We start from the raw sequence: 57,671 nt of genomic DNA, 5'->3' as shown, positions 1-57,671 counted from the left end.
AGTTTGTACTTCTGTAGCAAGTACTGAATTTGATACAAGTACAACCTTGGTAAAATTTAATACAATAAATAATTCTACTCCTGTAAAAACAGCTGGTTATAGCGATTTTACAGCAATGGCTACTACTGTAGAAGTTAATTCTTCTTACGATTTAACAGTAAATACCAATACAGCAGACGATTCTGAAGGAGAATATACAACCCAAACCTTGGTTTGGATAGATTGGAACCAAAATTGCGATTTTACAGATCCTGGAGAACAATACGATTTAGGTACCACAACCTCAAGTACAAACGGCGAGACATCATTAAGTCCTTTGTCGATTACTGTGCCTTCGGATGCAAATTTAGGAAGTACTATTATGCGAGTTTCTACAAAATATACAGGAGATGGAAGCCCAAATTCTTGTGAAATGGGAGCAGATGGAGAAGTAGAAGATTATACAATTATTATAGATGGTGTTGGTTCGATTCCTAACGATGTGTTTAAAGAATTTAACTTATATCCAAATCCATCTACTGGTGTTGTTAGTTTAAAGTTTAATATCGAAGATTCTAATCAGGTTTCTGTTCAATTAATTGATGTTAGGGGGCGTTTAATAGATCAGAAGAACTTTAACAATATCACCACCAATAGATTTTCTGAAAAACTCTCGTTTGAAAACGTTTCTAAAGGATTGTATTTGCTAAAAATTACGAACGGCTCTAAGTACACCACTAAAAAATTAATACTTAGGTAATACCATTTACCATTTGAAAATCCTGTAATAAATCGCCTTTTTTTTCTTTCTATTTCAGAATAAAAAAAACCGTAGCTAACTAAGGATATGCTTTCGTTTTCTTCTTTATATAAAGAAAAAAATCATCAATTTTTTTTCTAGTAATTTTAAACAATAACTGGTACAAGTTGTAAAAAAAATCATAAAAAAAGAGGCTGTCACAAAAGTAAATTTAACGGTCATTTTGAGCATTACTAAAATCAAAACATATTTTGATTGAAAGTAACTAACGAAGTTATCGGAAAATACAAAATACTGAAATTCAATAAATAAGATTTCTCCATTACAGTCGAAATGACAAAATTACAGTCGAAATGACAAAATTACAGTCGAAATGACAAATTTTAATACTTTCGAGACAGCTTCTTTTTTGTGTTTTAAAGAAACCTGTTTTTTATCCTAAGAAAGGGTATTTGTAATCTTGTGGAGTTACAAATGTTTCTTTAATTAACCTAACAGAAGTCCAGCGTAATAAATTTTGTGCAGAACCTGCTTTGTCATTTGTTCCAGAAGCTCTTGCGCCTCCAAATGGTTGTTGCCCAACAACAGCTCCAGTAGGTTTGTCGTTAATATAAAAGTTTCCGGCAGCGTTTTCTAACGCTTTAGAAGCCTTTTCTACAATATATCTATCTGTAGAGAAAATTGCACCCGTTAAAGCGTATTCTGTAGATTCATCTACCAGCTTTAAAGAAGCTTCCCATTCTTCATCTTCATATACATAAACTGTCATTACTGGACCAAATAGCTCTGTACACATGGTTGCATATTTGGGAGAATTGCTTACAATTACTGTTGGTTCTATAAAATATCCTACAGATTTATCGTAGTTTCCACCAATAATTATTTCAGCATCTTTGTCTTCTTTTGCAGCATCTATATAGCTTGCAATTTTATCGAAAGAAGCTTCATGAATTACTGCGTTTACAAAGTTCGAAGGGTCTTCTGGAGAACCCATTTTTAATTCAGCGGTTTGTGCCATTAAATGTTTTTTAACATCTGCCCATAAAGATTTAGGAATGTAAGAACGCGAAGCTGCAGAACATTTTTGTCCTTGATATTCGAAAGCACCTCTAGTAATTGCAGTTGCAATTTGTAAAGGATTTGCAGAATTGTGTGCCCAAATAAAATCTTTTCCGCCAGTTTCTCCAACAATTCTAGGGTATGTTTTGTAGTTGTGAATATTGTTACCAATTTGTTTCCAAAGATTTTTAAAAACATGTGTAGAACCAGTAAAATGCAATCCAGAAAAATCTGGAGAAGCTAAAACAGTATCAGAAATCATTACAGGATCTCCGTAAACAACATTTATTACGCCATCTGGCAAACCAGCTTCTTTAAATAAATCTACAATTACTTGTGCAGAATATGCTTGATGGTCAGATGGTTTCCAAACCACAACATTACCCATTAAAGCGGCTGAAGCAGGCAAATTTGCAGCAATAGAAGTAAAGTTAAAGGGAGAAATTGCATAAACAAATCCTTCTAAAGGTCTGTATTCAACTCGGTTCCAAATTCCTGGTGCAGATGCTGGCTGATCTTTAAAAATATCTGTCATATATTGCACATTAAAACGGAAAAAATCTATCATTTCGCAAGCGGCATCAATTTCTGCTTGATGTACGTTTTTAGATTGAGCAAGCATCGTAGATGCATTCATCTTAGCTCTATAAGGTCCTGCTAATAACTCTGCAGCTTTTAAGAAAATAGAAGCACGCTCCATCCAACTAACGCTAGACCAAGCTTCTCTTGCAGCTAATGCTGTAGCAATGGCTTCGTTCACGTGTTTTTTTTCTGCGATATGATATTGCCCAATAACATGCTTATGGTCATGAGGAGGTGTAATATTTTTGGTATTTCCTGTTCTTACTTCTTCTCCATTAATATGCATTGGCACATCAACATTACTTTTGTACATTTCCTTATAAGTCGCTAATAACTCTTCTCTTTCTGGAGAGCCAGGAGCATATGCTTTTACTGGTTCGTTAACTGCTGTTGGAACATTAAAAAATCCTCTTGCCATTTTGTCTATTTTTAAATTTTAATCTACTAATTTTGAAGTTGCAAAGTTACAATTTTAATCAAACGATTTCGTTCCTTTTTAGAATGAATTTTTTTAAGCTATTTTAAATGTGCACAGTTACGTATTTACCTCTTGATAATGATAATTTTATTTTAACCTCTAATAGAGATGAAACTCCTTTGAGAAAAACAGTTCCGCCTAAAAAATATATAGAAAATGGAGTAGAAATTACCTATCCAAAAGATGCATTAGCAGGTGGAACATGGATTGGTTTGAGTGAAAAAAAACGCTTGGTATGCCTACTAAATGGAGGTTTTACAATTCATAAAAGAAAAAGTTCTTATAAAATGAGTCGTGGAATTATTGTAAAAAATATTCTTACCAACAACCAGGCACTTCATTATATAAAAACATTCGATTTTACAGATATAGAGCCGTTTACATTGGTTTTTGTAGATTGGACTGTAAATTTAGCAACTTACGAATTGGTTTGGAATGGAGAAACAAAACATTTTCAAAAACTACCCCAAGAACCCAAAATATGGTCTTCTTCTACATTGTATTCTAACGAAATGAAGGAGCTTAGAAAAAGATGGTTTGCCGATTTTTTAGAGCATCATAAAGAATACAATCAACAAGAAATTGTCGCATTTCATAAAAACGAAACACTAGGTACTATCGATATTTCACCAAAAATGAAAAGAGAATTTGTAGAAACTGTAAGTATTACTTCAGTAAAGAAAATTGCTTCAGAAATTGATATGAGTTATATCGATTTTCTTGAAAAATAACGATTTAGTAGATCGCAAAGGAAATAAGAAGAACAACTACAACCCCAATAATTGCTACTATTAAATAATTAAAATTTAATAATAAAAATTTGATAAAAGTTTTAAAATATCCTTGCTCGTAGAATTTCTTCATCGCAATAAATAAATACACTAAAAAGAGAATTGTAAATATCCATAACGCAGGATTTGCGCCAAATATTTCTAACAAAAAATAAATTGAAAACAGCATAAAAAATACTGTTTGCACATGAAATACAAATATTAAATGATCTACATAAGTATATTTTCTACGAATGTAAAACAGTTTTAAAAATAGGGTAAAAAATGGTAAAAAAACAAACAAAGCAACAGAGCCATAAGATAATAACTGACTAAAAAAATGGTCTCTATTATCTTTTTTAGTAAGAGAGTTTAATGTTACAACTCTTGTATATAAAAATCGATTTGTAAAATTTTTATCGTAACCCAAAGAATCTAGTGCTACATCTATATTAGAGTTAGGGTATTTTTTCTGATATCTCATAAACTTATCTAATTTAGAATCATTTCCTAGATAAAACTTTATGTTGCCACTTTCATATTTTGTTTTTAAGGTATCTCTTGCTTCTTTTTCTACCTCTTTTAAAATGTTTTTACGAGTACTTTCAGGAATAGGTATATAAGAGTTTTTCATCTTTTTGTCTAACTCTTTTTTAATAGAATCGATGTCTTTTTCCTGTAATTTTTTGTTAGAATTTTCTTCCTTTATAACTTCCTTTATATTCGCTTTGCTTTCTTTTGCAAGAGATTTATATTTTTCTTTAGTACTGTAAATACCAACAATTAAAAAGAAAACAATAGAAACTGTTAAATAAAAACGAAAAGGATTGGAATATCTTTGTCTTTTTCCGTCGATATAATTTCGTGAAACGGAACCTGGGTTTATTAAAAGAGGAATAAAGGTATTCCAAAATTTGGCATCAAAATTAAATAATCCGTTAAATACTTCGTGGATAAAATTCTTAAAAGTAATGCTATTGCCTTTGTTTGCTTGTCCGCAATCTGGGCAAAATTTTTCCTGTCCGTTAAACGGATGTCCACAATTTAAACATTCTGGATCTTCAATTTTTACAAGTTTCTTTTTAGATTTTATTAGTTTAATAGTACAGGTGTTATTAGCTGAAAAGTTGGTATAAATACTTTAAATTGGTCGTAATTATTTAGGTTTATCATGGTGTAAAACCCTTTCATAGCACCTATGTTCGATTCCAAAAAACAACCAGAAGTATAGGTGTAAATATCATTAGGTTTTAAAGTGGGGGTTTGGCCAACAACGCCTTCTCCACTCACAATTTCTGTAGGGTTTAAAGAATCGTAAATCTTCCAAAAACGATCTGTAAGCTTTACAGTATTGCTGCTTTTGTTCTCAATGGTAATTTCGTACGCAAAAATATGATACAATTTTGTGTTTCTTAAACTTGTACCATTGTATTCTGTTGCAACAGAAATTTTAATTCCTTTTGTAATTTGCTGTATCATAATACATAGTAAATGTAGTTTTTTTGAAGAAACCAAACAAATTCGCGACTGTAATTTTTATTTTTTAATTAATTTAAGGGAAAAAAGGAGGCGAACAACTATCTATTTTGATTGAAAAATCCAGTACCAACACCAATTACTCTATCATATAAGCCGCCCAAAGGTTTGTAATAAACTAAAACGTTATAAACATTTTCCGTTTCAAAGAAAGTTCCGTTAATTTCGTTCGTATTTACAAAGTTATCTTTTCCTAAAGTAGCAAATGTATAATTATAAAAACCTTGTTTTAATAAAATGCGAGCATTGTAAGTTTGGTTTTTCTCGTTATAATACATTTTATTGTCTGCAGATATTTCAAAATTATTAAAAGCACCATATACATATACTTCCTTGTTTTTAAAAGGTGCTTCCACTTCTAAAGTAAAATGCATTGCTGCATAATCTGCTTCAGTTTTTGGGTCATTTGCCTCTAAAGTTCTAATTATAAACTGTCCGTTAATATCTGGATTATACGTGTATTCTTTAAACGGATTGTACTTAAACGGATAAATATAAAGGTTAAAGAGATTGTCGTTGGTAATTTTTACAATATTTAAACTTCTACTTCTTATTACTTTACTGTCGAAATTTAAATATTCATTTCCTCCCCAGAAATTTGTTTTGTTTGTGTAGGTGTATAATAACTGATTGGGTTTAAAAAAAGTGGGTTGTAAATTTGTGATTGTTTCGTTCCAATTGTTATTTTTTATAATGGCGACATTAATTTCTTGATTCGGATTATTAATGCGAATATTTGGATGATTTACCGAAAACTGAACAGTTTGTTGTGTATTTAACGTTTTTGTATCTCTACTTCTAGTAACAGAAACCCCAATTGTAGTGGCGTTTTCGTACATAACGAAGCGTCTTGTAAAAACAACATCGTCATAAGCATCTAAAACCGATAAAAGATAGTTTCCACTTTTAGTAATGATAGAATTCGTATTCGGAATTTTTACAGAATAATGCGTGTAATTTTGAAGTGTATTGAACGAATTTGTAACATCGATAATGGTGTTTTGGTCAAAACCATCTATATATTGGCTAGAAAGCAATCTGCTTTTTTGCCAATCGTGAGTCATATGCTCAATTTTGTATTGATAACTTTTGTTGTCTGCATCTAAATCATCAAAAGACAGTTCTAAAACGGTTCCTAAAGGTACAATTGCCGAAAAATTATTTTCTTGCAAAGGTCTTAATTGAATGGTTTTAATATTCTGGGCGTTCAAAAATTGAATCGAAATCAGAAAAAAAAGGAGTAATTTTTTTTTAAACATGTTTACAAAAATACCAATCATTTCTTAGAATCATCAATTTTTAAGCCAAAAAAATAGAGAGATAACGATTTCAAAAAAATATTTATTTAGAATTATTATAAATAAGAATAATTCAGTAAGATTACCATCAAAATATATCACTCTTAACCCTCAAAATCTTTATTTTTGCATGATTTTTTTAGATAACTAAATATTCCAATTTACTATGTCAAAAGACATTCGTATTAAAAAAGGCTTAGATATTAAGCTTGTTGGCGTTGCAGAAAAAACTACTACGAATAGTACACAAAGTAGTATTTACGCAGTTAAGCCAGAAGACTTTCACGGAATAACACCCAAACTTATTGCTAAAGAAGGCACAGAAGTAAAAGCAGGAGAAGTACTTTTTCATTCGAAAAGCGACGAACGCCTTTTATTTCCAAGTCCGGTTTCTGGTAAAGTAGTAGAGGTTGTTCGTGGAGCAAGAAGAAAAGTATTAGCAGTTAAAATTTCTGCAGATGCAACACAAACTTATAAAGATTTTGGCATTAAAAATGCAGATTCTATGTCTGCAGAAGAAGTGAAAAATCATTTATTAGTAGCAGGTTGTTGGCCATTTGTAAAACAGCGTCCTTACGATGTTATTGCAAATCCAAATCAGGCTCCCAAAGCAATTTTTATATCCGCTTACGCAAGTGCACCTTTAGCTGCAGATTTAGATTATACTTTGGCAGGTAAAACAGCAGAATTGCAAGCAGCAATAGATGCAATTTCTAAACTAACAGAAGGCAAAGTACATGTTTCTGTTGGCGCAAATGCCAATTCTCCCTTAGCAAGTTTAAATGGAGTAGAACTGCACAAGGTTTCAGGGCCACATCCTTCAGGAAATGTTGGAACTCAAATTGCAAAAATAGATCCTATTAACAAGGGCGAAGTTGTTTGGGTAATTGCACCTCAAGATTTGGTGGTTATTGGAGAGTTGTTACTAACAGGTAAGTTAAACTTAACAAGAACTGTTGCTTTAACAGGGTCTAAATTTAAAAAGCCACAATACGTAACTGCAATTGCAGGAGCAACTGTTGCAGATTTTACAAAAGGAAATTTAAATAACGATAATACAAGAATTATCAGCGGAAATGTGCTTTCTGGAAAAGAAGTAAAAGAAGACGAATTTTTGGGTTATTACGACAATCAAATTACTGCGATTCCAGAAGGAGACGATTATGAGTTTTTTGGTTGGAACAAACCAATTTTTAATAAAATTTCTACCTCTAGGGCACTTACTTTTTCTTGGCTAACACCTAATAAAAAGTTCGATTTAAATACAAATACAAACGGAGAACACAGGGCATTCGTGGTAACAGGAGCTTACGAACAAGTATTTCCTTTAGACATTTACCCAATGCAGCTGTTAAAAGCATTTATGTATAAAGATTTAGACGAAATGGAAGCTTTAGGCGGTTACGAAGTAGCACCAGAAGATTTTGCACTTACAGAATTTATTTGTGTATCTAAACAACCTCACCAGAAGATAATTCGTGAAGGTTTAGATTTAATGAGAGAAGAATTAGGATAAGGTTATGAGCTTAAAACAAAACTTACATAATTTAAAAGAAAAATATAAAGGAACAAAAATGGCTCCTGCGTTTAATGCAATCCATACCTTTTTATATTTACCGAACGAAGTTACTCACGGAGGAACTCACATTAAGGCAGCAGACGATTTAAAGCGTACAATGAATATTGTAATTATGGCTTTAATTCCTTGTTTAATTTTTGGAATGTTTAACGCAGGTTACCAACATTATGCAGCTATAGAAAGAGCACAAGGAATTACTTCAGAGTTTTCTTTATTGGGTTCATTTTTAACTTGGGATAACCTTTGGATAGGAATCATAAAAGTATTACCATTAGTAATTGTTTCTTATGGTGTTGGTCTTTTAGTGGAATTTATTTTCGCAGTAATAAAAGGGCACGAAGTTGAAGAAGGCTACTTAGTAACAGGAATGTTAGTTCCATTAATTGTACCAGTTGACACACCTTTGTGGATGTTGGCAGTTGCCGTTGTTTTTGGAGTAGTTATTGGTAAAGAAGTATTTGGTGGAACAGGAATGAATATTTTAAATCCTGCTTTAACCATCAGAGCATTTTTATTCTTTGCCTACCCAACTTGGATGTCTGGAGATAAAGTTTGGGTATATGATGCTGTAGAAAGAACAGGAACTCCAGATGCAATTTCAGGAGAAACCATCTTAGGAAGTTATGCACAAAACCAAGAAGTAATTTATTCTACTTGGGATAAGTTTATGGGATTCATACCAGGTTCTGTAGGAGAAACATCAACATTATTAATACTATTAGGTGCAGCATTTTTAATTTTTACAAAAATTGGAAGCTGGAGAATTATTGTTTCAACATTTTTAGGAGCAGCAGTAATGGGCTTTATTTTCAACCAAGTTGTTGCCGCAAATATCATCACAGAATCCAGTAAATTTTACGGATTAATGAGCACTGTTTGGTGGGAACACTTAATGATTGGTGGTTTGGCATTTGGTGCAGTTTATATGGCAACAGACCCTGTAACAGCATCACAAACAAATAAAGGAAAGTGGATTTACGGTTTTCTAATTGGTTTCTTGTCGATTATGATTCGCGTATTTAACCCAGCATATCCAGAAGGAGTATTCTTAGCCATTTTATTAATGAATGTATTCGCACCAACCATAGATCATTACGTGGTGCAAGGAAACGTTAAGAAAAGAATGAAACGTTTAAAAGCTAAAACTGCTTAATTATGAGTAATAAAACAGATAGTAATAGTTATACAATTATTTTTGCCATTGTTATGGTGGTAATCGTTGGTTCGTTATTAGCATTCACAGCATCGTCGTTAAAACCAACTATTAAGGAAAACGAACGAATGGAAAAGCAACAAAATATTTTGTATGCAATGGGTGTTAACGAAAATGAAGAAGGAAGCATCACATTTGTTTCTACAGATAAAGTAGCTGAGATTTTTTCAACTAAAATTTCTGAACAAATTGTTTTAGAAGTTAAAGACGGTAAAATTCTTAAAGAAATGAATCGTGAAGAGTTCATGGCAGCTAACAACAAAAAAGAACCGTATTTAATTGATGTTAAAAAACAACAAACCAGAGCTAAAAACGGCAAATCGAGATTTTTGCCTTTATTTATAGGAGAACAAGAAGGACAAACAGTTTATGTAGCACCAATTAGAGGTAAAGGTCTTTGGGATGCTATTTGGGGCTATGTTGCTTTAGATAAAGATATGGTTGTAAAAGGTGTATTTTTCGATCACGCAGGAGAAACACCAGGTTTAGGAGCTAACATAAAACAGCGCTATTTTATGGACGATTTTTATGGTGAAAAATTATTGACAGATGCTGGTGTTTTCAAAGGTATTACAGTTGCTAAAGGAAATAACGATCCATTAAATGAAGATAAAGACGATCATGAAGTAGATGCTTTAGCAGGAGCAACCATTACTGGAGATGGTGTTGCTGCAATGATAAAAAAAGATTTAAAGTTGTATTTACCATACTTCCAAAATTTAAAAAATAAAAACTAAGATGGGACTACTTTCAAAAAAAGACACAAAGTTAATCACAGATCCATTAGCAGACAATAACCCAATTACCATTCAAGTATTAGGTATTTGTTCTGCATTAGCAATTACTGCAGAGTTAAAAGCTTCTTTAGTAATGGGCGTTGCAGTATTGTTTGTATTAGGAGTTGGTAATGTTGTAATCTCTTTAATGAGAAACATTATTCCTTCTAAAATTAGAATTATTGTACAGCTAATTGTAGTTGCTTCTTTAGTAATTATTGTAGATCAAGTTTTAAAGGCATTTGCTTACGAATTAAGTAAAACACTCTCTGTATTTATTGGGTTAATTATTACAAACTGTATTATTATGGGACGTTTTGAAGCTTTTGCTTTGGCAAACGGACCTTGGAAATCTTTCTTAGACGGAATAGGAAATGCGTTAGGATACGCCGTTATTTTAATAATTGTTGGTTTCTTTAGAGAATTATTAGGTTCTGGAACTTTATTCGGAATTCCAGTTTTAGGAGATTCAATTAAAAAAACAGGACTATATGCAACAGGGTATGAAAACAACGGTTTTATGTTAATGCCACCAATGGCGTTAATTATTGTTGGATTGATTATCTGGGTACAAAGAAGTAGAAACAAAGCACTAATAGAAGATTAACAAATAAGTTTACAGTAGCAGTCGCAGTTTGCAGTAAAAAGCTAACTGATTACTGATACTGAAAACTGAAAACTATAAATTATGGAGCACGTAGAATTATTTTTCAAATCAATTTTTATTGATAATATGGTGTTTGCGGTATTCTTAGGTATGTGTTCATACTTAGCCGTATCTAAAAAAGTAGCAACAGCAGTTGGTTTAGGAGCTGCAGTAATTTTTGTATTGGCAATAACAGTTCCTTTAAACTGGCTATTAGATCAATATTTATTACAACCAGGTGCATTAGTTTGGTTAGGTGATGAATATGCAGACTACGATTTAGGTTTCCTTTCTTTTATTATGTTTATCGCAACCATTGCAACCATGGTGCAATTGGTAGAGATAATTGTAGAGAAATTTTCACCATCATTATACAACTCATTAGGTATTTTCTTACCATTAATTGCTGTAAACTGTGCAATTTTAGGAGGTTCTTTATTTATGCAAGCAAGAGAAATCGAAACTTTAGGTTTGGCATTTAATTACGGAATTTCATCTGGAATTGGTTGGTTTTTAGCAATTTTAGCCATTGCAGCCATTCGTGAGAAAATTAGATACTCAAGCGTTCCACCAGCATTAAGAGGCTTAGGAATTACTTTTATTATTACAGGTTTAATGGGTATAGGTTTCTTAAGTTTTGGAGGAATGTTAACTGGAGGAGATGAAGAAGGAGAACCTTCTACAGAACCAGAAGTTACTACTGAAAAAGTGCAAGTACAAAAAGAAAAAGAAGAAATAGCAAAAAATACTAAAACTATAAATTAATATGATTTTAGCAGCAGGAACTACAGGAACTGTAATCGCAACAGTAGTAGCATTTTTAATAATCGCTTTATTATTAATTACAATATTATTGGTTGTAAAACAAAAATTATCGCCATCTGGACCCGTAAAAATTATGATTAATGGAGAAAGAGAAATAGAAGTGGCTTCAGGAGACTCTTTACTATCTACTTTAGGTAATAATAAAATTTTCTTACCATCTGCCTGTGGTGGAGGTGGAACGTGTATTCAATGCGAATGCCATGTAAATTCTGGTGGAGGAGAAGCTTTACCAACAGAAGTTCCTCACTTTTCTAGAAAAGAATTAAAAGAAGGTGCACGTTTGGCTTGCCAAGTCAAGGTAAAACAAGACATGAATATTACCATTCCAGAAGAAGTTTTTGGAATAAAAAAATGGGATGCTGTTGTGGTAAGAAACTATAACGTAGCCTCTTTTATTAAAGAATTTGTAGTAGAAATCCCAGAAGATATGGGGTATAAAGCGGGTGGATATATTCAAATTGAAATACCTCCTTGTACCGTAAATTATAAAGATATAGACATTACTGCACATCCAGAAGAACATGAAACTCCCGATAAGTTTCAGGCAGAATGGGATAAATTTGGTCTTTGGCCTTTGGTAATGAAAAATGATGAAACAGTAGAACGTGCTTATTCCATGGCCTCTTACCCAGCAGAAGGAAGAGAAATTATGTTAAATGTACGTATTGCAACGCCACCTTGGGATAGAGCAAAAAATGGTTGGATGGATGTAAATCCAGGAGTTGCTTCTTCTTACATTTTTAATTTAAAGAAAGGCGATAAATGTGTAATTTCGGGACCTTATGGAGAGTTTTTTATCAATGAATCTGATGCAGAAATGCTATATGTAGGTGGTGGTGCAGGAATGGCGCCTATGCGTTCTCATTTATACCACTTATTTAAAACCTTAAAAACAGGTAGAAAAGTAACGTATTGGTATGGAGGTCGTTCTAAAAGAGAATTATTTTATATCGATCACTTTAAATCATTAGAAAAAGATTTTCCTAACTTTAAATTTTACATGGCACTTTCAGAGCCTTTAGAAGAAGATAATTGGAAAGTAAAAAAAGATATAAATGACGAAGGTGATGGTTTTGTTGGCTTTATTCACAACTGTGTAATCGATAATTACTTAAACCACCATGAAGCACCAGAAGACATCGAATTGTATTTCTGTGGGCCACCATTAATGAACAAAGCTGTACAAAAAATGGGTGAAGATTTTGGTATTCCAGATGAAAACATTCGTTTTGATGACTTTGGAGGATAAACTTCAAATTGAAATAAATTATTTAAAAAAAACCAATTCATTTTTGAATTGGTTTTTTGTTAAACCTCCATTTTTTTGGCTACATAAATTAATTTTAATATTTTTAAATTGGTTAAATCGAGATGGCCATAAGCAGATTAAAAAACGGGTACATATTATCCAAACAATACTTTTTTACCTGAAGTCATCTTAACTTTTTTTAGTTAAAAGTTATAGGGTTGTAGATAATTTTGTTGCGAAACATAAAATTATAACCCAGTGTACCAAGTACTCAACAAAAATAATGATAGAATTAGAAATACTTCCCTATTTACCACTGCCAAAAAGAAGATTTAAACCTAAAGTACCTCTTTGTGAGATTGTTAACGCTATTCTCTGTACATTAAAAACAGGTACTCAATAGGAATATTTACCTGTTGAAATGTGTTCTTTAGTAAAGAAAAACTAAACTATCAAACTGTTTTTGGTCACTATCGAAAGTGGTGAAAAGAAAATGTTTAAAAATTTTGTTGGATTCAAGTTTTAAAAAAGAATCACTTTTAAAAACCTAAGACATTAAAAATGTTTTGAGATGATATTTGGGTTCATTATTTTCACATTCAAATAAGCGAGAATAGTCCATTACATTAGAAACATTATCGAATTTGCACAATAGCTCAACTACTGCACAAAGACCATTAAACAATACTTTTTTAGAAGTAGGGTTTTGTGGTCTTTTGTTATAATGGCAAAGAGGCGTTTTAAAACCACAAGCATCTAAAAACACTTTTTCTATTTGTAAAATTTCTAACGGAGAATACCCATTAAACTTTCTTCCTAAATTTTGATGCACGCTTCCTACATAATTCAATTGCAAAGAACCGTGTTCATTCGACAAATGTTTCCAACTATCAAGATTATCTAAAATATTACCAACTGCACAAGCTGTACAATCTTCTGGATTCAACTTATTATTATGGTAAGCATTATATAATTTAATTAATGCCTGTTCTAATCTTTTAGAAGTTTTCATTATCAATTAATTTAGTTCACTAAAGATAAGAAATTATAAAATTGAAATCAAATCAAAATTTTAAATTGTATTTTTGAAATCTTATAAATTTATATGAAACGTTTAGAAAAAATTTTAAAAAAGAACAAGTATGTAAAAATTTCGTTAAAGAAAATTGCAACAAATCATTTAGAATTAAAAGCAAAAATTAACGGAGTTAAAGGGCGTTTTATTTTAGATACTGGAGCCTCTAACTCTTGTGTAGGTTTAAATGCCGTAGAAAATTTTAAATTAATCGCAGAAGATAGCGAAACAAAAGCCGCAGGTGCAGGGGCAACAGATATGGAAACGCAATTATCTGAAAATAATTCACTAAAAATTGGTGGCTGGAAAACCAAGAAATTAAATTTGGTATTATTCGATTTGTCGCATGTAAATACGGCTTTAATACAGCACAATGCAAAAGAAGTAGATGGTATTATTGGCGCAGATATTTTACAAAGCGGCAAAGCATTTATAGATTATAACAAAAATGTTTTGTATTTAAAAAAATTGAAGAAAAATAAATAATTAATAAAAATCTTGAACTAAATTTAAGACGTAAAAACTAAAAATATGAGTTTGCAAAAACAAGTAATGGATAAAATGAAAGAAGCAATGAAAGCGAAAGATACCCTTGCTTTACAAGCTTTAAGAGCTGTAAAATCGGCTTTTTTATTGGCAAAAACAGAAACTGGAGTTCAAGCAGAATTAACAGAAGACCAAGAAATAAAAATTATCCAGAAACAAGTAAAACAAAGAAAAGACAGTGTAGCAATTTTCGTAAAACAAGGCAGAGAAGATTTGGCCGAGCCAGAACTAGCAGAAATTGCAGTTTTAGAACAATTTTTACCAGAAGCCTTAACAGAAGAAGAAATAGAAGCGGTTGTAATTTCTACCATTGATGAAGTAGGAGCTTCTGGAATGAAAGATATGGGAAAAGTAATGGGGATGGTTTCTAAAGAATTGGCAGGCCAAGCAGATGGAAAAACAATTTCTATGTTGGTAAAAAAATATTTGACAAAATAAATAAAATAGATTGCTACATCTGTAGAAATTAAAAAAGGCTGCGTAGTTCAATTGGATAGAATATCAGATTTCGGCTCTGAGGGTTGGGGGTTCGAATCCCTTCGCAGTCACAAAAAAACGAGGCTGTCTCGAAAATATTAAAACTTGTTATTTCGACGGTAATGGAGAAATCTTATTTATTGAATTTCAATATCTTAAATTTCTCGATAACTTCGTTAGCTACTTTCAATCAAAATATATTTTGATTTTAGTAATGCTAAAAATAACAGTTAAATTTACTTTTGTGACAGCCTCGTTTTTTATTTTTAGAATATTTTTCGTGTTTGTTACAAAATACGACTAAAGAAACAATTCTCAAATGATAAAAATCATGCATATTTTTTTTGTTTTTTCTGAAATTTGTTCAAGAACTTTAAAACAAATGTCATGAAAAAAAGAACACCAGTATCAGAAATTATGTCTAAAAAATTAGTTACGTTAAGTAGCTCTGATAGTTTAGAAAAAGCAGAGAAACTATTTAAAGAGAAAAAAATTAGACACATACCTGTAGTTCGAAATAAAGAAATTATTGGAATGTTAAGCTATACCGACATTTTACGAATTAGTTTTGCAGATATAACCGAAGACGAAAAGAATGTAGATACATTCGTGTACGACATGTTTACAATCAATCAAGTAATGGCTAAAGATGTTTGCATAGTATCTCCAGATACAACAATTAAAGAAGTATCAGAATTATTATCTAAGAAAGAATTTCATGCACTTCCTGTAGTAAAAGAAGGTGAATTAGTAGGTATCGTTACAACTACAGATTTAATTAATTACTTAATTGCACAATTTTAGTTTTTAAAAAGAGATAGAGAGAGGCTTTTTGGTTTCTCTCTTTATTGGTGCTTAGAAGTTCGTTTATCTACAATTATGCCATCTTCTAAAGTTACCAATAGAAGACGTTCCCCAGAAATTATTACTACATTTAAAGAACCATTTAATCTAAAAGAATTTCTAGAGGCTTTGGCTCGAGTTTATCTTTGAAATTGTTATTCCTGTGAGAACGAGAATTTAAATACAACATTTTTTTTTGACCTTTTTAAGCAAAAATAAAACGAGCAAAATACCTCTATGACTCTTATGAGGATTGTTGATTTCAAGAAATTCTTTATTTGTTTTTATGAATGTAAGCCCTCAATATTTTTTGAATATCGCTATTGTCTTTCTGTGGTTGTACAAAAAACTGATAATCTTCCGGATTTTCTAATAGTGCATCTTGGCCTGTATCTAAATAACCAAAACCTTTGTAGCTTCCATTTAAAATCAATGCAAAACCAATTTCGTTTGCAGTTCTTCCAGATTCTTTTAAAACTAAATTTTTAGAACCAATACTTACAGAAATAATGGCTTCTTGCACTCGTTTATTATAACTTTCTACAGTTTCTTTATCGCAACAAATGCCTCTACATTCTTTAATTTGATGATGAAAACAACGGGTAACATTTGTTTGTAAATGACAATATTTAGGGCACAATTCAAATTCTTGACAAAGTTTTTCTAAAAACGTTCTGCAAGCAGTAAGAGAAAAGAAACTCATAATTGGGTTTGGAGTCAACTTTAGTTTGTTAAAAGCCAAATGAATAATGCCTTTTTGGTCTTCGTAAGTAAAAAGCCCAATTGCTTCTCTATTGTGTTTTTGTGCATGGTTGTATTTTGGATATCGATGTTTTATTTCTGAAGATTCTAACAATAACGCTAGTAACTCGCTTCCGGTTTCTGTATAAGAAACCTGTGCGATTTCCATACACATTTCTTGTTCTTTTTTCTTTCGATTGTAAAAATGGCTAATTACACGTTGTTTTATGTTATTGGCTTTGCCAACATAAATAATTTCTTTTCGAATGTTTTTAAAATAATAAACACCATGTTTTTCGGGTAAATTATCTACTAACCTGAGTTCGATTAAAATTTAGGCATTTTTTTCTAGTAAAAAAGATAGATTTTCAGTAAATTAAAGTATTGAATTTCAATTTATTAATCTAAAAATCTATCTATGATAATCTACTCTAAAATTACTGAAATTTTCTGTCTTGTTGATGAATTTTGTAAAGAATATGACCAAATAGTCAGTAAACACCTTTTAGGCAATCCATCAAAACGTCCCAGTGTTATGTCAAATAGCGAGGTAATTACCATTACCATTTTGTTTCAGCTTAGTGGTTTTAGGACCTTTAAACACTTTTACGTGTATTACTTGCAAAAGCATATGCAAGATGATTTCCCAGCTACAGTTTCATACAATAGATTTACAGAACTCATGCAGCAAAACCTCATGCCAATGACTTTATTTTTAAAGACATGTTGTTTAGGTAATTCTACGGGTATTTCTTTTGTAGATTCTACACCTGTTAGAGTTTGCAGCCCCAAACGAATTAAGAATAATAAAGTATTTAAAGGCATTGCAACCACTGGAAAATCCACTATAGGATGGTTCCATGGCTTTAAATTGCATATCGTTATAAATGATAAAGGTGAAATCCTAAACTTCTGCATAACCCAAGCTAATGTTGATGATAGAACGCCATTAAAAAAGAAGTCTTTTTTAGATAAAATTTATGGTAAGTTATATGCGGACAAAGGTTATGTTGGAAAAGATTTAATGCAGTTACTTTTTGCTGATGGATTGCATTTAATTACTCATATTAAAAACAATATGAAGAATTCTTTAATGACAATGAGTGATAAAATTTTACTGCGTAAACGCTCTGTTATTGAAACCGTAAATGACGAACTCAAAAATATTTGTCAAATTGAACATTCTAGACATAGAAGTTTTACTAATTTCTTGTCAAACATAATCGCAGGTCTTATTGCATATAGCTTTTTACCAAAAAAACCTGCTATAAAATATCAGACTGTAAAGTCTAATCAGTTGACAATTTATTAATCGAACTCAGGTTACTATTTTTTTATCTAAAAGCGGAGGTAGTGTCGCTTGTCTCGATTTCGGGTTTAAAAAAGAATTAATTGTAAAATTGGTGTCTCTTTCTATAATTTTTCGAAATAATTCTACGGTTGCTTCTGCATCTCCTTTTGCTCTATGTCTTCCATTAATTGGAATATTTTCGGCACTACAAATATTGCCCAAACTATAAGATCGCAACCCCGGAATTATTTTTCTAGACAAACGAACTGTACATAGTTTTTTACGTTTAAAATCGAAACTTAATCGCTTGAATTCTTCTTTTATAATATTGTAATCGAAATTAACATTATGCGCAACAAAAATGGTGTCTTGCGTAATTTCTTCTACTTGTTTTGCAATTTCGTAAAACTTGGGTGCGTTTCTAACCATGGCATTTGTTATGCCAGTTAAATTGGTTATAAAAGGAGGAATATTTTGTTCTGGATTTACTAAAGATGTAAACTCGTTAACCACTACTTTTCCATCGAAAATTAAAATGGATATTTCGGTTATTTTATGACCTTTATATCCATTTCCTGTGGTTTCTATGTCTGTAACTGCATATAACAATTATTCGATTATTCGATTATGTTTTTTAAATCGGCAATGGTTTCTGTTGGATTTTCTGAACCAAAAACGTAACTTCCAGCCACCAAAACATTGGCTCCAGCTTCGATTAATTCGTTGGCGTTTTTGTTGGTAACACCACCATCAATTTCTATTCGGCAGCTAGATTTCGAGAATTCGATTAAGTGTTTTAATTGAGCTGTTTTTTTGTAGGTATTTTCTATAAAAGATTGCCCGCCAAAACCTGGGTTTACACTCATTAAACAAACCAAATCTAATTCTGCGATAATATCTTCTAAAACAGCAATGGGTGTATGTGGGTTTAGAGCAACTCCTGCTTTCATCCCTGCAGCTTTTATGGCTTGTACAGTTCTATGCAAATGTGTACAAGCTTCGTAGTGAACTGTTAAAATCTCTGCACCTAACTCTGCAAAGGTTGGTATGTATTGGTCCGGATTTACAATCATTAAATGCACATCTATTGTTTTTTTTAGCGTGTTTGGTAATTGCTTTTAAAACGGGCATTCCAAAAGAAATGTTGGGTACAAAAACGCCATCCATAATGTCAATGTGAAACCAGTCTGCTTCACTATTGTTTACCATTTCGATGTCTCTTTGTAAGTTGGCGAAATCTGCCGCTAAAATTGAAGGTGCAATTAAATTACTCATTATTTTTTTTTGATTGTAATGTTATTTTTTACAAAGGTAATTAAATTTTTGCTCGAAATGTCGCAAAGTCTCAAAGTTGAATGCTCTTCATATTTCATTAAAATGATGATTAAAAACTGCTATTATTTTCATTATATCTTCATGTTTGTAATGTTAGAAGCGTCTCACTTAAGCGTGAGTATTATAGTATATGTTTCCTAGGAAATAACAAGGTTTTTGTTAATTGTAATAGTTTATAAACAGGTTTAGCTCTAATTGAAAGGGCATCCTTTTCTGAAGAATGAAGAAAAGATATAGCCTTTCGACTTCGCTCAAGATAAATTCCAAGCAGGAAATAGCTTCTAACATGATTTCGATATAATATTCATAATACCAGTTATTGTTTGGTATTACTGGAAAAGAAATTGATGGTTTTTATATAAAGAAGAAAACGAAAGCATAGCCTTAGCTACGGTTTTTTTATTCTGAAATAGAAAGAAAAAAAGGCAATTTATTACAGGATTTTCAAATGGTAAATGGTATAATATCTATTTAAAAATCAGTATATTGTCATTTCGAACGAAACGCAGTGTAGTTGAGAAATCTTATCTTTAGCCTAAGATTTCTCCATGAGGTCGAAATGACAGTTGTTTTAAAAAAGAAAAATCATAACTATTTGATAAACAGTATTTTTTAAATTGAACTCACGTTTCTAATAAAAAAAACTCCCGAAAATAAATTCGAGAGTTTGTCTATTTTGTAGGCAATAGTGAAATACCTAATGCAATCTGTAAATTGCTAGCCTAAATATGTCATTAAAATTTTACTTCTAGAGGTGTGTTTTAATCTACGAATTGCTTTTTCTTTAATTTGACGAACTCTTTCTCTTGTTAAATCGAAAGTTTCTCCAATTTCTTCTAAAGTCATTGGTTGGTGTTCTCCTAAACCGAAATATAATTTTACAACATCTGCTTCACGTGGTGTTAGTGTTTCTAAGGCTCTGTTAATTTCGATTCGTAAAGATTCGTGTAATAATTTACGATCAGGGTTTGGAGATTCTCCAGAGTTTAATACATCGTATAAATTCGAATCTTCGCCTTCAATTAAAGGTGCATCCATAGATACGTGACGTCCAGAATTTTTCATAGATTCTTTTACGTCGTTCACAGTCATGTCTAATTTCTTAGCAATTTCTTCGGCACTTGGTGGGCGCTCGTTTTCTTGTTCTAAGAAAGCATACATTTTGTTAATTTTATTAATAGAACCAATTTTATTTAACGGTAAACGTACAATACGAGATTGTTCTGCTAGTGCTTGTAAGATAGATTGACGAATCCACCAAACTGCATAAGATATAAATTTAAAACCTCTTGTTTCATCGAAACGTTTTGCGGCTTTAATTAAACCTAAATTACCTTCATTTATTAAATCTGGTAATGTTAATCCTTGATTTTGATATTGTTTTGCTACAGAAACTACAAAACGTAGGTTTGCTTTTGTTAATTTCTCTAAGGCTCTTTGATCTCCAGCTTTAATTCGCTGCGCTAATTCAACTTCTTCGTCTGCAGTAATTAAATCTACTTTCCCGATTTCTTGTAAATATTTGTCTAAAGATGCAGTTTCTCTATTGGTAACCTGCTTAGTAATTTTAAGTTGTCTCATGTATTCTAAATCCGTAAGCTTTTTTAAGATTATTGAGAGGAGCTTACAATTACTTATACGTTAGAAAAGAACTTTATGTTACAAAAAGAGTTGTTTTTTTTAAAATAAATAAATGTCTATTTTCTAAAAAGACAATATGTTGCCATTTACCGATAAAAAACGACTGCTTATCTTTTTTCGGGAGTTTAATTGTGACTTACTTTGTTACTTAGTGTCAAAATCTTAGAGCATTGAAAACACTAGCAGCCAAAATTACCGACGAAGAATTAGTATTTGAAATAGTAAGAACCAACAATACAGAGTTATTTGCCACTTTATATGATAGGTTTTCTACAGTAGTTTATAACAAATGTTATGGTTTTTCGAAAAACAGGCAAGAGGCAGAAGATTTAATGCAAGATGTTTTTGTAAGACTGTTTGTAAAGTTAAGAACTTTTAAAGGGAAGTCTAAATTTTCGACTTGGTTGTACTCGTTTACCTATAATTTTTGTGTGAATTATGTACAGAGAGATCATCATAAAAAAAGAGAAAGAGTAACTGTGGTAACAGATCGAATTAAAGAAGAAGATTCTTTTGAAGAAATCGAAGACCATAGTTTATTTGAATTAAAGTCTAAGAAATTAGCAAAGGTATTAACTTTAATAGAGCCATCAGATAAAATGATTTTATTGATGAAATACCAAGATGAAAAAAGCATTAAAGAAATAAAAGAGATTTTAAATATTGGCGAAAGTGCTGTTAAAATGCGAATTAAAAGAGCAAAACAAAAAGTAGTTAAATTATACGAAGCGCTGTAGAGTGATGAACAATCCGTTTAAAAAAAATCTTCCCAACCATAAAGCTTCTCCAATTGTAAAGAAGAAAGTGCTTTTAGACATAAGTATGATAAAACGTACGCTTGATGTCGCAGATAAGTATGTGTTAAAATATCCAAAAACACTTACAGACTTTTTTATTGGAAAAAAAAAAGCAAATATTAATAAAACAGCAGCAAACTAAAGTTCAAGTGATATATCAAACCAACTTGAAGATTAAATGCCTACTCGCTATAACACTTCTATCTTAAAATTACTGTAAAAGAAAAAAATGATGATTTTTTTTTCTTTATATAAATTAGAGAAATAAAGCATAGCTTTTTTTTTGTTACGGTTTCTTCTTAATAATGAAATAGAAAGAAGAAAACGGCGTTTTATCTCAGTAATTTCAAGAAATAATATTGTTTTTATTTTCAAAAACTTCGGCTTGCAATCTACCTACTTTATTAGAAAATAAATATTAATAGTTCAACTCTGCTTAAAATCTTGTGATTTCTTCTTCTCTTAAAGGTGCTTTTTTTATTGAAAAAAAAGCAAATATTAATAAAATAATGGCAAACTAAAGTTCAAGTGATATATCAAACCAACTTGAAGGTTAAATGCCCACTCGTTATTTTTGTTTTCAAAAACTTCGGCTTGCAACCCATCTACTTTATCAGAAAAGAAATATTGATAGTTAAACTGTGCAGCCAAATCTAATTTTTCTGTCAATTTATATCGAGTTCCAAGTCCTATAGAAAAAACGAAAGATTCATTCGCGCCAACATCTACATGTCCATTATTTCGATATTTTTCTGGAAGTACAGAAATATCGTTTTGCCAGTCTCCTAAATCGGAAGTGAGTGTATTGTTAAAGAAAGAGTATTGAAATCCGAAGGTAAAAAAAGGATTGAAAGCAATATCGGAATATGGATATACAAACTCTTCTAATGGGTGTAAAAAGTATTCTAAATGCACACCAACATTTAACATTCTTACTGTTCCTTTCATGGCTCTTAATTGTTCTCCAGCAAAACTTTGCTTAGAAGCATAAATTCCATGATGTTTTAATTTTGTTTTACTCAAATACTGCAAGCTGGTTTTTACCATCAAGTGATTGTGTAAAACGTTGTTAGGATCCCAACGTAAGGTTCTGTTGTAGAAACTAAGGTAATGTGCCACTGAGAACGACATACCTTGGTTGTTTAATTCGCTGCCAAAATGGTTTCTCTCTCCATAATCGGTTTGTAAACTAGTAGAGCCCACAAAACCACCAATATCGTGTGTGTAATGTTGAGCCTTTATTTCTAGAAAAAAAACAATTACAAATAGAATTGTTAAGGGGTTTTTCAAGATTTAGGGGTCTTAAGTAAAGTGGCAAATATATAAAAAAATAAGTAATTTTACGATATTAAAATTAATTTACAAAAAACGTTTCGAAAACATAGTTGTTTGCTCGTAAATCTATTTGGGTTTTAAAATAAATAATTTTTTCTGGTTGCTTCATTTCTAGGTAGTTACCTGTGTCCCAGAAATTGTTTTTATTACGGTCTATAATTGCTCTAAAAGCATAAGATTTGGGTTCTAATAAGTCGAAAACTAAGCTTTCGGAGCTACTTATGTAACGTCTTTCTATAATTTTATTTTTTTCTTTGATAGAGATTAAATCAATGATTAAGTTTTCGTTTTTAGAATTTTCTACGTTTAGGGTTATTTTTCCATAGTCTTCTATTTCTTGTGTTTTAAAACTAAACCTTAAAGTATCTATTGTTGTTTCGTAAATATCGGTTATAGCGTTTGGTAACAATTTTAAATTGTAAGCACTTTTTTGTTTTTTTTCAAAAATAAAGCCTAATTTATTTTCTTTTTTTGAGTTAAAAATATTAAAAGGAATCCTTAAAGTGTCTGCATCTATTAAAGAAATTTTACTGGTATCTATCGCTGTGATAGGATTATTGCTTTTAAGAAACAAAGTATCTCTAAAATGCAACAACTTATTTGAAGGAAAGCTTACAGATAAAGAATCTATCTTTTTTTTTCTTAATCTAACCGTTACTGTATCGATAAAAATGTCGTTGGTAACTGTAAAGTTTAACGAATCTACATCAATGGGCGTAAACCAATAGTTAAGGGTATCTTTATCTTTTTCGAAACGAGAAACACTTTTAAAAGAATCTGGAACTTTCGATAATAAATTTACTTTTAAATCTTTTATTTTTCCATTGTAACCAAACTGAATTTTGCCTTTGGTAATTTCTTTTCCTCGCCTAAATTGATAAGGCTGAATTTCTTTAAAAAGAATAATAGGTTTCGAAAGAATGCTGTCTCTAGGCAAAGAAATCGTATCGTTATAAAACCCTATTTTATCTAATTTCGGATTAAAAAGATAATCGCTAGAGTTTTCTTGTAATGCAATTAATCGATATTTGCCTTCTTTAAGATTGCTAAAATTAAATTTGGTAGTATCTAATGCAGATGTTACATAATTTGGTTTTTTCTTATAAATAAGAGAATCTGTATAAGTGCTGTCTATTTTATACAAAACAATATTTGTTCTTTTGGGTTTTTCTCTTAAAAAAGCATCTTGTACTTCTCCAAATATTTTAAGAGAATCGATATAGGTTCCTGTAGAAAACACGTATTTAAAACCCTCTAAAACATTACTTTCATTATTGTCTTCAACAGCATTTCCAAAGTTAAATATATAGGTAGTATTGGTTGTTAATGTATCTAAAATTTCGATTTTTAAAAATTTACTAGCTGTACCTTGTGGACTTATTATCAGTGGGTTTTTTAAAGGAGGAGAAACCACCAATTGTTTATTTAAGTCTTTTAATTTTACAAACTCATTAAAATATAATTTTATTTCTTTTCCTTTAAAATTAATAGATTCATAAGGTGGGTTTGCAGTTACAAACAAAGGGGCATCTTCGTCTTTTGGACCACCATCTGGCCTTCCTGTTTTTGCACAGCTACTAATTAAAACTGCAAAAACAATTAGTAAAATAAGATTTTTAGAGAATTTCACAAACAGTAAATTTTATACAAATTAACAATTTATTTTTTACTTAAAAATTATAAATTTAACTCGGTATAACCAATTGTTAAAAAGCTAATTTTAATATTTTCTGTTTTTTGAAGTTCTTTTGCACACGCTTCTAAAGTCGCTCCAGTGGTAACAACATCATCTACAACTAAAATGTGTTTGTTTTTTAACGAAGTATAATCTGTTAAAAGAAATTTAGTGTCGTTATTTGTAAACCTCTCAAAACGAGATTTTAAGGTTTGTGTTTTTGATGATGAAATTCTCTTTAAAAGATGTTCGTTAAATGGAATTTGAAGGTGTTTGCCAATGGTTTCTCCAAATTTGCTAACTTGATTGTAACCTCTTAGACGCTTTTTTTTAGGATGAAGAGGTACAGGAATAATACAGTCTATGTCACTAAATTTTTTGTTTTCTTTTAACATTTCGCCCAACCAATTTCCAAAGAAAATACCAATATTCTCATTTCCTTTGTATTTTAATGCATGAATTAGTTTTTTGGAAATACCGTCTTTTCTATAAAATAATAATGAATAGGCTTTTTCTATAGCAATTCTTCCATAAAATATCTTTGCAACTTTATTTTCTTTATAACTATCGAAGTTTGTAAGCGGTAAATCGTGTCTGCAAAACGTACATAAAATAGGTTCGTTTTTAATTAATAGAGCATCGCAGTTCGCACACAGTCTAGGGTAAAAAAGTTGAAAAAAATCCGTTAATATTTTCATTTTTAAATAAATGATTCAATTTAAAGATACTATAAAAAAATTATTTCGTGTAAAGATTTTAGAAATGATAAAAAACCGATGCGATTTTGATGTTAAAAACTCCTTATTTTTTTGTTGAAAATTTCTGTAAACGTGTATCTTTGTCGGCATTATGGCAAAACAAGAAGATCAATTTAAAAAGGTATTATCGCATGCGAAGGAATATGGTTATGTATTTCAGTCGAGCGAAATTTACGACGGATTAAGTGCCGTTTACGACTATGCCCAAAATGGAGCCGAGTTAAAGAAAAACATAAGAGATTATTGGTGGAAAGCAATGGTGCAAATGCACGAGAATATTGTGGGTATAGATGCAGCAATTTTAATGCATCCAACCACATGGAAAGCCTCTGGCCATGTAGATGCTTTTAACGACCCTTTAATAGATAATAAAGATTCTAAAAAACGTTATAGAGCCGATGTTTTAGTAGAAGATTTTAGAGAGAAAATTTCTGAGAAAATTCAAAAAGATGTAGATAAAGCAAAAAAACGTTTTGGAGATGCTTTTAATGAAGATGAATTCAGAAGTACAAATCCGAATGTTTTGCGTCGTCAAAAACAAATGGATGAGATAACTGAAAAGTTAACCAAAGTTCAAGAAGAAAGCGATTTGGTTGGTTTTAGACAATTAATTATCGATTTAGGTATTGGTTGCCCTGTTTCTGGTTCAAAAAATTGGACAGAAGTAAAGCAATTTAACCTAATGTTTGGCACCCAAATTGGCGCTTCCGCAGAAAACGCGACCCAAGTATATTTGCGACCTGAAACTGCACAAGGTATTTTTGTGAATTTCTTAAATGTACAAAAAACAGGAAGAATGAAAATTCCTTTCGGAATTGCACAAACAGGTAAAGCCTTTAGAAATGAGATTGTTGCAAGACAATTTATTTTTAGAATGCGTGAGTTCGAACAAATGGAAATGCAATTTTTTGTAAAACCAGGTACCCAAAAAGAATGGTATAACCAATGGAAAGAAACACGTTTAAAGTGGCATTTATCATTAGGAATGGGGGCAGAGAATTACCGTTTTCACGACCATGATAAATTAGCACATTACGCAGATGCTGCTGCAGATATTGAGTTTAAGTTTCCTTTCGGATTTAAAGAACTAGAAGGAATTCACTCCAGAACAGACTTCGATCTAAAAGCACACGAAAAATATTCGGGAAAGAAATTGCAATATTTCGATCACGAAGAAAACAAAAGCTACGTACCTTATGTTGTAGAAACTTCTATTGGTTTAGACAGAATGTTTTTAGCCGTTTTTTCGAATTCTCTACAAGAAGAAGCTTTAGAAAACGGAACTACAAGAACTGTTTTAAAGCTACCAGCAGTGTTAGCACCAGTAAAAGCAGCCATTTTTCCGCTGGTTAAAAAAGATGGTTTGCCAGAAGTTGCGCGTAAAATTATAGACGATTTAAAATGGGATTTTAATGTGTTTTATGATGAAAAAGATGCAGTAGGCAAACGTTATAGAAGACAAGATGCAGCAGGTACACCTTTTTGTATTACTGTAGATCACGATACTTTAGAAGATAATTCTGTAACGATTCGTCATAGAGATACCATGGAGCAAAAACGTGTGGCAATTGCCGATTTAAAAGAGATTATAAAGCAAGCAGTAGATGTAAAAACTTGGTTGCAGAAAATGTAGCGTACTTATCTTTTTTAAAAGACTAAATAACGAGGCTGTCACAAAAGTAAATTTAACTGTTATTTTAAGCATTACTAAAATCAAAATATATTTTGATTGAAAGTAGCTAACGAAGTTATCGAAAAATCTAAAATATTAAAATTCAACAAATAAGATTTCTCCATTACCGTCGAAATGACAAGTTTTAATGCTTTCGAGACAGCTTCTTTTTGTTTGAGTATAAATACTTGTTTCTATAAATTGGTAATATCACTCTAAATTTTTGTGAGATTTTTTTAGAGATTTATCTTTTAATAATAAAGGTGATTTCTGAAAAACCTATCAAAGAGTAAGAGACATTAAAAAACAATTAATTATGGCAGGATTAGCAAACATAGAAAGCGAGATGAAACTTGGTGGAGGAGCACAATTTTGGGTGTATTTGTCGCCACAAAACAATACTGTAGATGTTGTAAAAGGATGGCAAGTAAAATTTTCTCAAGGGAATTGGAGCGACTCTATTACTTCCGAAAACCCTACAAAGCAAATTAAAACTCCAAATCTTTCAGGTAATTTTACTATTGAATTAACAGCCCTAAATCATTCTACAAATCCTCCAACAAGAGTAAATATTCCTGCACAAGCAGGAAGCGAAAACGTTATTGGATGCAATTCTAATTGTGCTTCTTTTGTAGGAATTGTAGCCAATGAAAAGCCATTGCTTGGAGGCGTAAATGCACAGTTTTGGACAACTTGGGATGCCATTTGTTCTCGGGGTTAATTAATGGTATTATATAAAAAATCCGTTAGAAATAAATTTCTAACGGATTTTTTTATATTTGAGATTTCTCCATAAAGTCGAAATGACAAAAGTGAAAGAAAATAAATTATTAAACAAAAGAGTAAAATAATTTATCTGCAACGATTCGTTGCTTACATCATTCCTGGCATTCCACCACCCATTGGAGGCATTCCACCAGCAGGCGCATCTTCTTTAATGTCTATTAATGCACATTCGGTTGTTAAAATCATTCCAGCAACAGAAGCAGCATTTTCTAAAGCAACACGTGTTACTTTTTTAGGATCTATAATTCCTGCTTTTAGCATATCTACATACTCGTCTGATTTTGCGTTGTAACCAAAGTCTTTTTTACCTTCTAAAACTTTATTTAAAACCACAGAACCTTCACCACCAGCATTTTCAACAATAATTCTTAAAGGAGCTTCAATTGCTTTGTTAATAATTTGTACCCCTGTAGTTTCGTCTAAATTTTCTGTAGTTAATTTCTCTAGAACTTTTTTAGCGCGTACTAAAGCAACCCCACCACCAGCAACAATACCTTCTTCTACAGCGGCTCTTGTCGCGTGTAAAGCATCATCTACTCTGTCTTTTTTCTCTTTCATTTCTACTTCAGAAGCAGCACCAACATATAAAACAGCAACTCCACCAGCTAATTTAGCCAAACGTTCTTGTAATTTTTCTTTGTCGTAATCTGAAGTTGTAGATTCAATTTGTGTTTTAATTTGGTTTACTCTTGCTTTAATCGCTTTTGCGTCTCCAGAACCATTTACAATAGTTGTATTATCTTTATCGATAGTTACTGTTTCTGCAGTTCCTAATAAATCTAAAGTTGCATTTTCTAGAGAGAAACCTCTTTCTTCGGAAATTACAGTTCCACCAGTTAAAATAGCGATGTCTTCTAACATGGCCTTTCTTCTATCTCCAAAACCAGGAGCTTTTACAGCAGCAATTTTTAAACCGCCACGTAATTTGTTCACTACTAAAGTGGCCAATGCTTGTCCATCTACATCTTCAGCAATAATTAAAAGAGGTCTTCCAGATTGTGCTACAGGCTCTAAAATTGGAAGAATTTCGTTTAAGTTAGAAATCTTTTTATCGAATAATAAAATATATGGATTCTCTAAATCTGCAATCATTTTATCTGCATCCGTTACAAAATATGGCGATAAGTAACCTCTGTCGAACTGCATTCCTTCTACAACATCTACATATGTTTCCATACCTTTTGCTTCTTCTACAGTAATAACACCTTCTTTACCAACTTTGGTAAAAGCAGTTGCGATTAATTCTCCAATGGTATCGTCGTTATTTGCAGAAATTGCAGCAACTTGTTTTATTTTTTCTGAAGAATTACCCACTTTTTGGGTTTGCTTTTCTAAATTTTCAATAATTGCAGTAACTGCTTTGTCGATTCCACGTTTTAAATCCATTGGATTTGCACCTGCAGCCACATTTTTTAGGCCTTCTTTTACGATTGCTTGTGCCAAAACGGTTGCAGTTGTTGTTCCATCACCCGCTAAATCGTTGGTTTTAGAAGCTACTTCTTTTACCATTTGAGCTCCCATATTTTCGAGCTCGTTTTCTAATTCTACTTCTTTTGCTACAGAAACACCATCTTTAGTTACAGTTGGTGCACCAAAAGATTTAGAAATAATTACGTTTCTACCTTTTGGTCCTAAAGTTACTTTTACTGCATTTGCTAAAGCATCTACGCCACGTTTTAATCCGTCTCTTGCTTCAATATCAAATTTTATATCTTTTGCCATTTTTATTCTTTTTATTGTTTTTCCTGCATAAGCAGGAATTTTGTTAAACTTTTTTCGATTTTATTTATATAGAGAGTTCTGCCTGTGCAGGAATAACAGTTGTCTATTGTAACTCTCTACTGAAGAATTACTAAATAATAGCTAAAATATCAGATTCGCGCATCATTAAATAATCCTTTCCTTCTAATTTTAAGTCTGTACCCCCATATTTGCTATACAAAACAGTGTCGCCAACTTTTACAGTTAAAGGCTCGTCTATTTTGCCATTACCAATGGCTACAACAGTTCCTTGTTGTGGTTTTTCTTTTGCATTATCTGGTATAATTAATCCAGACGCTGTTTTTGTTTCTGCTGGAGCAGGTTCTACAAGAACTCTGTCTGCTAAAGGTTTAATGTTTAATCCCATTTTTTATTTTTTTTTTGATTAATTAAATAATTTTTTATGGTTATAGCAATGGCAGAAATTATGCCATTACAAGAAAACTGCCAATTTTTCGCTGTATAGATTTTTTAGTAAATTATAGCATAAAAAAAATGCCAACGTGTCATTCACATTGGCATTTTAAATTATTTATCGACAGTTATTACAAGCTATCATTTTTATTTGTTGTTGGGTTTGTTGGGGCTGGAGTTGTGCTTTCTATACCATCTAAAGTATTGTCTAATTTAAAGTTTTCTTCACCACCTCGTGGTATGGCTACATTTGCTAATAAAATTAAAGCGAACATTGCAATGGCTAAAGTCCAAGTTGTGTTGTCTAAAAATTTATTAGTGTTTTGCACACCTCCTAAAGATTGTGCTCCACCTCCACCAAAAGAAGAAGACAATCCTCCACCTTTAGGGTTTTGTACCATAACAATTAAAATTAAAGCGACTGCAATAATTAAAATTAGAATTAAAAAAGCTGTATAACTCATAATTTATTTTTTTGTAAAATTTGTATTCTTTTAATTTGGTCTGCAAAGAAACCACTTTTTTCTGGATATTTCAAACTTAAAATTCTATAAGCTTGTATGGCATTGTTAAACTTCTTTTGTTCTAAATAAACTTTTGCCAAAGTCTCTGTCATAAGAGCAGCATCTTGCTCGTTTTTAGTAATAGGAACAACGATTTTTTTATCTTTTGGAAGCGCTTCTATTTTAGGATTGTTTTGTATAAATTTCTCTATTAATTCTTCTTTTTAAGAAGTTTTTTTACTGCGTTTTTTTCTTTTCGAACAATTGGTTTTTTTGTTGAAAGTTGTAACCATTGGTTGAATGAATGATTTTCATCTGCAGAAAAAGCAATCGGTTTGCCAATTTTTAAAGTTTCTTCTACAACTTTAATTTCTGAAACCGTTTTTTCTTTGGTTGTAGAAATGTTTTCTTTATCTTTTAAGACAGCATTTTCTTCGAGAGTTTCTTTAGAAATTTTTTTTGAAATTTGTTGATGAATATTTTCTTGCTGCGAACTAAAATTAGAAGCGGTAATGTAATTAAACAATACTGTTCTGTCTGTTGTGTAGCCTGCAGTAATTTTTAACTCGTTGTTGTATTTAAAGCTATCTTGGTTTTTTAATCCTTTTAAATATAAGGCCCTTGCTGCTTGAAAAAACGGATATTTTTCGACAACAGATTTTAATTCGACAGTTTCTAATTGCCGAATTTTTACTTTATTCTCTAATAGGTCTAAAAATACTTCTTTTTTCAAGTTTAAATTTTGTTTTACTCTATACTTTAAAAACTACCATTTTCCAACAGAAGCATTAAAAATATCTTGTGTAATTCTTTCTAAAATTTCTTTAAAAGCGGTCTCTTTTACTCCTCCAGTTAATTGAGATGTTGCAGGGTAATCGGAATAAAAAGAAAACTGTTGTTCGAAATTTTTCTTCTCATCTAATTTGTTTACATAGCGTACATTTACAGAAATTGTTAGCCTATTTTGTGCTGCTGTTTGATTAGAAGTAGCACTCATTGGTGTTATTCTATAACTTGTAATTTCTCCACTAAAATACAAATCTCCATTAGAAGAAGTTAAAGTTAAATTTGTTTGACGCGTAAATAAGTCTTGTAATTCTTGTGTAAATTGCTGACTTAATTCGGGTTCTATTAACTGTGCTTGGTTCTGAAAATAATCTACCTGTATAGTTTTTGCATTACCTACGTCACCTCCTGTAAAACTATAAATTCCGCAAGAAATAAATAGTAGCGAGCTAACTATAAAAGTTGATATATAAAGGAGTTTTTTCATGTTGATGTATTCTAGATTTAATATTCAAAGTTTAAAGTTCAATTGACTTTAAATTTATAAATCGTATTGTTTAATTTTTCTGTAAAGTGTTCTTTCTGAGATGCCTAATTCTTTAGCGGCTAATTTACGTTTATTGTTGTTTTTTTCTAAAGATTTTTTAATCATTTCTATTTCTTTGTCTTGCAAAGATAAACTCTCGTCTTCTTCTATGGTCTCAATAAAATCATACCCTTTTTTAGAGGGTGATGTTTGTGGAATATTTAAAACTTCGATATTGTGTTCTTTTAATTCTTTATCGCTGTAAATTTTTTCTAATAAATGATGGTTTTCTTCTTCGATTTCTTCAATATTACCATTTTTTTTCATCAAATCTAAAGTTAATTTCTTTAAATCGTTGATGTCGTTACGCATGTCAAAGAGTATTTTGTACATTATATCTCTTTCAGAAGAAAAATCGCTTTCTTTTTTACCGCCAATAATTGCGGGTAAATGGCCAGAATTATCGGGTAAGTATTGTTTTAATTTTTCGCCTGTAATATTTCTACCTTCTTCGATTACAGAAATTTGTTCTGCTAAATTTTTTAATTGACGAATATTTCCTGGAAATCGATAGCCAAGCAGTTCTTTTACAGCACTTTCGTCTAATCGAATAGAAGGCATTCTGTATTTTTGAGCAAAATCTGAAGCAAATTTTCGAAACAATAAATGAATATCTTCATTGCGTTCTCTTAAAGCTGGTAGATGAATTTCTACAGTGCTTAATCGATAATACAAATCTTCTCTAAAGCGTTCTTTTTCGATTGCTTGTTGCATGTTAACATTGGTTGCAGCAACAATTCTAACATTTGTTTTTTGTGTGGTTGAAGAACCTACTTTTATAAATTCACCGTTTTCTAAAACCCTTAGCAATCTTACTTGAGTGGTTAATGGTAACTCTCCCACTTCATCCAAAAAAATAGTTCCACCATCTGCAACTTCAAAATAGCCTTTTCTGTCTTGTGTTGCTCCTGTAAAAGATCCTTTTTCGTGACCAAAAAGTTCGCTATCTATGGTTCCTTCTGGAATTGCGCCACAGTTTACAGCAATATATTTTGCATGTTTTCTATGTGATAAAGAATGTATTATTTTTGGAATACTTTCTTTACCAACACCACTTTCTCCAGTAACCAAAACAGAAATATCTGTGGGTGCAACACGCACCGCTTTTTCTATGGCTCTGTTTAACTGAATATCGTTTCCAATAATTCCAAAACGTTGTTTTATTGCTTGTAAGTTTTCCATAGTTTTAAAATTGTATTTTACAAAAATGCATTTTAATTTTCGAATAATAATTTTGCATAAGGTGTTCCGTTTTCGTAATATCCTAAAATTTCGCAAATAATAACATCTTTGTCTTCTAATTGACTAAAAGTGCGCCTTACATCTAGTCTTTCTGTTCTGTTATATATCGACTTTTTTATGGGCATTTTAATTGTTTTGTTATTAAAATAAAATCTAGGTTTCCCTGAGGTATTATTGCACCTAACTAAAATTTTTTGTTCGGTTCCAATAAGGTTTTGCAGTTCTTTTTTTAGGTTATTTAATTTTAGTTGATTGCTATCGACTTTGTGAATATTTAGTATTGCAGAAATTTTGTAATTCTCTCCGATACTTACAATATAACATTCTATAAAGTCGCCGTCTTTTAAGGTGTTAATTATTTTATGTACTACATTTTTGTTGTATAAATGTTTGTAATACTTGTTTTGTGTTAATATTTGTATGGGTTTATTTTCTAGATAAAAAATCTTATTTTCATTATACGTCTTTACCAGAACTCGTTTTCTATAATTTTCTGTATTTTGTTTAAACCTATTAAAGTCTTTTTCTTTCTCGTCTCTTTCTTTTTCTATTTCTTTGTGTGTTAATACTATTTTATTAGATTCTCTATAGCCACTAAACGTGGTAGTAATAATATTACCTACTTCAATCTTGTTTAAAAAAGATATTTTTTCTGTTTTTTTTGCATAAATTAAGCCAATTACAGAGCCATATTGCCAATTAAAATCGTAACCAATATCTACTAAAATTCCAAATTTTAGTTTTTTTATAACAATGCCTTGGTATTCTATATCATTTACAAGAATAGGGGTTTCTAAAGCATGATTTTTCGCATCAACAAGTATAGAGTTTTCTTTTATTTGATATATTTTTCCTTTAAAAGAGGTGTTAATTAAAGATTTGGATACGGTTCTCCATTTATTTAAGTGACTGTATTTCCAAGGCATATGAGCAAATGAGACATAGCCAAATAAGCCTTTTATTTTTATTAGAAAACCATTTTTTTTTACCCCTACTATTGTAAAAGAAACAGATTTGTTTTGTTTTTGTATATTTTCTATATTTTTAAACAGTTCTATTAAATAGTCTTTGTTTTTTTCTTCAGGTTTTTTAAAGATTATATTTTTTAAATTTTTTAAAAAAACCACTTTTTAATTGTTTTTAGAATAACCAACAGCAACTCCTTTTAACGTAGCAGACGTACAATCTTTAACTTTAACATTTACAAAATCGCCCAATTTATAGTGTTCTTTTGGAAAAACAATTACTGTATTTTGTGTGTTTCTTCCTTTCCATTCATTGGGGTTTTTCTTAGAAGTTCCTTCAATTAAAACTTCTTCTATTTTACCTAAATGTTGTTGTGTTCTGTATAAAGAATGTTCTTGCTGTAAATCGATTACTTCTTTTAATCTGCGTTTTTTTACAGCAAGAGGCACATTGTCTTCCATCTTTTTTCCTGCGAGAGTTCCAGGTCTTTCAGAATAAGCAAACATAAAACCAAAATCGTATTTTACATACCTCATTAAATCTAAAGTATCTTGATGGTCTTGCTCAGTTTCACCACAAAAACCAACAATCATATCTTGTGACAAAGCCATTTCTGGTACAATTTTAAAGATATTGTCAACCAACTCCATATATTCTTCACGTGTGTGTTGCCTATTCATGGCTTTTAACATGGCATTACTTCCGCTTTGTACAGGTAAATGAATGTATTTACAAATATTTTTATGTTTTGCCATTACATGAATTACATCTAAACTCATGTCTTGAGGGTTAGAAGTCGAAAAACGAAAACGTGTTTTTGGGAATCTTGTAGCACACATGTCTAACAATTCTGCAAAACCTACAGCTGTTGCTTGTGCTATTTCAGATGCTTTTTTAAAATCTTTTTTTAAACCTCCACCATACCAAAGAAAGCTATCTACATTTTGACCAAGTAGTGTAATTTCTTTATAATTTTGATTTACCATAGATTGAATTTCCTCTAAAATACTTTTAGGATCGCGACTTCTTTCGCGTCCACGAGTAAAAGGAACTACACAAAAAGTACACATATTGTCGCAACCTCTTGTAATAGAAACAAATGCAGAAACACCATTTGTGTTTAATCGAACAGGCGAAACATCTCCATAGGTTTCTTCTTTCGATAAAATAACGTTAACAGCATCTCTACCTTCGCTAACGTCTTCTAATAAATTAGGAATATCTCTATACGCATCTGGCCCAACAACCAAATCAACAATTTTTTCTTCCTCTAAAAATTTTTCTTTCAAACGTTCTGCCATGCAACCCAAAACCCCAACTTTCATTTTAGGATTTATTTTTTTTACAGCATTGTATTTTTGCAAACGCCTACGAACTGTAGTTTCCGCTTTTTCGCGAATAGAACAAGTATTTACCAAAACCAAGTCGGCTTCCTCTAAAATTTGGGTGGTATTGTACCCTTGTTTGTCTAAGATTGAAGCGACTATTTCACTATCATTCATATTCATTTGACAGCCGTAACTTTCAATAAATAATTTCTTAGTATTTTCTTTTTTATTTTCAGTTACAAGGGCTTTTCCTTGTATTCTTTCGTCGATAACTTTTTCGATTGGTTCCATATTCAAAAAAAAATGAATTGCAAATATACAACCAAAATTGAAAATTAATGACAAATTGGCAGAAAACAAAAATAAATTTTATTGATAAATATGTAAAAAAGGATAGATATATTTAAAGTGTTTCTTGTTTTTTGTATTATTATTTATAGATTTGAGAATCTATTAAAATTTTCCAATGAAAAAAAATCTAATTTTATGGCTAATCGTAACACTTATTTCTTGTAAGAAAGAGGTTGTAGAGAAAATTAAAAAACCTAATGTTTTATTTATTGTAGTAGATGATCAAGGATATGCAGATTTTACCCCTTTTAAAATAAATGAAGAAAATGTTGCAACACCAAATATTACCAGATTAGGAAATAAAGGCAAAGTTTATACCCAAGCTTACGTAACAGCACCAGTTTGTAGTCCTTCTAGGGTTGGTTTTTTAACAGGTAAAAATCAATTTCGTTGGGACAAACCAGCAAGTTGGGGGCCAGGTTTGCCAGATAAAGTAAAAACAGTTGCAGAATATTTAAAAGAAGCAGGGTATGCAACTGCAAAAATTGGTAAAAATGATATGGGGAGAAAATTCCATAGAAATGATGTGAGAGAATACCCAATAAACCATGGTTTTGATGAGTTTTTAGGATTCAGCGCTCACGCACACGATTATTGGCTAAATTCTCAAAAAATAAAAGACATCACTCCAGATCCTTTTGGAACCAGTGCTTTGCTTGGGCCTTTAATGCATAATATGGGCGAAAAAAGTTACGATAAAGGTTATTTAACGGATATTTTTTCTGATGAAGCCATTAAATATATAAAAGAAAGAGATGCTGAAAAACCTTTTTTTTTAATGCTTTCTTACAGTGCAGTTCATCATTTAATTCACGAAGTTCCAAAAAAGTATTTAGATAAATATGGAGTTAAAGAAATTCCGAATTACCACCCAGATAGTTTAATTGCCTATGGAAAGAAAAAAGCAGGAACCTATGCTGCTTATTACGACAAATATTCGAGAGTTGGCGATTTAAAATCAGATCAGTTAAGAAAATATTATTTGGCAAATTTAAACTGTTTAGACGATAATATTGGTCGTGTTTTAGATGTTTTATCTGAAGAAAAAATAGACAAAGAAACCATTATTGTTTTTATTTCAGATAATGGAGGCTCTCCATTAACAGGGGCAAATAATGCGCCTTTAACAGGTGGGAAATATGCACTTTTCGAAGGTGGAATACGTGTGCCAATGGCATTGGTTTGGAGTGGAAAAGTAGAAGCAAATTCTACACAAAACACTTATGTTTCTGCAACCGATATTTTACCTACTTTAGTAGAAGCTGCAGGTGTAAAATTAACAGATAACACGATTGATGGAAGAAGTTTACTCTCGAAACCAGATAACGAACGTTTATTGGTATGGAAATGGAGAAAAAACTGGGCAGTTAGAAAAGGAGATTGGAAATTAACCAATGCCAAAGAAAATCACTGGAAAAGTGAGCCTACAGAATATTATATTCCGCCAATTGTAGATAACAGAGAGTTGAAGTTGTTCAATGTAAATAAAGATGCTGGAGAACGTAAAAATTTAGCTTCTAAATATCCAGAAAAAGTTCAAGAGTTGAAAAAAATGTATGATGATTGGTATGAAGCAAATCAAGGAAAATATTGATAAATTTTGTAATTATTCATTAAAGCAATCTTGAGATAGTTTTATTCAAAAACAAAATCTTTTGAGATGTTATTTGTTTACATAAAATAATTAAAAACATGTTGTTACTTCGAGTACATTTTTGAAGAATAAAAAAAATTGTATCGAGAAGTCTTTAAAATTAAAATAAAAGAAACTTTTTATTTAAGAACTTAAACCTATAAATTATGAGCAAATATATTTTAGCATTAGACCAAGGAACCACAAGCTCGAGAGCTATTGTTTTCGATAAACAAGGAAATATAAAATCGATTGCTCAAAAAGAATTTACCCAAATTTTTCCAAAACCAGGATGGGTGGAACACGATGCAGTAGAAATTTGGTCCACACAAGCAGGCGTTGCTGCAGAGGCAATTGCTAGTAAAGGTTTAGATATGGAAGATATTGCTGCGATTGGCATTACAAATCAGCGAGAAACTGTAGTGGTGTGGAATAAAAATACTGGAAAACCAGTATGCAATGCCATTGTTTGGCAAGATAAAAGAACCTCTAATTATTGTGATGAGTTAAAAGCTGATGGGAAATCTAAAATGATTAAAGAAAAAACAGGTTTAGTAATAGATTCTTACTTTTCTGGTACAAAAGTAAAATGGATTTTAGATAATGTAGAAGGGGCAAGAGAAAAAGCAGAAAACGGAGAATTACTGCTAGGAACCATCGATTCTTGGCTGGTGTGGAATTTTTCAAAAAAACAAAAACATATTACAGATGTAACAAATGCATGTAGAACTTTACTATTCAATATAAACACAATGGATTGGGATGATGAGTTGTTAGAGTTACTTACAATTCCGAAGTCTATGTTGCCAGAAGTAAAACAATCTAGCGAAATTTACGGACATACAAAATCTACTTTTTTCGACTGTAATATACCTATTGCAGGAATTGCAGGAGACCAACAAGCCGCACTTTTTGGGCAAATGTGTACCCAAAAAGGAATGGTAAAAAACACCTATGGAACAGGTTGTTTTATGTTAATGAATATTGGTAATAAACCCATTGTTTCAAAAAACAATTTATTAACCACAGTGGCTTGGAAAATTAATGGTAAAACAACTTATGCTTTTGAGGGAAGCGTTTTTATTGCAGGTGCTGCTGTACAATGGCTAAGAGATGGATTAAAAATTATTAGAAATTCATCAGAAGTAGAATCTTTGGCAAATTCTGTAGAAGATTCAGATGGTGTTTATTTTGTACCATCCTTTGCAGGTTTAGGTGCACCACACTGGAACCAAAAAGCACAAGGCACCATGTTTGGTTTAACAAGAGGTACAACAGATGCGCATATTGCAAGAGCAACTTTAGATGCCATAGCCTACCAATCTATGGATATTTTAAAGGCGATGGAAGCAGATGCCAAAATTACTATTAAAGAATTAAGAGTAGATGGAGGTGCAACCGTTAATAATACCTTAATGCAATTTCAATCGGACGTTTTAAATACAAAAACAGTTAGACCAAAAGTAATAGAAACTACAGCAATGGGAGCTGCTTTTTTAGCAGGTTTGGCAGTTGGTTTTTGGAAAAGCGAAGAAGAAATTCAAGAAATTTGGCAAATTCACGAAACTTTTAAGCCGTCTAAAAAAAGAAAAAAAATAGAAAAGAATATTAAAGGTTGGTACAAGGCAATAGCAGCTTTAGAATATTGGACAAATAACTAATAAATTGTAATTATATGACAGCATTTGTAGCAGAAATAATAGGAACGTTTTTGTTAATTCTATTAGGTGGAGGCGTAGTTGCCAATGTAGTTTTGGAGAAAACAAAATCGAACGATTTAGGTTGGATGGTTATTACAACAGCTTGGGGTTTTGCTGTTTTTGTAGGGGTTTCTGTTGCAGGGCCCTATAGTGGTGCACATTTAAACCCAGCAGTAAGTATTGGTTTGGCGCTCGCAGGAAGATTTGAGTGGAGTTTAGTTTTAAGTTATATTATTGCCCAATTTATAGGAGCAATGTTAGGTGCTTTTATGGTTTGGGTGGTTTATAGAGATCATTTTAAAGCAACAGAAGATGGAAGTTTAAAAAAAGCGGTATTTTGTACTTCGCCAGCGATAAGAAATTTTTCTAGTAATTTAATTAGTGAAATTGTAGGCTGTTTTGTTTTGGTTTTTGTGGTTTTATATTTTACAAATGCAAATTTAAATGATGTTAATAATGGATCAATACCAATTGGTTTAGGTTCTTTAGGTGCAATGCCAGTAGCAATTTTAGTTTGGGTAATTGGTTTGTCTTTAGGAGGTACAACTGGGTATGCTATTAACCCAGCAAGAGATTTAGGCCCAAGAATTATACATGCAATTTTGCCAATAAAAAACAAAGCTAACAGCGATTGGAGTTATTCTTGGATTCCTGTTGTTGGTCCCATTATTGGAGCCGTTTTAGCAGGTTTTTTATCTTTAATTTTGTCGCAATAATTTCATTAAAATATGAGTTTTAAAGCTTCACCACTTAGAAACATAGTAAACATAGAACTATGCGCTCTATATTTCTGTGCGGTAGAAAAGAAAAATTTTATCTTCCTAATTTTTAATAAACATGTTTTTTGGTTGAAAAAACTATTTTTTTTATTTATACTCTCTTTTTCTTCAATATTATTCGGTCAAGAAATTCCGCCAATTTTAAAATTTCTGCCAGAAGATTATCATTCAGAAAACCAAAATTGGGCAATTACACAAAATAAAGATAAATTTATCTATGTAGCGAATAACGAGGGGTTACTGGAATATAATGGAGCAAGATGGAAGCTATACCCTTCTCCAAATAACACCATTATTCGATCGTTGTTGTCTGAGAATCATAAAATATATAGTGGTGCTTATATGGAGTTTGGGTTTTGGGAAACCCACAAAAACGGATTCTTAGAATACACTTCTTTATCAGAAAACATCAAAGAAAAACTAATTGAAGATGAGAATATATGGAATATAAAAAAGTTCGATCATTGGGTTTTGTTTCAATCTTTTCATCGCTTATATTTCTACAACACAAAAACTCAAGAAATAAATTTCTTGTCCGATTCGAATAATTACTACAGAATTTTTAACATTAATAATGTTATTTATATTTTTAAAAAAGATGGAAATTTAGTTGAGCTTGTAAACGGAAAAGAGAAAATAATTGCCACAATTCCTAAAGAATTTAATGTAAAGTTAGTGCTTTCTATTTTTAAAAACGAAGCAGGTTTTCTTTTGTTGACAAGAAATGAAGGTTTTTTTCAAATAAAAAATAAGAAAGTAAATAAATGGAAGACATCATTTTCTGATGTTGTAAAAAAGTATCAAATTTTTTGCGGTATTCGTTTAAAAGATCGAAGCTTTATGTTAGGAACAATTTCAAACGGAATTCTTCATCTTTCTAAAAACGGAAAAATAATTAACAAAATAGACCAACCAATAGGCTTAGTAAATAACACCGTTTTATCTTTGTTTGAAGATGCAGATGGCAATGTTTGGTCCGCTTTAGATAACGGAATAAATTGCTTAAATATGCAATCTTTTATTCGTGAATATAATGATGATAATGGCGATTTTGGTACCACCTATTGTTCTGTAAAATATAAAGACAAAATTTATATAGGAACCAATCAAGGGTTATTTTACAAGCAAGCGAATAAAAATTCAACCTTAAAAAAAGTAGTAGGAATAAATGGGCAAGTTTGGTCTTTATTTATTGCTGATGAAGATTTGTTGTGTGGGCATACTTCTGGAACATATCAAATTAAAGAAGACAAAGCATTACCTATTTCTATATTTTCAGGAACTTGGAATTTTCGAAAAATTGGTAACAATCCGAAAAAAAAATTGCAAGGGCATTATTCCGGATTAAGTATTTTAGAGAAAAATAACAATACTTGGAGTGTACTATATAAAATAAAAGGGTTTAATAATTCTGCACGTTTTTTCGAAATTTTGGGCACTACAGTTTGGGTAAATCACGAATACAAAGGAGTTTATAAATTAACATCAATAGATAGTTTTAAAACATTTAATAAAGTTAAATTACTTTCTAAAGTTGAAAAAGGAAAAGGTTCGGGATTGGCTTTGTATGATCATAATTTATTATACAGTTATCAAAAAGGAATTTTTAAGTTAGATAAAAACAAACAAGATTTTAAAAAAGATAGCACTTATAGTCAGCTTTTTACAGAAAAAGAATTTGTTTCAGGAAAATTAATTACCGATAAAAGAAATCGATTATGGTCCTTTAATAAAAGCACCATTAGTTATTTAGAAAAAACACCCATAAAAGGTAGGGTTTCTGTGAAGTTTATTCCAATTCAAAATTATTTAAGAAAAACAACAGTTAGTTTCGAGAATATTTCGAACATCGCTAAAAATGAATATCTAGTTGGAAAAACAAATGGTTATTTGTTGTTAGATTTAGATAAAAAAGAAGACCAACCCCATTTTATTTATTGGAACAAAATCAATATTAAAAATTCAAAATCAGAGATTAAAAATATTTCTTTTCAAAAATCAGGTAATTTTAAAGATGATGAAAAATCGATATTTTTTAAATTTAGTACTCCAGTTTATAATAAATACGAATTTATAAATTATCAATACAGGCTTAATTCGAAAAGCTGGGTTGATTTAGGAAATACCTCCGAGCTTTCATTTGAAAACCTTTCATTTAAAAATTATAAAATAGAAATAAGATCGATCATTGGAAATCAGGTTTCAGAAAATATTTTAAGTTATACTTTTAAACCTGAGTTCGATTAAAATTTAGGCATTTTTTTCTAGTAAAAAAGATAGATTTTCAGTAAATTAAAGTATTGAATTTCAATTTATTAGTCTAAAAATCTATCTATGATAATCTACTCTAAAATTACTGAAATTTTCTGTCTTGTTGATGAATTTTGTAAAGAATATGACCAAATAGTCAGTAAACACCTTTTAGGCAATCCATCAAAACGTCCCAGTGTTATGTCAAATAGCGAGGTAATTACCATTACCATTTTGTTTCAGCTTAGTGGTTTTAGGACCTTTAAACACTTTTACGTGTATTACTTGCAAAAGCATATGCAAGATGATTTCCCAGCTACAGTTTCATACAATAGATTTACAGAACTCATGCAGCAAAACCTCATGCCAATGACTTTATTTTTAAAGACATGTTGTTTAGGTAATTCTACGGGTATTTCTTTTGTAGATTCTACACCTGTTAGAGTTTGCAGCCCCAAACGAATTAAGAATAATAAAGTATTTAAAGGCATTGCAACCACTGGAAAATCCACTATAGGATGGTTCCATGGCTTTAAATTGCATATCGTTATAAATGATAAAGGTGAAATCCTAAACTTCTGCATAACCCAAGCTAATGTTGATGATAGAACGCCATTAAAAAAGAAGTCTTTTTTAGATAAAATTTATGGTAAGTTATATGCGGACAAAGGTTATGTTGGAAAAGATTTAATGCAGTTACTTTTTGCTGATGGATTGCATTTAATTACTCATATTAAAAACAATATGAAGAATTCTTTAATGACAATGAGTGATAAAATTTTACTGCGTAAACGCTCTGTTATTGAAACCGTAAATGACGAACTCAAAAATATTTGTCAAATTGAACATTCTAGACATAGAAGTTTTACTAATTTCTTGTCAAACATAATCGCAGGTCTTATTGCATATAGCTTTTTACCAAAAAAACCTGCTATAAAATATCAGACTGTAAAGTCTAATCAGTTGACAATTTATTAATCGAACTCAGGTTTTAAAATAAATCCACCATTTTTTTTAACTACAATTGCTTTTGTTATTTATATTTTAGCATTTCTTTTGCTAGGTTTCTTTGTACATAAATTGTATAAAAAATATTATAAAAAACAACACCAAAAAATAATAAAAGAGAATTTAAGACAATTAGAAATTCAGAAAATTCAAGCAGATAAAGAAGTAATACGTTTAAGAAACGAGAAGTTGAGCCAAGAAATTGAAGCAAAGAATAGAGAGTTGGCAATTTCTACAATGAGTATTATAAAACGAAACGAATTTTTACGAAGCATTAAAAAAGAACTAAAAAACACTAATGAAATTGATGAAACAAACCCTGTCTTTAAATTAATTGAAAAAAATTTAAACAGTACAAAAGATTGGGACTTTTTTAGAGAGGCTTTTAATAATGCCGATAAAGATTTCTTAAAACGCGCAAAAAAATTGCATCCAGACTTAACACATAACAATCTAAAATTTTGTGCTTATTTAAGATTAAATTTGTCTTCCAAAGAAATAGCACCATTATTAAATATTTCTGTAAAAAGTGTAGAAATTAGAAGATATAGATTAAGAAAAAAGCTCAATTTGCCACACGAAACAAACTTAACAGACTATATTTTGAGTATTTAAACTCTAAAAAGTAGATAAATAAACTCTACATTACCTCTACATTCTATAAAAAGCATACTTTACTGTAAAAAAAATAAGTTATTAAAAACCTTATAATATAAAGGTGTTATGGCTTTTTTTAACTTTTTTTTAAGATGTAGCTTTTTTGTAAAGGTGGTTTTTTATTGACACAACATTTAATATACATAAATTTGATTTGTAAGTTAATGTTACGATAAACTTGGTTATAGGTCTTTTACGTAATATTGGAATATAAATCAATTCAAAAATTAAATAGAATGTGTAAACGAATCAAAAAAAGAGAACAAGTATTTGTGTCTTTTTTATTGTTACTTGTAATGAGCTTTTCAGCATATGCTCAAAAAACAATAAAAGGTACAGTATTAGATGAATCTGGATTACCCTTGCCAGGAGCATCTGTGGTAGTTAAAGGCACAAGTAATGGAACATCAACAAATTTCGATGGAAAATTTTCATTAAAAATATCAGAGAATGCCAAGTTTTTAGTAGTCTCTTATATTGGTTACAAAGCGAAAGAAGTTTCAGTTATTAGTAACTACCTTACCATTTCTTTAGAGGTTGAAGCAAATGCTTTAGACGAGATTATTGTAGTTGGTTATGGTACTCGTAAAAAGAGCGATTTAGTGGGTTCTGTAGCAAGTGTAAATGTAGAGGAAGCTTCAGTTATCCCAACAACGAACGTGTCAGAAATGTTAAGGGGTAGGGCTCCAGGTGTACAAGTTAATTTGGGAGATGCAAGACCAGGAGGAAAATCAAATATTACTATTAGGGGAAAAGTTTCTATAGATGGTGGTAATAGTCCGTTAATTATTGTTGATGGTATTCCTTATGACGATATTAATGATGTTGCACCGGAAGATGTTGCAAATATCGAGGTTTTAAAAGATGCTTCTTCACAAGCTATTTATGGAGCAAGAGCTGCAAATGGAGTGATTTTAATTACAACCAAGCGTGGTAAAGAAGGAAAATTTAAAATAAATTATCATGGTTATACAACGATACAATCTTTAACAAAGAATTTCGATTTGTATTCTGCAGAAGAATTTGCACAGTTAAGAAGAGAGGCAGAAAGATCTGATAATGGAGAGGTATATAGGCCAGATGAAGATATTTTTAACTCTTTTGAACTAGAAAGTTTACGAGATAAAAATTTTGTAAATTGGGAAGATTTGGTGTTAAAAGATGCTAAAATTAACAGTCATGCCATTAGTGTTTCTGGAGGAAGTGAAAAAACAAAAGTATTTTCAAGTATTAATTATTTTAAGCAAGATGGTCTTATTCCAACTTCTGGTTTTGAAAGAGGAACATTAAGATTAAATGTAGATCAAAAATTATCAGAAAAATTTAGTTTTCAAACGAATATTAATTTTCAAACAAGTAAACAAGACCTAGAAAGTAACTCATTAAACTTTATAAGCATTTCTCCACTAGCAAAACCTTATGATAGTGAAGGGAATTTAAATAAATTTCCTTTAGGAGAAGGTTCAAGAAGTATAAATCCTCTTTGGAACATTAGAGAATCTGCAAATGAAATTAAAACAAAATTAACAGATATTAACTTAGTTTTAAAATACCAATTTAAACCAAATTTTTCTTATAAGTTAAATACATTTTTAAGAAATAGAAATGCAGAACAAGGAATTTATAGATCTAGCTTACATTCTTCTGGAGATGATGGTGTAAATGGACGTGGAGTTTTAGCAACTAAAATATATAGAGATTTTTTAATTGAAAATATTTTTGAATATACGCCTGAAATTAACGACGATCATAAATTAGATTTATTGCTTGTAAATGCGGTTAACGAGCGAAGAACCGAAGAAAAGTCAATTACAAAAGAAAATTTTAACAATGATTTTTTAGGATTCAATGGAAATGCAGCAATTATTTCTAATGCTACAAGAGAGGTAAGTGAACGTAAGCTGGTTTCTTTTTTAGGAAGAGCGAGATATAACCTTTTTGATCGTTATTTGTTTACATTAACTGCAAGAGCAGATGCTTCTTCTGTATTTGCAGAGAATAATAAATGGGGATTCTTTCCTGCAGCAGGTTTTGCATGGAAAATAGATGAAGAAGATTTCTTAAAAGATTCTAAAATTATTAATAATTTAAAACTAAGTGTAACTTATGGAGATACGGGTAATGAGGGTATTAATCCTAAACAATCTTTAGGTGTCGCAAACTTTTTACCTTATGTTTTTGGAGGGCTTGCAGTTGGTGGTAATGGAACATTAAATAGATTGCCAAATCCAAATTTAAAATGGGAAACAACAACAGCTTTAAACGTAGGTATAGATTTTGGGTTATTTAGTAATGTTTTAACGGGTTCTGTTGAGTATTATAAAGCAAACACAAAAGACCTTCTTTTAGATAGAATATTATCTGGAGTTTCCGGTTATGAAATTACGCGTTTTAATATTGGTGAAGTTGAAAACAGAGGTTTCGATGTTGGTTTAAATGTAAATTTAATAAGAAATGAGAATTTAAAATGGTCTGTTGGCGCAATTTGGTCTTCAAACAGAAATGAAGTATTATCTTTAGACGGTACATTGGATGCAGACGGTAAACCTTTAGATTTTGTTTCTCAAGGTATATTTATTGGGCAGCCAATAGATAATATTCGCAATTACCAATTTGATGGTATTTGGCAAGAAGGAGATGATATTGCTAATTCTGCGCAACCAACAGCGGAGGTTGGAGACATTAGAGTAAAAGATATAGATGGAGATGGAAATATTGGTCAAGAAGATTTAATTATTACTAGAGAAACACCAGATTGGTATGGTTCTGTAAATATGAATATCGAATACAAAGGCTTAGAGATGTTTGCAGATTTATATATAGTTGAAGGAGCTACAAGATTAAATAATTATTTATCTGATTATAATAATGGAGCAACTTTACAAGGTGTTTTAAATGGTATAAAAGTAGATTATTATACTCCAGAAGATCCGTCTAACGAATTTCCAAGACCAAGAACAACTGCTCCTGCATTTTTATCGTCAGCAGCAATTAAAGATGCTTCTTATGTAAGGTTAAGAACATTATCTTTAGGTTACAATTTGCCAAAAGAAGCGCTGTCGAAAATTAATTTATCATCAGCAAAAATATATTTAACTGGTACAAACTTGTTTACAATAACAGATTATAAATCATACAGTCCAGAAAATAATGCTGGTGCTTTTCCAGATGCAAAAGGAATTACAGTAGGTGTTAAATTAGGTCTTTAAAAATATTAGTATCATGAAAAACATAAGAAAACTTTTAAAAACGAGCATTAAAATAGTAGCAGTAACAGTACTATTGATATCATTTTCTTGTAAAAATTATTTACAAGACGAACTACTTTCGGACACGTCTGCAGATTTTATTTATAACACTCCAGAAGGTTTAGAATTGGCTACAATTGGGTTGTATAATTTAAATAGAAGTCTCTACCAAAATGGAGCATTGAGAAATTCGGGTTTACCTTTAGTACCACAAGCAAAGTCAGATATAGTATTGCCTAGAGCAGGAGAAATTGCTTTTATGGCAAGACAAGTTACTTGGGGTGTAGATCAAACAAGAGCAGGAACAAAAAGGTTAGCAGAATTCTGGCAACACTATTATAAATTAATTGATAGATCTAATGCTGTAATAACATATGCAGAAGATGTAAGTTTTACAGATGTTAAAAGAAAAAATAGATTAATTGCAGAAGCAAAATGCTTTAGAGCAAATTCTTATTTTACCTTGTATAGACTATTTAATAATATTTTTGTTACCACAGAACCAACAACACCAGAAAATGCCTTTAATAGACCGCAAAATAAATCATCAGTAGAAGAAATTTTTTCACTTTTAAATAGCGATTTAAATGACGCTATTAAAACGTTAGAATGGACAACCACAGAAAATGGTAGATGGACACAAGCAGCAGCTCGACATTTAAAAGCAAAAGTTGCAATTTGGCAAAAAGATTATGCAGAAGCCGTTACACAAACAGATATAATTATTAACAATGCTAATTTTTCTTTAGTGCCAACTACAAAAGAAGTCTTTTTAAATGATATGAATCATTCAGAAAATTTATTTTCTATCCAGTATAAAGTAGATGACGATATTGCTGGAGGAGGAACAAATCAAATGAATTTTCAATTAATTCCACAGTACGATGTTGTACCAGGAGCAACTTTTTCTATTGAAAATGGAGGGAATGGATTAGGAGGTTTATTGATGAATGATTACATTATAAATTTACTAGCACAAGACCCAAATGATGATAGGGATGATGGAAATTATTACATTACAGAATATAAATATAATGACGCAGCAAATTTACCTCCAGGAAAACAATTAGGAGATGTAATAGACATATATGATAGAAATTCTAACAAAGCAAGCGAAAGAAAAAACTATTACAGATTTATAAATCCAGGATGTATTAAATTTAGACAAGAAACTGCAGATCCTGCAGAATCGAACCACGTTTCTACAATAATGATTTATAGATTAGCAGAGACCTATTTAATTGGTGCAGAAGCTCATCTAATGCAAGGAAATACTGCGAAAGCTTTAGAGTATGTCAATAAAATTAGAAATAGAGCAAAAGCAGCAAACATTACAACTGTAAATATGCAAGCAATTATGGACGAGAGAGCAAGAGAACTAGGTTTCGAAGGACAACGTTTTTATTTCTTAAAACGTACAGGAACATTCCTCTCTCAAATACAGCAGTTTGCAGGAAATAATGGAACTAAAGCTGCAGATTACAACCATGCTAGGACAGCTGTTAAAGATTATTATGTGAATTTTCCAATTCCAATTGCAGAATTAAATCTTTTAGGACCAAACTACCCTCAAAACGATGGTTATCCAGAATAATTAATAGTATTTAAATTAAGAATAGTATCGAAACAAAGCCCCTAATCTCTTTTCGATACTATTCTCTTTTATCATTACTTATTTATAGCTTTTAATATTTTTAAAAATGCGTTTTTTACCAACATTCTTTATTTTCTTTCTCTTTCTTTCGTGTGATAATTCTTCTGATATCAAAAAAATAAATTTTGCAAAAAACCCAGTAATTGCTCATAGAGGGGCTTGGAAAGCAAAGAATTTGCCACAAAACTCTATTGCATCATTAAAAGAAGCCATTCGTTTAAAATGTCATGGTAGCGAGTTAGATGTAAGAATTACAAAAGATGGGGTCTTAGTAGTTACCCACGATAAAGATTATAAAGGCTTATTAATTGAAGAAACAACTTATAAAGAATTAGCAAAAACGAAACTCTCTAATGGAGAAAAACTGCCAACTCTTAAAGCGTATTTAAAGGCCGGAATGAAAAATAATACCTCCACAGGATTTGTTATAGAAATAAAACCAACCTCTTCAGAGAAACGAAACGAATTGATAACAGATCGAGTTTTAACTCTAGTAAAAGAGTTAAAAGCAAGCAAATATGTTATTTCTTACATAAGTTTCAGTTTCGATATTTTAAAAAGAATTGTAGAGAAAAATCCAAACGCAAAAACACAGTATTTAGATGGTTACAAATCTCCAGAAGTTCTAAAAGAAAACAGAATTACAGGTTTAGATTATTTACTTTATAAAATAAAAAGTAAACCAGAATTTATAAAAAGTGCCAAAAAATTAGGTATTACCTTAAATGGTTGGACAGCAAATAAAGTAGAAGATATCGATTGGATGTTGGCAAATAATTTTAATTATATTACCACAAACGAACCCGAATTAGTTTTCGAAAGAATCGAAAAATCGCCAATTAAAGAAGGTTATAAATTAGTTTGGAGCGACGAATTTAATTACAAAGGCAAACCAAACCCCAAAAAATGGAGCTATGCTTATGGTTTTATTGCCAATAAAGAAGAACAATATTATACAGATAGCTTAAAAAATGCAAGAGTAGAAAACGGAAAATTAATTTTAGAGGCACACAAAGAAACAATTGCAAATAAAGATTATAACAACCCCATTTTTTTAAAGAAAAGCTGGAAAAAATACGCAGCAGAGCGTAAAATAGGCAAATATACTTCTGCAAGATTAACCACTAAAAATTTAGCCTCATGGAAATATGGCCGAATAGAAGTGCGTGCAAAATTACCAAAAGGGGTTGGTCTTTGGCCAGCAATTTGGATGCTGGGCGAAAATAAAGAAGCAGTTGGTTGGCCAGAATCTGGCGAAATAGACATTATGGAACACGTTGGTTTTAATAGCGAATCTATTTTTGGAACGGTGCATACAAAAGCATACAATCACAATAAAAATACAGAAAAAGGGAAGAGCATTTTAATCGATAAACCTTATGATAAATTTCATGTTTTTGCTTTAGAATGGACATCAGAAAAAATGGATTTTATTTTAGATGGTAAAATATATAACACCTTTAAAAACGAACACAAAACAACTGCAGAATGGCCTTTTGATCAAAAATTTTATTTAATTTTAAACGTAGCAGTAGGTGGCATGCTAGGTGGTAAAAAAGGGATTGATGATTCCGTTTTTCCACAACGAATGGAAGTAGATTATGTAAGGGTATTTCAAAAAGAAAATTAAGAATTATGAAACATATTTTGTTAACAATTGTAGTAATTTTTGCAAGTTGTTCCCCAGAAAAAGAGTTAGAAAATTTAAAAGTAATAACCTACAATCTTCGTTTAGATGTTGCTTCAGACGGCGAAAATGCTTGGGCGAATAGAAGCGATTACCTAATTTCACAAATAAAATTTTACGAACCAACTGTTTTTGGAACTCAAGAAGGCAAACCCAACCAAATTGCAGAAATGCAAGAAAAACTTACCCATTACAATTATATTGGCACAGGTAGAGATGGCGAAAACAAAGGCGAATATTCGGCTATTTTTTATGATAAAAGAAAAGTGAAATTTAGCAATGTAAAAACATTTTGGCTATCGCAAACTCCAGAGAAAAATTCTAAAGGTTGGGATGCTGCCTACCCAAGAATTTGCACCTATGGCTTAATGACTGTTTTAAATTCGGATAAAAAAATATGGTTTTTTAACACACATTTAGATCATAAAGGAACGCAGGCGCAATTAAAAGGAATGAAATTAATTGAAACCGAAATCAAAAAAATAAATACCAAAAACTATCCTGTAATTATAACAGGAGACTTTAATGTAGAGCCAAACAGCGAATTAATTTCATCATTAAAAAACAACTTTTCTGATACCAAAGAATTGGCAGGAGAAAACGTGTTTGGGTCAGAAGGAACCTTTAATGGATTTAAATTTCACGAACCAATAACAAGAAGAATAGACTATATTATGCTTTCTAAAAACAGTAATTTAAAAGTAAAGAAATACGCCGTTTTAACAGATTCTAAAAACCTAAAATATCCTTCAGACCATTTTCCTGTGTTTGCAGAAATCGAATTTAAATAATTTACAATGACAAAATCAAAATCGCTTTTTATTACAACATTAATCATTATAACTATATTTTTTAATTGTAAAGATTCTAAGAAGTCAATGGCAAATTCCAATTTAGACGAAAAAATAGAACAGAAAGTAGATTCTGTTTTAAATCTAATGAATTTAGACGAGAAAATTGGGCAAATGGTACAATATTCCGCAGGTTGGGATTTAACGGGGCCAGCATCCTCTAAAAGTGCGCAAGACAAAGTGGACAAAATGAAAAAAGGCTTGGTAGGTTCTGTTTTAAATGTGGTTTCTGTAAAAGAAGTTCGGGAAGCGCAAAAGTTAGTGATGGAAAATTCTCGTTTAAAAATACCCATGATTTTTGCGTACGACGTAATTCATGGACTTAAAACCATATTTCCAACACCTCTAGGAGAAAGTGCCAGTTGGGATCTAGAAACCATTCAAAAAACCGCAACAATCGCAGCAAAAGAATCTGCAGCTTCTGGTTTAAATTGGACGTTTGCACCAATGGTAGATGTTTCTAGAGACGCAAGATGGGGTAGAATTATGGAAGGTGCAGGAGAAGATCCATATTTAGGATCTTTAATTGGTGCTGCTAGGGTGAAAGGTTTTCAAGGCGACGACTTATCAAATATAAATACAATTGCGGCCTGTGCAAAACACTTCGCAGGCTATGGTTTTGCCGAAGCTGGTAGAGATTACAATACCACTACTGTTGGCGAATTTGAATTGCATAACATGATTTTACCTCCCTTTAAAGCCGCTGCAAAAGCAGGTGTCGCAACTTTTATGAACTCTTTTAACGATATTGATGGAATTCCTGCGACAGGACACAGAGTGTTGCAAAGAGACATTTTAAAAGAAGCTTGGGGTTGGAATGGGTTTATTGTGTCAGATTGGGGTTCTATTGGAGAAATGAGGTCACATGGCTATGCAAAAGATAAAAAACAAGCTGCAGAAATTGCATTAAACGCAGGTTCAGATATGGATATGGAATCTTATGCATATGAAGCACATTTGGCTGAATTGTTAGAAGAAAATAAAATTTCATTAAGCGATTTAGAAGACTCTGTAAGAAGAATTTTACGAGTAAAATTTCAATTAGGTTTGTTTGATGATCCTTATAAATATTGCGATGAAGAAAGAGAAAAAAACAATATTTATACAAAAGAGCATTTGGCTATTGCAAGAGAAGCTGCAAAAAAATCGATTGTTTTATTAAAAAACGAAGGCAATATTTTACCAATCGCCAAAGATGTAAAAAGTATTGCAGTAATTGGTCCGTTTGCAGATAATAAAGACACTCCTTTAGGAAATTGGAGAGCAAAAGGAAGGTATAATTCAGCAGTTTCTTTGTTAGAAGGTGTTAAAGCAAAAGTGAGTAAAAACACGAAAGTGTATTATGAGAAAGGAGTCGAATTAACAATACCAACCGTAAAACCAGGTAGTAATCAATTTTTGTACCCTTTAGAATTTAACACAAAAGATAAAACCGGAATTAAAGAAGCAGTTGCAGTGGCTAAAAAAGCAGAGGTTGTTTTTTTAGCAATTGGAGAAGATGCCTATCAATCAGGAGAAGGAAGAAGCCAGGTAAATATTGGTTTTTTAGGTTTACAAAACGAATTATTAGAAGCAATTTATAAAGTAAATAAAAACATTGTTTTGGTATTGTCTAATGGAAGACCAATGGATATTTCCAGGGCAAGTGAAATTTTACCAGGAATTTTAGTAACCTGGCAATTAGGCTCAGAATCTGGAAACGGAATTGCAGATGTGTTGTTTGGCGATTACAATCCATCAGGAAAACTGCCAGTTTCCTTTCCAAGAAACGTAGGGCAAGAACCATTATTTTACAATCAAAAAAATACAGGAAGGCCTTACAATTCGAAACACGTAACCTATTCTGGTTATACAGACTCTAAAAAATCGGCATTATATCCTTTTGGCTTTGGTTTGAGTTACACTACTTTTTCTTATGATAATTTAAAAGTTGATAAAGAAACCATGAATGTCGATGGGAAAATTACCCTTTCAGTAGATGTTAAAAATACAGGAAAAGTCGCTGGAGAAGAAGTTGTACAATTATATATTAGAGATTTGGTGGCAAGTATTGTAAGACCAACCAAAGAATTAAAAGGTTTCGAAAAAATTATGTTACAAGCAGGAGAAACAAAAACAGTTTCTTTTACAATCGATAAAGAAGTGCTTCAATTTTATACAATTAATAGAAAATGGGAAGTAGAATCAGGAGAATTTTTGCTATTTGTAGGTGAAAATTCAGCCACAAAAATGAAGCAAAAAATTACGGTAGAATAAAATTTCTGTAAAAAAATGAAGTAAAAAAGCTTCAAAGAAAAATTAATAAAAAAAAACTACATACTTTTGCAGTCCATTAACTTGCAGTTTCGGTTGCGAGAATTACGACAAAAGAAAGATACATGGCAAAGAATTTAGTAATTGTAGAGTCACCAGCAAAAGCAAAAACAATAGAGAAATTTCTTGGAAAAGATTTTCAAGTAGAATCGAGTTATGGGCATATTGCAGACTTACCTTCCAAAGAATTAGGCATTGATGTAGATGGAGATTTTAGTCCAAAATACATTGTTTCAGAGGATAAAAAATCAGTTGTAAAAAAACTAAAATCACTCGCAAAAAAAGCAAACACTGTTTGGTTGGCAAGTGACGAAGATAGAGAAGGAGAAGCAATTGCGTGGCACTTAAAAGAGCAATTAAACTTAAAAGACGATAATACGAAACGTATCGTTTTTCATGAAATTACAAAAAATGCCATTTTAAAAGCAGTCGAAAATCCAAGAGATATCGATTATAATATGGTAAATGCACAACAAGCACGTAGAGTTTTAGACAGGCTTGTTGGTTACGAATTATCGCCAGTTTTATGGCGTAAAGTAAAAGGAGGTTTGTCTGCAGGAAGAGTACAATCTGTTGCAGTGCGCTTAATTGTAGAAAGAGAACGCAGCATTCAAGACTTTAAATCAGAAACATATTATAAAGTTGTTGCAGAATTCGCCAATAACGAAGGTAAAACCTTTAAAGCAACCATTCCAAAGAATTTCGATTCTAAAAAAGCAGCAGAAAATTTCTTAAAATCCTGTGCAAAAGCCAATTTTTCAATTGCAGATTTAACAAAAAAACCAGCAAAAAAATCTCCAGCACCACCATTTACAACATCTACCTTACAACAAGAAGCATCACGAAAATTGGGCTTTCCAGTAGGCAAAACCATGCAAGTAGCACAACGCTTGTACGAAGCCGGTTTTATTACCTATATGAGAACAGATAGTGTAAATTTATCTATAGATGCAAGAAATGCAGCAGCAGAAGAAATTAGCAATTATTACGGAAAAGAATACAGCAAACAACGTGTTTTTAAGTCGAAATCTAAAGGAGCGCAAGAAGCGCACGAAGCAATTAGACCAACAAACATGAAAATGCATACGGTCGAGACAGAATACGACCAAACAAGATTGTACGATTTAATTTGGAAAAGAACATTGGCATCACAAATGAGCGATGCACAATTAGAACGTACCAATATCAAAATAGAAAACTCAGAAAACAGTAAAATTTTTACTGCAAACGGAGAAATGATAAAGTTCGACGGTTTCTTAAAAGTATATTTAGAAGGTACTGATAATGAAGATGAAGAGCAAGCAGGAATGTTGCCAAACCTAAAAATAAACGAATCTTTAGAGTACAACTTTATCAATGCAACACAGCGTTTTACCAGTCCACCTTATCGTTTTACAGAAGCTTCTTTAGTGAAGCAATTAGAAGAATTAGGCATTGGAAGACCCTCTACGTATGCACCAACAATTTCTACAGTACAAAGAAGAGGTTATATAGAAAAAGGACAAAATGAAGGTGTAGAGAGAGCATATCAACAATTAATTTTGTCTAATGGAAATCTGGAAACACAAACCTTAACAGAAAAAACAGGTTCAGATAAAAATAAATTAGTACCTACAGATATTGGCAATATTGTAAACGACTTTTTAGTAGCTAATTTTTCAAATATTTTAGACTTTGGTTTTACAGCTAAAGTAGAAAATTCTTTTGATGATATTTCCGAAGGAAATGAAAATTGGACAGAAATGATTAAAGATTTCTATCAAAAATTTCATGATAATGTAGAAGATGTAAAAGAAAATGCAGAAAGAGAAAGTGGAGAGCGTATTTTAGGAAAACATCCAGAATCTGGAAAAACGGTTTTAGTACGATTAGGTAAATTTGGTCCCATTGCACAAATTGGAGCCCCAGAAGACGAAGAAAAACAATTTGCAAGCTTAAATACAGACCAAAATCTTGGAACCATAACTCTAGAAGAAGCACTAGAACTGTTCTTACTTCCAAAAAAGTTAGGAACCTACGAAGATGAAGAGGTAATTGTTTCTAACGGACGTTTTGGCCCTTATATTAAATTCGGAAACATGTTTGTTTCTTTAGATAAAGGCGAAAACCCAATGGAGGTAGATTTAGAAAGGGCAAAAGAATTAATTGTCGCAAAACAAAAAGCAGATGCCCCAATTTATCATTACGAAGGTTTACCAGTTCAAAAAGGAGTTGGACGTTTTGGTCCGTATATAAAATGGAACGGAATGTTTATCAATGTAAATAAAAATACGATTTTGATAACCTTTCAGACGACGATATTGTTGAGTTAATTGAAGTAAAAAAGCAAAAAGAAATCGATAAAGTAATCCATAATTGGGAAGATGTTGGTATTCGTGTAGAAAAAGCACGTTGGGGAAGGTACAATGTGCTCAAAGGAAAAATTAAAATAGAATTGCCAAAAACTACAGAAATCGAGAAACTTTCTAAAGAAGAGGCAGTTAAGATGATAGAAGCCAAAACACCAAAGAAGAAAGCTACAAAAAAGAAAACTGCGACTAAAAAAACCACCAAGAAAACCGCTAAGAAAAAATAATGATTTAGTATCTTGCGTACTTTATTTTAAAATAATTAATGGATATAGATTTTTTAACCCCTGTAAAAGAAGCTGTTGTGGCGCATTTAGTGTCACAGACTTCACCTTCTTTAGGAAATAAAATTGCCATTCATACACAAGAAAATGGTTTTCCAGACCTAGAAAATGTACAAATTGCCATTTTAGGTGTTCAAGAAGATAGAAACTCTCAAGACAACTTTGGCTGTGGAGAAGATTTACACCATATTCGTAAAAAATTGTATCAACTTTTTCCGGGCAAATGGACTACAAATATTGCCGATTTAGGAAACGTCTTAAAAGGAAATACAGTTTCAGATACCTATTTCGCTGTTTCAGAAATTATAACTTATTTGTTAAAAAGAAATATCATTCCCATTATTATTGGTGGTGGCCAGGATATTACCTATGTAAATTACAGAGCCTACGATTCTTTAGAACAAACCGTAAATTTAGCAGCAGTAGATAGTCGTTTCGATTTAGGAAATTTAGAAGACGAGCTAACTTCGCAATCGTATTTGAGTAAAATTATTATGCAAGAGCCTAATAACTTATTCAATTACACAAATATTGGATATCAAACCTATTTTAACTCACAAGACGAAATAGAACTTTTAGACACTTTGTATTTCGATACAATTCGTTTAGGAAAATCGAAAGACTTAGAAAGTATAGAACCCGCTTTTAGAAATGCAGATATTGTTTCGATAGATATTGGAGCAATTAGGCAAAGCGAAGCACCAGCAAACAACAATGCGTCTCCAAATGGATTTTATGGCGAAGAAATTTGTGCAATTGCAAGATATGCAGGCATTAGCGATAAAGTTTCTTCATTTGGTATTTACGAATACAATTCTAAGCACGACAATAACCACCAAACAGCACATTTAATAGCGCAAATAATTTGGTATTTTATCGAAGGTGTTAATTTTAGAGTAAAAGATTATCCGTTTTCAGGAAAAGAAAACTATCAAAAATTTACAGTATTGTTAGAAGATGACGATCCTATAACTTTCTACAAAAGTAACAAATCTGGTAGATGGTGGTTAGAGATAAATATTTTATCAGATAATAAATACAAAAGACATGCGTTAATACCATGTACATATAAAGATTATCAGGATGCTACAAAGCAAATTATACCAGAAAAATGGTATAAAGCAATGAGAAAACTGGTGTCGTAAAAAAATATTGAAAAGTAATACGTTAAAATACAATTAGAACATTGTTTATTAACAAAAAAAATAATAGGTTTACGAACTTTTTAGTAAAGATATATTTAGAATATGAAGAAAGCAGCAATATTTGCACTCTTAATAACAGTAATTTACAGTTGTGGCTCTAATGATAGAGGAGAATTGGTAGGTGTAAAAGCTAAGAAAAAATGGTTTTCAGAAAAACCATATGGTATGGCATTAATACCAGGAGGTTCTTTTACAATGGGAAAACAAGACCAAGATATTATTGGTACCATGAATTCGCCAACAAAAACAGTAACAGTTAGACCTTATTATATGGACGAGACTGAAATTACAAATAGCGAATACAAAGAGTTTGTTTATTGGGTTAGAGATTCTATCGTAAGAACAAGATTAGGGTATCAAGCAGAGTTTGCTGCACTGAGCTCTACACCAGATCC

48 protein-coding genes, 1 tRNA gene and 4 pseudogenes (2 of these 53 running past the window's edge) are annotated in these 57,671 nt (G+C 31.2%); 31 read left to right on the top strand and 22 right to left on the bottom strand.

What is annotated here, in order from left to right; translation table 11 throughout:
* Positions 1-739 carry the final stretch of a zinc-dependent metalloprotease gene (locus JL193_RS05325; RefSeq protein WP_207972810.1) on the top strand. It extends 2,558 nt beyond the left edge of the window, so 739 of the gene's 3,297 nt are visible here — the last part of the coding sequence; the start codon falls outside the window, past its left edge; the stop codon is at positions 737-739.
* A 433-nt stretch (positions 740-1,172) separates the two neighbouring features.
* Here JL193_RS05325 and pruA read toward each other — a convergent pair whose 3' ends face one another.
* Entirely contained in the window at positions 1,173-2,798 is a 1,626-nt protein-coding gene (gene pruA, locus JL193_RS05320) for an L-glutamate gamma-semialdehyde dehydrogenase (protein WP_207972809.1), read from the bottom strand.
* Between the two features lie 107 nt (positions 2,799-2,905).
* On the opposite strand from pruA, the gene JL193_RS05315 reads away from it, so the two are divergent.
* The gene (locus JL193_RS05315) at positions 2,906-3,589 is read left to right on the top strand and encodes an NRDE family protein (protein WP_207972808.1); all 684 of its coding nucleotides are present in this window, start codon (positions 2,906-2,908) and stop codon (positions 3,587-3,589) included.
* Positions 3,590-3,593: 4 nt separating this feature from the next.
* On the opposite strand, the gene JL193_RS17130 is transcribed toward JL193_RS05315, so the two are convergent.
* From JL193_RS17130 to JL193_RS05300, 4 genes and pseudogenes are all read right to left on the bottom strand, one after another.
* Positions 3,594-4,262, bottom strand: coding sequence for a hypothetical protein (locus tag JL193_RS17130; protein WP_243456847.1), 669 nt, complete (start codon positions 4,260-4,262; stop codon positions 3,594-3,596).
* Between the two features lie 165 nt (positions 4,263-4,427).
* Positions 4,428-4,583: pseudogene (locus tag JL193_RS17470) on the bottom strand (DUF3667 domain-containing protein); the annotation flags it as partial.
* Between the two features lie 137 nt (positions 4,584-4,720).
* Complete coding sequence (gene apaG / locus JL193_RS05305) at positions 4,721-5,107, bottom strand: Co2+/Mg2+ efflux facilitator ApaG/CorD (RefSeq protein ID WP_207972807.1); 387 nt, start codon at positions 5,105-5,107, stop codon at positions 4,721-4,723.
* 98 nt (positions 5,108-5,205) lie between these two features.
* Entirely contained in the window at positions 5,206-6,423 is a 1,218-nt protein-coding gene (locus JL193_RS05300) for a type IX secretion system plug protein (RefSeq protein WP_207973394.1), read from the bottom strand.
* Between the two features lie 205 nt (positions 6,424-6,628).
* Between JL193_RS05300 and JL193_RS05295 the strand changes: the two genes are divergently transcribed.
* The 6 genes from JL193_RS05295 to nqrF all read left to right on the top strand — a co-directional run bounded on the left by JL193_RS05295 (position 6,629) and on the right by nqrF (position 12,750).
* A complete protein-coding gene (locus tag JL193_RS05295) occupies positions 6,629-7,978 on the top strand; it encodes a Na(+)-translocating NADH-quinone reductase subunit A (protein ID WP_207972806.1) in 1,350 nt (449 codons plus the stop codon).
* A 4-nt stretch (positions 7,979-7,982) separates the two neighbouring features.
* Complete coding sequence (locus JL193_RS05290) at positions 7,983-9,194, top strand: NADH:ubiquinone reductase (Na(+)-transporting) subunit B (protein ID WP_207972805.1); 1,212 nt, start codon at positions 7,983-7,985, stop codon at positions 9,192-9,194.
* A gap of 2 nt (positions 9,195-9,196) precedes the next feature.
* Positions 9,197-9,991 (top strand): Na(+)-translocating NADH-quinone reductase subunit C, encoded by a 795-nt coding sequence (locus JL193_RS05285; protein ID WP_207972804.1) that lies wholly within the window; start codon positions 9,197-9,199, stop codon positions 9,989-9,991.
* A 1-nt stretch (position 9,992) separates the two neighbouring features.
* On the top strand, positions 9,993-10,637 hold the full coding sequence (locus JL193_RS05280) for an NADH:ubiquinone reductase (Na(+)-transporting) subunit D (protein WP_138536392.1): 645 nt from the start codon (positions 9,993-9,995) through the stop codon (positions 10,635-10,637).
* An 81-nt stretch (positions 10,638-10,718) separates the two neighbouring features.
* A complete protein-coding gene (nqrE, locus tag JL193_RS05275; protein ID WP_207972803.1) occupies positions 10,719-11,441 on the top strand; it encodes an NADH:ubiquinone reductase (Na(+)-transporting) subunit E in 723 nt (240 codons plus the stop codon).
* A gap of 1 nt (position 11,442) precedes the next feature.
* Positions 11,443-12,750 (top strand): NADH:ubiquinone reductase (Na(+)-transporting) subunit F, encoded by a 1,308-nt coding sequence (gene nqrF, locus JL193_RS05270; RefSeq protein ID WP_207972802.1) that lies wholly within the window; start codon positions 11,443-11,445, stop codon positions 12,748-12,750.
* A 547-nt stretch (positions 12,751-13,297) separates the two neighbouring features.
* On the opposite strand, the gene JL193_RS05265 is transcribed toward nqrF, so the two are convergent.
* Positions 13,298-13,762: a Na(+)-translocating NADH-quinone reductase subunit F gene (locus JL193_RS05265; protein ID WP_207972801.1), complete on the bottom strand. Its 465-nt coding sequence runs from the start codon at positions 13,760-13,762 to the stop codon at positions 13,298-13,300.
* A gap of 93 nt (positions 13,763-13,855) precedes the next feature.
* On the opposite strand from JL193_RS05265, the gene JL193_RS05260 reads away from it, so the two are divergent.
* The 4 genes from JL193_RS05260 to JL193_RS05245 all read left to right on the top strand — a co-directional run bounded on the left by JL193_RS05260 (position 13,856) and on the right by JL193_RS05245 (position 15,652).
* Entirely contained in the window at positions 13,856-14,311 is a 456-nt protein-coding gene (locus JL193_RS05260) for a retropepsin-like aspartic protease (protein WP_207972800.1), read from the top strand.
* Positions 14,312-14,356: 45 nt separating this feature from the next.
* Positions 14,357-14,809: a GatB/YqeY domain-containing protein gene (locus JL193_RS05255; RefSeq protein WP_207972799.1), complete on the top strand. Its 453-nt coding sequence runs from the start codon at positions 14,357-14,359 to the stop codon at positions 14,807-14,809.
* Between the two features lie 36 nt (positions 14,810-14,845).
* Positions 14,846-14,919, top strand: a tRNA-Arg gene (locus JL193_RS05250).
* Positions 14,920-15,235: 316 nt separating this feature from the next.
* The gene (locus tag JL193_RS05245) at positions 15,236-15,652 is read left to right on the top strand and encodes a CBS domain-containing protein (RefSeq protein ID WP_207972798.1); all 417 of its coding nucleotides are present in this window, start codon (positions 15,236-15,238) and stop codon (positions 15,650-15,652) included.
* A gap of 313 nt (positions 15,653-15,965) precedes the next feature.
* On the opposite strand, the gene JL193_RS05240 is transcribed toward JL193_RS05245, so the two are convergent.
* Positions 15,966-16,760: a GIY-YIG nuclease family protein gene (locus tag JL193_RS05240; RefSeq protein WP_302849925.1), complete on the bottom strand. Its 795-nt coding sequence runs from the start codon at positions 16,758-16,760 to the stop codon at positions 15,966-15,968.
* A gap of 90 nt (positions 16,761-16,850) precedes the next feature.
* Here JL193_RS05240 and JL193_RS05235 point away from each other — a divergent pair, with 90 nt between their 5' ends.
* On the top strand, positions 16,851-17,744 hold the full coding sequence (locus JL193_RS05235) for an IS982 family transposase (protein ID WP_207970412.1): 894 nt from the start codon (positions 16,851-16,853) through the stop codon (positions 17,742-17,744).
* A gap of 12 nt (positions 17,745-17,756) precedes the next feature.
* Here the strand turns inward: JL193_RS05235 and JL193_RS05230 are convergent.
* The 3 genes and pseudogenes from JL193_RS05230 to JL193_RS05220 all read right to left on the bottom strand — a co-directional run.
* A pseudogene (locus JL193_RS05230) lies at positions 17,757-18,332 on the bottom strand (3'-5' exonuclease); the annotation flags it as partial.
* Positions 18,333-18,340: 8 nt separating this feature from the next.
* Positions 18,341-18,998: pseudogene (gene rpe / locus JL193_RS05225) on the bottom strand (ribulose-phosphate 3-epimerase).
* A 777-nt stretch (positions 18,999-19,775) separates the two neighbouring features.
* Positions 19,776-20,639, bottom strand: coding sequence for a sigma-70 family RNA polymerase sigma factor (locus tag JL193_RS05220; RefSeq protein ID WP_088355320.1), 864 nt, complete (start codon positions 20,637-20,639; stop codon positions 19,776-19,778).
* A 230-nt stretch (positions 20,640-20,869) separates the two neighbouring features.
* Between JL193_RS05220 and JL193_RS05215 the strand changes: the two genes are divergently transcribed.
* Together JL193_RS05215 and JL193_RS05210 are read left to right on the top strand one after the other, a co-directional pair.
* A complete protein-coding gene (locus JL193_RS05215; RefSeq protein WP_207972797.1) occupies positions 20,870-21,436 on the top strand; it encodes an RNA polymerase sigma factor in 567 nt (188 codons plus the stop codon).
* 1 nt (position 21,437) lies between these two features.
* Positions 21,438-21,638, top strand: coding sequence for a hypothetical protein (locus JL193_RS05210; RefSeq protein WP_437440085.1), 201 nt, complete (start codon positions 21,438-21,440; stop codon positions 21,636-21,638).
* A 356-nt stretch (positions 21,639-21,994) separates the two neighbouring features.
* On the opposite strand, the gene JL193_RS05205 is transcribed toward JL193_RS05210, so the two are convergent.
* From JL193_RS05205 to JL193_RS05195, 3 genes are all read right to left on the bottom strand, one after another.
* Positions 21,995-22,786 (bottom strand): THC0290_0291 family protein, encoded by a 792-nt coding sequence (locus JL193_RS05205; RefSeq protein WP_207972796.1) that lies wholly within the window; start codon positions 22,784-22,786, stop codon positions 21,995-21,997.
* Between the two features lie 64 nt (positions 22,787-22,850).
* Positions 22,851-24,461, bottom strand: a complete 1,611-nt coding sequence (locus JL193_RS05200; protein WP_207972795.1) for an Ig-like domain-containing domain — start codon at positions 24,459-24,461, stop codon at positions 22,851-22,853.
* 47 nt (positions 24,462-24,508) lie between these two features.
* Positions 24,509-25,204, bottom strand: coding sequence for a ComF family protein (locus JL193_RS05195; protein ID WP_207972794.1), 696 nt, complete (start codon positions 25,202-25,204; stop codon positions 24,509-24,511).
* Positions 25,205-25,355: 151 nt separating this feature from the next.
* On the opposite strand from JL193_RS05195, the gene JL193_RS05190 reads away from it, so the two are divergent.
* Positions 25,356-26,897 (top strand): glycine--tRNA ligase, encoded by a 1,542-nt coding sequence (locus JL193_RS05190; RefSeq protein ID WP_207972793.1) that lies wholly within the window; start codon positions 25,356-25,358, stop codon positions 26,895-26,897.
* Between the two features lie 355 nt (positions 26,898-27,252).
* Complete coding sequence (locus JL193_RS05185; protein WP_207972792.1) at positions 27,253-27,657, top strand: hypothetical protein; 405 nt, start codon at positions 27,253-27,255, stop codon at positions 27,655-27,657.
* A gap of 152 nt (positions 27,658-27,809) precedes the next feature.
* On the opposite strand, the gene groL is transcribed toward JL193_RS05185, so the two are convergent.
* The 9 genes from groL to miaB form a co-directional block, all read right to left on the bottom strand.
* On the bottom strand, positions 27,810-29,444 hold the full coding sequence (groL, locus tag JL193_RS05180; protein WP_207972791.1) for a chaperonin GroEL: 1,635 nt from the start codon (positions 29,442-29,444) through the stop codon (positions 27,810-27,812).
* 130 nt (positions 29,445-29,574) lie between these two features.
* Positions 29,575-29,850 carry a co-chaperone GroES gene (locus tag JL193_RS05175; RefSeq protein ID WP_077811052.1) on the bottom strand — a complete coding sequence of 92 codons (276 nt, stop codon included), beginning with the start codon at positions 29,848-29,850 and terminating at the stop codon, positions 29,575-29,577.
* A gap of 178 nt (positions 29,851-30,028) precedes the next feature.
* Positions 30,029-30,361: a preprotein translocase subunit SecG gene (secG, locus tag JL193_RS05170; protein WP_207972790.1), complete on the bottom strand. Its 333-nt coding sequence runs from the start codon at positions 30,359-30,361 to the stop codon at positions 30,029-30,031.
* Positions 30,358-30,513 carry a hypothetical protein gene (locus tag JL193_RS17465; RefSeq protein WP_367890031.1) on the bottom strand — a complete coding sequence of 52 codons (156 nt, stop codon included), beginning with the start codon at positions 30,511-30,513 and terminating at the stop codon, positions 30,358-30,360. Before JL193_RS17465 ends, secG begins: the two co-directional genes overlap by 4 nt.
* Positions 30,514-30,611: 98 nt before the next feature.
* Positions 30,612-31,133, bottom strand: a complete 522-nt coding sequence (locus JL193_RS05165; RefSeq protein ID WP_367890030.1) for a DUF8458 domain-containing protein — start codon at positions 31,131-31,133, stop codon at positions 30,612-30,614.
* A gap of 33 nt (positions 31,134-31,166) precedes the next feature.
* Positions 31,167-31,673: an LptE family protein gene (locus tag JL193_RS05160; RefSeq protein ID WP_207972789.1), complete on the bottom strand. Its 507-nt coding sequence runs from the start codon at positions 31,671-31,673 to the stop codon at positions 31,167-31,169.
* A 54-nt stretch (positions 31,674-31,727) separates the two neighbouring features.
* The gene (locus JL193_RS05155; RefSeq protein ID WP_207972788.1) at positions 31,728-32,954 is read right to left on the bottom strand and encodes a sigma-54 interaction domain-containing protein; all 1,227 of its coding nucleotides are present in this window, start codon (positions 32,952-32,954) and stop codon (positions 31,728-31,730) included.
* A gap of 32 nt (positions 32,955-32,986) precedes the next feature.
* Positions 32,987-34,141 (bottom strand): hypothetical protein, encoded by a 1,155-nt coding sequence (locus JL193_RS05150; protein ID WP_207972787.1) that lies wholly within the window; start codon positions 34,139-34,141, stop codon positions 32,987-32,989.
* 3 nt (positions 34,142-34,144) lie between these two features.
* On the bottom strand, positions 34,145-35,599 hold the full coding sequence (gene miaB, locus JL193_RS05145) for a tRNA (N6-isopentenyl adenosine(37)-C2)-methylthiotransferase MiaB (RefSeq protein ID WP_207972786.1): 1,455 nt from the start codon (positions 35,597-35,599) through the stop codon (positions 34,145-34,147).
* A 175-nt stretch (positions 35,600-35,774) separates the two neighbouring features.
* Between miaB and JL193_RS05140 the strand changes: the two genes are divergently transcribed.
* The 14 genes and pseudogenes from JL193_RS05140 to porK form a co-directional block, all read left to right on the top strand.
* Complete coding sequence (locus JL193_RS05140; protein WP_207972785.1) at positions 35,775-37,253, top strand: sulfatase family protein; 1,479 nt, start codon at positions 35,775-35,777, stop codon at positions 37,251-37,253.
* A 206-nt stretch (positions 37,254-37,459) separates the two neighbouring features.
* Complete coding sequence (gene glpK / locus JL193_RS05135) at positions 37,460-38,953, top strand: glycerol kinase GlpK (RefSeq protein WP_207972784.1); 1,494 nt, start codon at positions 37,460-37,462, stop codon at positions 38,951-38,953.
* A gap of 14 nt (positions 38,954-38,967) precedes the next feature.
* Complete coding sequence (locus JL193_RS05130; RefSeq protein WP_207972783.1) at positions 38,968-39,708, top strand: MIP/aquaporin family protein; 741 nt, start codon at positions 38,968-38,970, stop codon at positions 39,706-39,708.
* A 132-nt stretch (positions 39,709-39,840) separates the two neighbouring features.
* On the top strand, positions 39,841-42,018 hold the full coding sequence (locus tag JL193_RS05125) for a two-component regulator propeller domain-containing protein (RefSeq protein ID WP_207972782.1): 2,178 nt from the start codon (positions 39,841-39,843) through the stop codon (positions 42,016-42,018).
* Between the two features lie 87 nt (positions 42,019-42,105).
* Positions 42,106-42,999, top strand: a complete 894-nt coding sequence (locus JL193_RS05120) for an IS982 family transposase (RefSeq protein WP_207970412.1) — start codon at positions 42,106-42,108, stop codon at positions 42,997-42,999.
* A gap of 102 nt (positions 43,000-43,101) precedes the next feature.
* A complete protein-coding gene (locus tag JL193_RS05115) occupies positions 43,102-43,644 on the top strand; it encodes a helix-turn-helix transcriptional regulator (protein ID WP_243456845.1) in 543 nt (180 codons plus the stop codon).
* A gap of 278 nt (positions 43,645-43,922) precedes the next feature.
* Positions 43,923-46,895 (top strand): SusC/RagA family TonB-linked outer membrane protein, encoded by a 2,973-nt coding sequence (locus JL193_RS05110; RefSeq protein ID WP_207972781.1) that lies wholly within the window; start codon positions 43,923-43,925, stop codon positions 46,893-46,895.
* A gap of 13 nt (positions 46,896-46,908) precedes the next feature.
* Positions 46,909-48,528 carry a RagB/SusD family nutrient uptake outer membrane protein gene (locus tag JL193_RS05105; protein ID WP_207972780.1) on the top strand — a complete coding sequence of 540 codons (1,620 nt, stop codon included), beginning with the start codon at positions 46,909-46,911 and terminating at the stop codon, positions 48,526-48,528.
* Between the two features lie 106 nt (positions 48,529-48,634).
* A complete protein-coding gene (locus JL193_RS05100; protein ID WP_207972779.1) occupies positions 48,635-50,218 on the top strand; it encodes a glycerophosphodiester phosphodiesterase family protein in 1,584 nt (527 codons plus the stop codon).
* Positions 50,219-50,223: 5 nt separating this feature from the next.
* Positions 50,224-51,066 (top strand): endonuclease/exonuclease/phosphatase family protein, encoded by an 843-nt coding sequence (locus JL193_RS05095; RefSeq protein WP_207972778.1) that lies wholly within the window; start codon positions 50,224-50,226, stop codon positions 51,064-51,066.
* A gap of 6 nt (positions 51,067-51,072) precedes the next feature.
* Positions 51,073-53,382: a beta-glucosidase BglX gene (gene bglX, locus JL193_RS05090; RefSeq protein WP_207972777.1), complete on the top strand. Its 2,310-nt coding sequence runs from the start codon at positions 51,073-51,075 to the stop codon at positions 53,380-53,382.
* 122 nt (positions 53,383-53,504) lie between these two features.
* Positions 53,505-56,014 (top strand): annotated as a pseudogene (topA, locus tag JL193_RS05085) (type I DNA topoisomerase).
* A 38-nt stretch (positions 56,015-56,052) separates the two neighbouring features.
* On the top strand, positions 56,053-57,216 hold the full coding sequence (locus tag JL193_RS05080) for a formimidoylglutamase (protein ID WP_207972776.1): 1,164 nt from the start codon (positions 56,053-56,055) through the stop codon (positions 57,214-57,216).
* A gap of 102 nt (positions 57,217-57,318) precedes the next feature.
* On the top strand, positions 57,319-57,671 hold the 5' portion of the coding sequence (gene porK / locus JL193_RS05075) for a T9SS ring complex lipoprotein PorK/GldK (protein ID WP_207972775.1). The gene runs 1,021 nt beyond the window's last position; the window shows 353 of its 1,374 coding nt (coding positions 1-353); the start codon lies at positions 57,319-57,321; its stop codon lies beyond the right edge, outside the window.

Source organism: Polaribacter batillariae (genome assembly GCF_017498485.1).
Lineage (GTDB): Bacteria > Bacteroidota > Bacteroidia > Flavobacteriales > Flavobacteriaceae > Polaribacter > Polaribacter batillariae.
Note: the sequence above shows the minus strand (reverse complement) of the source record. Positions and strands in the feature narration are given on the sequence as shown.

What these genes read in the sequence shown, in the direction of transcription:
- miaB (WP_207972786.1), bottom strand. Translation starts at nt 35,599, where the DNA reads ATGGAACCAATCGAAAAAGTTATCGACGAAAGAATACAAGGAAAAGCC.
- bglX (WP_207972777.1), top strand. Translation starts at nt 51,073, where the DNA reads ATGACAAAATCAAAATCGCTTTTTATTACAACATTAATCATTATAACT.
- JL193_RS05155 (WP_207972788.1), bottom strand. Translation starts at nt 32,954, where the DNA reads ATGGAAAACTTACAAGCAATAAAACAACGTTTTGGAATTATTGGAAAC.
- JL193_RS05280 (WP_138536392.1), top strand. Translation starts at nt 9,993, where the DNA reads ATGGGACTACTTTCAAAAAAAGACACAAAGTTAATCACAGATCCATTA.
- JL193_RS05175 (WP_077811052.1), bottom strand. Translation starts at nt 29,850, where the DNA reads ATGGGATTAAACATTAAACCTTTAGCAGACAGAGTTCTTGTAGAACCT.
- JL193_RS05190 (WP_207972793.1), top strand. Translation starts at nt 25,356, where the DNA reads ATGGCAAAACAAGAAGATCAATTTAAAAAGGTATTATCGCATGCGAAG.
- JL193_RS05160 (WP_207972789.1), bottom strand. Translation starts at nt 31,673, where the DNA reads ATGAAAAAACTCCTTTATATATCAACTTTTATAGTTAGCTCGCTACTA.
- nqrE (WP_207972803.1), top strand. Translation starts at nt 10,719, where the DNA reads ATGGAGCACGTAGAATTATTTTTCAAATCAATTTTTATTGATAATATG.
- JL193_RS05255 (WP_207972799.1), top strand. Translation starts at nt 14,357, where the DNA reads ATGAGTTTGCAAAAACAAGTAATGGATAAAATGAAAGAAGCAATGAAA.
- JL193_RS05315 (WP_207972808.1), top strand. Translation starts at nt 2,906, where the DNA reads ATGTGCACAGTTACGTATTTACCTCTTGATAATGATAATTTTATTTTA.
- JL193_RS17465 (WP_367890031.1), bottom strand. Translation starts at nt 30,513, where the DNA reads ATGACAGAGACTTTGGCAAAAGTTTATTTAGAACAAAAGAAGTTTAAC.
- JL193_RS05245 (WP_207972798.1), top strand. Translation starts at nt 15,236, where the DNA reads ATGAAAAAAAGAACACCAGTATCAGAAATTATGTCTAAAAAATTAGTT.
- JL193_RS05105 (WP_207972780.1), top strand. Translation starts at nt 46,909, where the DNA reads ATGAAAAACATAAGAAAACTTTTAAAAACGAGCATTAAAATAGTAGCA.
- JL193_RS05235 (WP_207970412.1), top strand. Translation starts at nt 16,851, where the DNA reads ATGATAATCTACTCTAAAATTACTGAAATTTTCTGTCTTGTTGATGAA.
- JL193_RS05095 (WP_207972778.1), top strand. Translation starts at nt 50,224, where the DNA reads ATGAAACATATTTTGTTAACAATTGTAGTAATTTTTGCAAGTTGTTCC.
- JL193_RS05185 (WP_207972792.1), top strand. Translation starts at nt 27,253, where the DNA reads ATGGCAGGATTAGCAAACATAGAAAGCGAGATGAAACTTGGTGGAGGA.
- JL193_RS05195 (WP_207972794.1), bottom strand. Translation starts at nt 25,204, where the DNA reads ATGAAAATATTAACGGATTTTTTTCAACTTTTTTACCCTAGACTGTGT.
- JL193_RS05265 (WP_207972801.1), bottom strand. Translation starts at nt 13,762, where the DNA reads ATGAAAACTTCTAAAAGATTAGAACAGGCATTAATTAAATTATATAAT.
- JL193_RS05140 (WP_207972785.1), top strand. Translation starts at nt 35,775, where the DNA reads ATGAAAAAAAATCTAATTTTATGGCTAATCGTAACACTTATTTCTTGT.
- JL193_RS05080 (WP_207972776.1), top strand. Translation starts at nt 56,053, where the DNA reads ATGGATATAGATTTTTTAACCCCTGTAAAAGAAGCTGTTGTGGCGCAT.
- pruA (WP_207972809.1), bottom strand. Translation starts at nt 2,798, where the DNA reads ATGGCAAGAGGATTTTTTAATGTTCCAACAGCAGTTAACGAACCAGTA.
- apaG (WP_207972807.1), bottom strand. Translation starts at nt 5,107, where the DNA reads ATGATACAGCAAATTACAAAAGGAATTAAAATTTCTGTTGCAACAGAA.
- JL193_RS05100 (WP_207972779.1), top strand. Translation starts at nt 48,635, where the DNA reads ATGCGTTTTTTACCAACATTCTTTATTTTCTTTCTCTTTCTTTCGTGT.
- secG (WP_207972790.1), bottom strand. Translation starts at nt 30,361, where the DNA reads ATGAGTTATACAGCTTTTTTAATTCTAATTTTAATTATTGCAGTCGCT.
- JL193_RS05110 (WP_207972781.1), top strand. Translation starts at nt 43,923, where the DNA reads ATGTGTAAACGAATCAAAAAAAGAGAACAAGTATTTGTGTCTTTTTTA.
- JL193_RS05130 (WP_207972783.1), top strand. Translation starts at nt 38,968, where the DNA reads ATGACAGCATTTGTAGCAGAAATAATAGGAACGTTTTTGTTAATTCTA.
- JL193_RS17130 (WP_243456847.1), bottom strand. Translation starts at nt 4,262, where the DNA reads ATGAAAAACTCTTATATACCTATTCCTGAAAGTACTCGTAAAAACATT.
- JL193_RS05120 (WP_207970412.1), top strand. Translation starts at nt 42,106, where the DNA reads ATGATAATCTACTCTAAAATTACTGAAATTTTCTGTCTTGTTGATGAA.
- JL193_RS05260 (WP_207972800.1), top strand. Translation starts at nt 13,856, where the DNA reads ATGAAACGTTTAGAAAAAATTTTAAAAAAGAACAAGTATGTAAAAATT.
- JL193_RS05285 (WP_207972804.1), top strand. Translation starts at nt 9,197, where the DNA reads ATGAGTAATAAAACAGATAGTAATAGTTATACAATTATTTTTGCCATT.
- nqrF (WP_207972802.1), top strand. Translation starts at nt 11,443, where the DNA reads ATGATTTTAGCAGCAGGAACTACAGGAACTGTAATCGCAACAGTAGTA.
- groL (WP_207972791.1), bottom strand. Translation starts at nt 29,444, where the DNA reads ATGGCAAAAGATATAAAATTTGATATTGAAGCAAGAGACGGATTAAAA.
- JL193_RS05295 (WP_207972806.1), top strand. Translation starts at nt 6,629, where the DNA reads ATGTCAAAAGACATTCGTATTAAAAAAGGCTTAGATATTAAGCTTGTT.
- glpK (WP_207972784.1), top strand. Translation starts at nt 37,460, where the DNA reads ATGAGCAAATATATTTTAGCATTAGACCAAGGAACCACAAGCTCGAGA.
- JL193_RS05290 (WP_207972805.1), top strand. Translation starts at nt 7,983, where the DNA reads ATGAGCTTAAAACAAAACTTACATAATTTAAAAGAAAAATATAAAGGA.
- JL193_RS05220 (WP_088355320.1), bottom strand. Translation starts at nt 20,639, where the DNA reads ATGAGACAACTTAAAATTACTAAGCAGGTTACCAATAGAGAAACTGCA.
- JL193_RS05300 (WP_207973394.1), bottom strand. Translation starts at nt 6,423, where the DNA reads ATGTTTAAAAAAAAATTACTCCTTTTTTTTCTGATTTCGATTCAATTT.